This window comes from Saccharothrix carnea, assembly GCF_003014735.1.
In the GTDB taxonomy this organism is placed as follows: domain Bacteria; phylum Actinomycetota; class Actinomycetes; order Mycobacteriales; family Pseudonocardiaceae; genus Actinosynnema; species Actinosynnema carneum.
The window spans coordinates 57,672-115,018 of the sequence record NZ_PYAX01000020.1; the positions used below are offsets into that span (position 1 = coordinate 57,672).

At 67.0% G+C, this 57,347-nt stretch carries 49 protein-coding genes, 4 tRNA genes and 5 pseudogenes (1 of these 58 only partly in view); 29 read left to right on the forward strand and 29 right to left on the reverse strand.

Annotated elements, in window-relative coordinates; genetic code table 11:
* The 6 genes and pseudogenes from B0I31_RS42290 to B0I31_RS35805 form a co-directional block, all read left to right on the forward strand.
* Positions 1-629 (forward strand): annotated as a pseudogene (locus B0I31_RS42290) (IS256 family transposase) (its annotated part extends 528 nt beyond the left edge of the window); the annotation flags it as partial.
* 121 nt (positions 630-750) lie between these two features.
* Positions 751-1,883 (forward strand): annotated as a pseudogene (locus B0I31_RS35775) (IS30 family transposase).
* Between the two features lie 940 nt (positions 1,884-2,823).
* Positions 2,824-5,547, forward strand: coding sequence for an NACHT domain-containing protein (locus B0I31_RS35785; RefSeq protein ID WP_146174082.1), 2,724 nt, complete (start codon positions 2,824-2,826; stop codon positions 5,545-5,547).
* Positions 5,548-5,845: 298 nt separating this feature from the next.
* Positions 5,846-6,379, forward strand: coding sequence for a helix-turn-helix domain-containing protein (locus B0I31_RS42295; RefSeq protein WP_245950677.1), 534 nt, complete (start codon positions 5,846-5,848; stop codon positions 6,377-6,379).
* A gap of 214 nt (positions 6,380-6,593) precedes the next feature.
* A complete protein-coding gene (locus B0I31_RS40195; protein ID WP_146174083.1) occupies positions 6,594-8,369 on the forward strand; it encodes a hypothetical protein in 1,776 nt (591 codons plus the stop codon).
* 1,000 nt (positions 8,370-9,369) lie between these two features.
* A complete protein-coding gene (locus tag B0I31_RS35805; protein ID WP_181320713.1) occupies positions 9,370-10,533 on the forward strand; it encodes a PIN domain-containing protein in 1,164 nt (387 codons plus the stop codon).
* Positions 10,534-10,694: 161 nt separating this feature from the next.
* On the opposite strand, the gene B0I31_RS35810 is transcribed toward B0I31_RS35805, so the two are convergent.
* From B0I31_RS35810 to B0I31_RS35820, 3 genes and pseudogenes are all read right to left on the reverse strand, one after another.
* A complete protein-coding gene (locus B0I31_RS35810) occupies positions 10,695-11,201 on the reverse strand; it encodes an integrase core domain-containing protein (protein WP_245950678.1) in 507 nt (168 codons plus the stop codon).
* Between the two features lie 407 nt (positions 11,202-11,608).
* A pseudogene (locus B0I31_RS35815) lies at positions 11,609-11,848 on the reverse strand (IS110 family transposase); the annotation flags it as partial.
* Positions 11,827-12,096, reverse strand: a pseudogene (locus B0I31_RS35820) (helix-turn-helix domain-containing protein); the annotation flags it as partial. The pseudogenes B0I31_RS35815 and B0I31_RS35820, both read right to left, overlap by 22 nt.
* A gap of 255 nt (positions 12,097-12,351) precedes the next feature.
* Between B0I31_RS35820 and B0I31_RS42300 the strand changes: the two are divergent.
* Positions 12,352-13,386, forward strand: coding sequence for an integrase core domain-containing protein (locus B0I31_RS42300; protein ID WP_245950679.1), 1,035 nt, complete (start codon positions 12,352-12,354; stop codon positions 13,384-13,386).
* Between the two features lie 250 nt (positions 13,387-13,636).
* Here the strand turns inward: B0I31_RS42300 and B0I31_RS35830 are convergent.
* From B0I31_RS35830 to B0I31_RS35845, 4 genes are all read right to left on the reverse strand, one after another.
* A tRNA-Val gene (locus tag B0I31_RS35830) sits at positions 13,637-13,711 on the reverse strand.
* Position 13,712: 1 nt separating this feature from the next.
* A tRNA-Cys gene (locus B0I31_RS35835) sits at positions 13,713-13,784 on the reverse strand.
* 58 nt (positions 13,785-13,842) lie between these two features.
* A tRNA-Gly gene (locus B0I31_RS35840) sits at positions 13,843-13,915 on the reverse strand.
* Positions 13,916-14,059: 144 nt separating this feature from the next.
* Positions 14,060-14,485 carry an SsgA family sporulation/cell division regulator gene (locus tag B0I31_RS35845; protein WP_073893954.1) on the reverse strand — a complete coding sequence of 142 codons (426 nt, stop codon included), beginning with the start codon at positions 14,483-14,485 and terminating at the stop codon, positions 14,060-14,062.
* Positions 14,486-14,778: 293 nt separating this feature from the next.
* On the opposite strand from B0I31_RS35845, the gene B0I31_RS42305 reads away from it, so the two are divergent.
* From B0I31_RS42305 to B0I31_RS35865, 5 genes are all read left to right on the forward strand, one after another.
* On the forward strand, positions 14,779-15,063 hold the full coding sequence (locus B0I31_RS42305) for an RNA polymerase sigma factor (RefSeq protein ID WP_245950680.1): 285 nt from the start codon (positions 14,779-14,781) through the stop codon (positions 15,061-15,063).
* Between the two features lie 65 nt (positions 15,064-15,128).
* Entirely contained in the window at positions 15,129-15,263 is a 135-nt protein-coding gene (locus B0I31_RS42310; RefSeq protein ID WP_245950681.1) for a sigma factor-like helix-turn-helix DNA-binding protein, read from the forward strand.
* A gap of 106 nt (positions 15,264-15,369) precedes the next feature.
* Entirely contained in the window at positions 15,370-16,152 is a 783-nt protein-coding gene (locus tag B0I31_RS35855; protein WP_106619846.1) for an anti-sigma factor, read from the forward strand.
* 25 nt (positions 16,153-16,177) lie between these two features.
* Positions 16,178-16,606: a TIGR02611 family protein gene (locus B0I31_RS35860; RefSeq protein ID WP_245950682.1), complete on the forward strand. Its 429-nt coding sequence runs from the start codon at positions 16,178-16,180 to the stop codon at positions 16,604-16,606.
* Positions 16,607-16,655: 49 nt separating this feature from the next.
* Positions 16,656-16,727 (forward strand) — tRNA-Val (locus B0I31_RS35865).
* Positions 16,728-16,844: 117 nt separating this feature from the next.
* Here B0I31_RS35865 and B0I31_RS35870 read toward each other — a convergent pair.
* The 4 genes from B0I31_RS35870 to B0I31_RS35885 all read right to left on the reverse strand — a co-directional run bounded on the left by B0I31_RS35870 (position 16,845) and on the right by B0I31_RS35885 (position 19,960).
* Positions 16,845-17,960 carry a tyrosine-type recombinase/integrase gene (locus B0I31_RS35870; protein WP_106619848.1) on the reverse strand — a complete coding sequence of 372 codons (1,116 nt, stop codon included), beginning with the start codon at positions 17,958-17,960 and terminating at the stop codon, positions 16,845-16,847.
* Positions 17,961-18,058: 98 nt separating this feature from the next.
* A complete protein-coding gene (locus B0I31_RS42315) occupies positions 18,059-18,418 on the reverse strand; it encodes a helix-turn-helix domain-containing protein (RefSeq protein WP_245950683.1) in 360 nt (119 codons plus the stop codon).
* 266 nt (positions 18,419-18,684) lie between these two features.
* Positions 18,685-19,767 carry an integrase core domain-containing protein gene (locus tag B0I31_RS35880; protein ID WP_106619849.1) on the reverse strand — a complete coding sequence of 361 codons (1,083 nt, stop codon included), beginning with the start codon at positions 19,765-19,767 and terminating at the stop codon, positions 18,685-18,687.
* Positions 19,768-19,801: 34 nt separating this feature from the next.
* Positions 19,802-19,960 (reverse strand): hypothetical protein, encoded by a 159-nt coding sequence (locus B0I31_RS35885; RefSeq protein WP_219910975.1) that lies wholly within the window; start codon positions 19,958-19,960, stop codon positions 19,802-19,804.
* A 486-nt stretch (positions 19,961-20,446) separates the two neighbouring features.
* On the opposite strand from B0I31_RS35885, the gene B0I31_RS41000 reads away from it, so the two are divergent.
* Complete coding sequence (locus tag B0I31_RS41000; RefSeq protein WP_181320714.1) at positions 20,447-23,722, forward strand: hypothetical protein; 3,276 nt, start codon at positions 20,447-20,449, stop codon at positions 23,720-23,722.
* Between the two features lie 2 nt (positions 23,723-23,724).
* Complete coding sequence (locus B0I31_RS35890; protein WP_181320715.1) at positions 23,725-25,365, forward strand: phosphoribosyltransferase-like protein; 1,641 nt, start codon at positions 23,725-23,727, stop codon at positions 25,363-25,365.
* A gap of 51 nt (positions 25,366-25,416) precedes the next feature.
* Here B0I31_RS35890 and B0I31_RS35895 read toward each other — a convergent pair whose 3' ends face one another.
* Positions 25,417-25,701, reverse strand: a complete 285-nt coding sequence (locus B0I31_RS35895) for an integrase core domain-containing protein (protein ID WP_219910966.1) — start codon at positions 25,699-25,701, stop codon at positions 25,417-25,419.
* Positions 25,702-26,621: 920 nt separating this feature from the next.
* Here B0I31_RS35895 and B0I31_RS42320 point away from each other — a divergent pair.
* A pseudogene (locus B0I31_RS42320) lies at positions 26,622-27,390 on the forward strand (hypothetical protein); the annotation flags it as partial.
* A gap of 83 nt (positions 27,391-27,473) precedes the next feature.
* Here B0I31_RS42320 and B0I31_RS35910 read toward each other — a convergent pair.
* The 4 genes from B0I31_RS35910 to B0I31_RS43195 form a co-directional block, all read right to left on the reverse strand.
* Positions 27,474-29,414, reverse strand: a complete 1,941-nt coding sequence (locus B0I31_RS35910; RefSeq protein ID WP_106619852.1) for an AAA family ATPase — start codon at positions 29,412-29,414, stop codon at positions 27,474-27,476.
* Positions 29,411-29,980: a hypothetical protein gene (locus B0I31_RS35915; protein WP_219910967.1), complete on the reverse strand. Its 570-nt coding sequence runs from the start codon at positions 29,978-29,980 to the stop codon at positions 29,411-29,413. The genes B0I31_RS35910 and B0I31_RS35915 overlap by 4 nt, the downstream gene beginning before the upstream one ends.
* Positions 29,977-31,365: a hypothetical protein gene (locus tag B0I31_RS35920; RefSeq protein ID WP_146174084.1), complete on the reverse strand. Its 1,389-nt coding sequence runs from the start codon at positions 31,363-31,365 to the stop codon at positions 29,977-29,979. Before B0I31_RS35920 ends, B0I31_RS35915 begins: the two co-directional genes overlap by 4 nt.
* A 374-nt stretch (positions 31,366-31,739) precedes the next feature.
* Positions 31,740-32,162, reverse strand: coding sequence for an ATP-binding protein (locus B0I31_RS43195; RefSeq protein WP_106619854.1), 423 nt, complete (start codon positions 32,160-32,162; stop codon positions 31,740-31,742).
* A 368-nt stretch (positions 32,163-32,530) separates the two neighbouring features.
* On the opposite strand from B0I31_RS43195, the gene B0I31_RS43200 reads away from it, so the two are divergent.
* A complete protein-coding gene (locus tag B0I31_RS43200; protein WP_425444468.1) occupies positions 32,531-33,061 on the forward strand; it encodes a sigma factor in 531 nt (176 codons plus the stop codon).
* On the forward strand, positions 32,988-33,176 hold the full coding sequence (locus B0I31_RS43205) for a sigma factor-like helix-turn-helix DNA-binding protein (protein ID WP_425444465.1): 189 nt from the start codon (positions 32,988-32,990) through the stop codon (positions 33,174-33,176). Before B0I31_RS43200 ends, B0I31_RS43205 begins: the two co-directional genes overlap by 74 nt.
* 263 nt (positions 33,177-33,439) lie before the next feature.
* Here the strand turns inward: B0I31_RS43205 and B0I31_RS35940 are convergent, their stop codons facing one another.
* Positions 33,440-34,147, reverse strand: a complete 708-nt coding sequence (locus tag B0I31_RS35940; RefSeq protein ID WP_106619857.1) for a DUF998 domain-containing protein — start codon at positions 34,145-34,147, stop codon at positions 33,440-33,442.
* A gap of 559 nt (positions 34,148-34,706) precedes the next feature.
* Between B0I31_RS35940 and B0I31_RS35945 the strand changes: the two genes are divergently transcribed.
* The 3 genes from B0I31_RS35945 (at position 34,707) to B0I31_RS40200 (ending at position 36,429) form a co-directional block, all read left to right on the forward strand.
* Positions 34,707-35,060, forward strand: coding sequence for a hypothetical protein (locus tag B0I31_RS35945; protein WP_146174085.1), 354 nt, complete (start codon positions 34,707-34,709; stop codon positions 35,058-35,060).
* A gap of 61 nt (positions 35,061-35,121) precedes the next feature.
* Positions 35,122-35,865: a hypothetical protein gene (locus B0I31_RS35950; RefSeq protein WP_106619859.1), complete on the forward strand. Its 744-nt coding sequence runs from the start codon at positions 35,122-35,124 to the stop codon at positions 35,863-35,865.
* Positions 35,866-35,883: 18 nt separating this feature from the next.
* Positions 35,884-36,429: a hypothetical protein gene (locus tag B0I31_RS40200; protein WP_146174086.1), complete on the forward strand. Its 546-nt coding sequence runs from the start codon at positions 35,884-35,886 to the stop codon at positions 36,427-36,429.
* A gap of 4 nt (positions 36,430-36,433) precedes the next feature.
* On the opposite strand, the gene B0I31_RS41005 is transcribed toward B0I31_RS40200, so the two are convergent.
* Genes B0I31_RS41005 through B0I31_RS35970 form a run of 3 tightly spaced genes read right to left on the reverse strand, consistent with a single transcriptional unit; the run spans position 36,434 to position 38,609 of the window.
* Positions 36,434-37,681, reverse strand: a complete 1,248-nt coding sequence (locus B0I31_RS41005) for a hypothetical protein (RefSeq protein WP_181320717.1) — start codon at positions 37,679-37,681, stop codon at positions 36,434-36,436.
* Positions 37,682-37,716: 35 nt separating this feature from the next.
* Complete coding sequence (locus B0I31_RS35965; RefSeq protein ID WP_106619861.1) at positions 37,717-38,118, reverse strand: cupredoxin domain-containing protein; 402 nt, start codon at positions 38,116-38,118, stop codon at positions 37,717-37,719.
* 26 nt (positions 38,119-38,144) lie between these two features.
* Positions 38,145-38,609 carry a hypothetical protein gene (locus tag B0I31_RS35970; protein ID WP_219910968.1) on the reverse strand — a complete coding sequence of 155 codons (465 nt, stop codon included), beginning with the start codon at positions 38,607-38,609 and terminating at the stop codon, positions 38,145-38,147.
* Positions 38,610-39,406: 797 nt separating this feature from the next.
* On the opposite strand from B0I31_RS35970, the gene B0I31_RS35975 reads away from it, so the two are divergent.
* The 6 genes from B0I31_RS35975 to B0I31_RS36000 all read left to right on the forward strand — a co-directional run bounded on the left by B0I31_RS35975 (position 39,407) and on the right by B0I31_RS36000 (position 45,433).
* Positions 39,407-40,960, forward strand: a complete 1,554-nt coding sequence (locus tag B0I31_RS35975; protein ID WP_245950684.1) for a DUF4331 domain-containing protein — start codon at positions 39,407-39,409, stop codon at positions 40,958-40,960.
* Positions 40,961-41,027: 67 nt separating this feature from the next.
* Positions 41,028-42,326: a tetratricopeptide repeat protein gene (locus B0I31_RS35980; RefSeq protein ID WP_106619863.1), complete on the forward strand. Its 1,299-nt coding sequence runs from the start codon at positions 41,028-41,030 to the stop codon at positions 42,324-42,326.
* Positions 42,323-43,675 carry a nickel/cobalt transporter gene (locus B0I31_RS35985; RefSeq protein WP_181320722.1) on the forward strand — a complete coding sequence of 451 codons (1,353 nt, stop codon included), beginning with the start codon at positions 42,323-42,325 and terminating at the stop codon, positions 43,673-43,675. The genes B0I31_RS35980 and B0I31_RS35985 overlap by 4 nt, the downstream gene beginning before the upstream one ends.
* 11 nt (positions 43,676-43,686) lie before the next feature.
* A complete protein-coding gene (locus B0I31_RS35990; RefSeq protein WP_106619886.1) occupies positions 43,687-44,004 on the forward strand; it encodes a hypothetical protein in 318 nt (105 codons plus the stop codon).
* A gap of 38 nt (positions 44,005-44,042) precedes the next feature.
* Positions 44,043-44,591 (forward strand): sigma-70 family RNA polymerase sigma factor, encoded by a 549-nt coding sequence (locus tag B0I31_RS35995; RefSeq protein WP_181320718.1) that lies wholly within the window; start codon positions 44,043-44,045, stop codon positions 44,589-44,591.
* A 521-nt stretch (positions 44,592-45,112) separates the two neighbouring features.
* On the forward strand, positions 45,113-45,433 hold the full coding sequence (locus tag B0I31_RS36000; protein ID WP_106619865.1) for an ATP-binding protein: 321 nt from the start codon (positions 45,113-45,115) through the stop codon (positions 45,431-45,433).
* Between the two features lie 248 nt (positions 45,434-45,681).
* Here B0I31_RS36000 and B0I31_RS42995 read toward each other — a convergent pair whose 3' ends face one another.
* Positions 45,682-46,461 carry an ATP-binding protein gene (locus B0I31_RS42995; protein WP_425444466.1) on the reverse strand — a complete coding sequence of 260 codons (780 nt, stop codon included), beginning with the start codon at positions 46,459-46,461 and terminating at the stop codon, positions 45,682-45,684.
* Positions 46,462-46,660: 199 nt separating this feature from the next.
* On the opposite strand from B0I31_RS42995, the gene B0I31_RS36015 reads away from it, so the two are divergent.
* Entirely contained in the window at positions 46,661-47,095 is a 435-nt protein-coding gene (locus tag B0I31_RS36015; protein WP_181320719.1) for an ATP-binding protein, read from the forward strand.
* Positions 47,096-47,102: 7 nt separating this feature from the next.
* Here the strand turns inward: B0I31_RS36015 and B0I31_RS36020 are convergent, their stop codons facing one another.
* Positions 47,103-47,465 carry an STAS domain-containing protein gene (locus B0I31_RS36020; protein ID WP_181320720.1) on the reverse strand — a complete coding sequence of 121 codons (363 nt, stop codon included), beginning with the start codon at positions 47,463-47,465 and terminating at the stop codon, positions 47,103-47,105.
* Between the two features lie 1,161 nt (positions 47,466-48,626).
* On the opposite strand from B0I31_RS36020, the gene B0I31_RS36025 reads away from it, so the two are divergent.
* Positions 48,627-49,262: a carbonic anhydrase gene (locus B0I31_RS36025; protein ID WP_106619869.1), complete on the forward strand. Its 636-nt coding sequence runs from the start codon at positions 48,627-48,629 to the stop codon at positions 49,260-49,262.
* Between the two features lie 109 nt (positions 49,263-49,371).
* Here the strand turns inward: B0I31_RS36025 and B0I31_RS36030 are convergent, their stop codons facing one another.
* Positions 49,372-50,349, reverse strand: coding sequence for an L-threonylcarbamoyladenylate synthase (locus B0I31_RS36030; RefSeq protein WP_106619887.1), 978 nt, complete (start codon positions 50,347-50,349; stop codon positions 49,372-49,374).
* Positions 50,350-50,775: 426 nt separating this feature from the next.
* A complete protein-coding gene (locus tag B0I31_RS36035; protein WP_245950686.1) occupies positions 50,776-51,825 on the reverse strand; it encodes a magnesium and cobalt transport protein CorA in 1,050 nt (349 codons plus the stop codon).
* A 522-nt stretch (positions 51,826-52,347) separates the two neighbouring features.
* Between B0I31_RS36035 and B0I31_RS36040 the strand changes: the two genes are divergently transcribed.
* Complete coding sequence (locus B0I31_RS36040) at positions 52,348-52,977, forward strand: superoxide dismutase (RefSeq protein ID WP_106619870.1); 630 nt, start codon at positions 52,348-52,350, stop codon at positions 52,975-52,977.
* Positions 52,978-53,152: 175 nt separating this feature from the next.
* Here B0I31_RS36040 and B0I31_RS36045 read toward each other — a convergent pair whose 3' ends face one another.
* From B0I31_RS36045 to B0I31_RS36065, 5 genes are all read right to left on the reverse strand, one after another.
* A complete protein-coding gene (locus tag B0I31_RS36045) occupies positions 53,153-54,382 on the reverse strand; it encodes a serine hydrolase domain-containing protein (RefSeq protein WP_106619871.1) in 1,230 nt (409 codons plus the stop codon).
* Between the two features lie 82 nt (positions 54,383-54,464).
* Entirely contained in the window at positions 54,465-55,226 is a 762-nt protein-coding gene (locus tag B0I31_RS36050; RefSeq protein ID WP_106619872.1) for an ABC transporter permease, read from the reverse strand.
* Between the two features lie 9 nt (positions 55,227-55,235).
* The gene (locus B0I31_RS36055; RefSeq protein WP_106619873.1) at positions 55,236-56,006 is read right to left on the reverse strand and encodes an ABC transporter ATP-binding protein; all 771 of its coding nucleotides are present in this window, start codon (positions 56,004-56,006) and stop codon (positions 55,236-55,238) included.
* Positions 56,003-56,371, reverse strand: a complete 369-nt coding sequence (locus B0I31_RS36060) for a DUF1048 domain-containing protein (protein WP_106619874.1) — start codon at positions 56,369-56,371, stop codon at positions 56,003-56,005. The genes B0I31_RS36055 and B0I31_RS36060 overlap by 4 nt, the downstream gene beginning before the upstream one ends.
* A complete protein-coding gene (locus tag B0I31_RS36065; RefSeq protein ID WP_106619875.1) occupies positions 56,368-56,703 on the reverse strand; it encodes a PadR family transcriptional regulator in 336 nt (111 codons plus the stop codon). The genes B0I31_RS36060 and B0I31_RS36065 overlap by 4 nt, the downstream gene beginning before the upstream one ends.
* Between the last annotated feature and the right edge of the window lie 644 nt (positions 56,704-57,347).

Below are 57,347 nucleotides of genomic sequence, written 5' to 3' on the forward strand. Positions count from 1 at the left end.
AACCGGCGCCTCGACCCCGTCTATCCGGTGATCTTCATCGACGCCGTCCACGTCAAGATCCGCGACGGCCAGGTCGCCAACTAGCCGATCTACATGGCCCTGGCCGTGACCGCCGAGGGCCATCGCGACATCCTCGGGCCCTGGGCCGGCGACGGCGGCGAGGGCGCCAAGTACTGGCTGCACGCGTTGACCGAGCTGCGCAATCGCGGCGTGGCGGACGTGCTCATGGTCGTCTGTCTGCGACGGGCTGACCGGCCTGCCCGACGCCATCGGGCACCGTCTGGCCCCGCGCAGTGACCCAGACCTGCATCGTGCACCTGCTGCGCAACAGCTTCCGCTACGCCGCCCGCCAGGACTGGGACGCCGTGGCCAAGGCCCTCAAACCCGTCTACACCGCCCCGACCGAGGCCGCCGCCAAGGAACGGTTCACCGAGTTCGCCGAGGTCTGGGGCGCCCGCTATCCGGCCATCGTCCGGCTCTGGGACAACGCCTGGGCCGAGTTCGTGCCCTTCCCGGCCTTCGATACCGAGATCCGGCGGGTGATCTGCTCGACCAACGCCATCGAGAGCGTCAACGCCCGCATCCGACGGGCCGTGAAGGCCCGAGGCCACTTCCCCAATGACCAGGCCGGGTGGATTCAACCGGTCAACGCAACACTGCTGATCAGCGAGGTGTTGCGTGGGTGTTGGAGGTCGACCGGCGATTCCGGTCGCGGTTCGGCGGGAGTTCTGGGCCGCGGTCCGGTCGGGGATGGTTGTGGCGGAGGCGGCGGCATCGGTCGGCGTGTCGATCACTGTGGCGTGGGAGTGGTTCCGGCACGTTGGCCGCGTGATGCCCGAGCCTTTCCCCGTATGCCTGCCTTTGTCCGGTGCGCGTCGTCTGTCGTTCCGGGAGCGGGAGGAGATCAGCTGCCGCCGGGCCGCGGGCGAGGGAGTGCGGGCGATCGCACGGGTACTGGGGCGCTCGCCGTCCACGGTGAGCCGGGAGTTGGCGCGCGGGACCGTCCGTCGGAAGTCCGGGTACCGGGCGTCGGTGGCCCAGGCGGTGGCCGATCAGCGTGCCCGGCGGCCGAAGGCGAGGCTGTTGGCGGTGGACGACCGGCTGCGTGAGCACGTGCAGAATCGGTTGCGAGCCAAGGACAGCCCCGAGCAGATCAGTCGGCGCCTACCGCTGCTGTTCCCGACGATCCGGGCATGCGTGTGAGTCACGAGACCGTGTATCGCAGTCTTTACGTGCAGGGTCGCGGTGGTCTGCACCGGGAGCTGGTGAAGACGTTGCGCACCGGGCGGGCGCTGCGCCGGACGCGACGCACCACCGAGCGGCGTGGGCGTCTGGCGGGCATGGTCAACATCGCGCTGCGGCCGTCGGAGGTGCTGGACCGTGTGGTCGCGGGGCATTGGGAGGGGGATTTGATCACGGGCAAGGAGAACAAGTCGGCGATCGGCACGCTCGTGAAACGCTCCACCGGCTTCGTGGTGCTGTTGCACTTGCCGGACAGCCACGGTGCCCTTCCGGTCGGGGAAGCGACGATCGAGGCGATGAACCGGCTGCCGCCGTTCCTGCGCCGCACTCTGACCTGGGACCAAGGGCAGGAGATGGCCAACCACGCGGTCATCGCCGAGGCCACCCGGCTCGACATCTACTTCTGTGATCCCCGCTCGCCCTGGCAGCGGGCGACCAACGAGAACACGAACGGGTTGCTACGGCAGTACTTTCCCAAGAGCACGGACCTGGCCGGCTACCACCGTGACTACCTCGAGTTCGTCGCAGCGCAACTCAACGCCAGGCCGCGCAAACGGCTTGGTTGGCGAACTCCGGCCGAGGCCTTCGACAGGCTACTCTCAGCACGGCACGACCGACCTGGTGTTGCGTTGACCGGTTGAATCCACCCGATCGATGAGTCCGGATACACCGTCGGCGTGCCGGAAGTTGGCGATCGAGCGTTCAGCAGAAGGTGACCACACTTGGCCTTACAGGCTCCGTATGTGGTCACTCGTGAATGAGGTTTGTGGCAAGTGCGGTTGGGTGCTGTTACCTGCGGTTTCGTGCCGTTGAGCGCAGCTGGAGGCGTCTCCGAGGACTCCTACTGTGTCAACGTACATCGCCATCTGCTCTGACCTGCGGAAATAGGCCTTCAGCAGGCTGTGTGGGTGCGGTTGACCGTGGTTGGGAGTCGTTGGCTGCGGTTGGACGCAGCCAACGGCTCCCAATCTGCTCCCACAGCGCTGCTCCCAGGCATTCGTCGTACGTGGTGAGTCGACGGCCGCTCATGCCGAGGGTCGCGCGTTTGGAACGTCCGCTTCTGTCGATCTCCGGGCGTTTGAACCGTTGCCAGCCATGGCCGTACTGGTCTCGCCAAGGAAACCTTCACATCGATTGTGCGTGGTTGGGGTTTGACGGATTGTGCCGGTGATCGGACCGAGGATGCGTTCGCTGTGGGCGAGGCGGTCTCGTACAGCGGGATCGCTCGCTCCAGGCTACCCGCCGCCCGGTAGGCGCCAGCGAGGTTGTTGCGGGAGGTCAGCGTGGTCGGGGCCGTGGAGGCGTTCGTGGTGCCTTGTGCGGCGCGGGTGTGCAGGGTGATGGCGTGGTGGGATCGCCTTGATTTTCGAGGTAGCACGACAACCGCAGGCGACGAGCGAAACCTGTCACCCCAGTGAGCGGGCGTCACGAGCACTCGACGGGCTATCCGAGCCCTCTGGCCATGCTCACGCTTTAGCCACCGAACTCGCCAAGATCGGCGGGTCGCCCGACGTGGTCGATACCGTCCTGGAAGCCCTCGACATCGCCGTCCCTTCTCGAACTTGACGCTCCGCCACCAGGTTGGCTCCACCCCCACTCGCCCCGGGCCGCTACTCTGCGAGTTTGATGAAGGGATCCGGGTTATCTCTGGTCGTCGCGGCCGTCTGGCTGACGCTGGTCGGCGCGGTCGTCACGAACTACGTCACGGACGACAATCCTCCCTGGTGGCTGTGGCTCGTCTGGGTCGCGATCGGCGTCGCCCTGACCGCCGTCGAGGTTCTCCGCAACCGCGGTGGGCTGCCGCCGCTGCTGGGCGGTCCCGGCGAACCCTCCCCGCGGGACCGCATCCGTGTCCTGGACCAGTCGCACGCGGCCGTCCGAACCGCGCTCGATGAGGCGTTCACCGGCATCACCCGGCTGGATCTGGCCATCCGGGTGGACGACAAACTGGTCCACGAGCTGCTCCCAGCGTTCGAACGCGACGAGTCCTTGCTGGTGTTGGGCGCGGCAGGATCCGGCAAGAGCACCGAGCTGGCCCGCCTCGCCGAAGCCCTCGCGGACAAGGCGTCGAAGAACGACCATGAGCCCATACCGATCATCCTGAACCTGGCGGGGTGGGGTCGACGCCGCTCACGGCTCGCTGACATGCTCCGACGCGCCAAGACCGACGACGAGCCGGAAGCTCTCCTCGACTGGCTGCTGGCCCAAGCCCACGCCCGCTACAAGCTCGTCCCGGACGTCGCCCGCGCGTGGCTGCGCCGCCGGCAACTGGTGCTCCTGCTCGACGGCCTCGATGAGGTCCCCGCGCCGTTGCGGGTCCGCTGCGCCAATCAGATCGCCGCCCTCGCCACGGACGACGCCGCCCCGCCTCTGGTCGTCACCTGTCGCACCGTCGACCACGAAGACCTCACCACCCGCCTGCGCCGCACCGCCACCATCGAACCCCTGACACCCGACCAGGTCGCCCAACACGTCCGAGACCTCCCCGAGGGTTTGCGCGAGATCGTCGACGCCCCACTGTGGCTGCGTGTGCTCCTCACTGTTCACGACCGCGTCGACCTGACCGACGGCGACCTCCGCCGCCGCCTGCTGGACGCGTACCTGGCCGAACTCCTCGACCGACGGCGGATCGACCGCGTTACCACCCTGCGACGGCTGAGCACCCTCGTCCGCATCGCCCGTACCCGTAACGACCCCGACGTCGCCACACCACATCTACCTCGGTGGAGCGACGTCGCCTTCGCCGGACACCTGCCACCGGAGGCGGTGAGCCTGGCGCGGCGGCTCATCGTGCCTCCCGCCCTCGCCACGGCGGTGACGTCGACCCTGGTCGCCCCGGTGGCGCTGCGCTTCGGCGTCGTTCCGGCGGCGTGGTCGCTGTTGGCGGGCGTGGCGCTGGTGGCCATCCCGGCGGGGATGCTGAACGACTTGACGGGCCGGTACGTGCTCGACCCGCTGTCGAGGCGACCGCTGCGACGGCTGGCGGGCGTGCTGGTGGGTGTCATGCTCGGGAGTGCGCTCGGTGGAGTGTGCTTCACCGCCGTCTACGGACTTTCAGTCGCGCCGGTGCCGGTGCGCACGTGGACGCTCGCATTGTCGGCGGTAGCGATGGTCTACATGCTCACCAACGAGATGACGAAGGGCAAGTCGTTCCTGCGAATCCTGGCAGTGGTCGGTGTATACACCGCTTGGCGGCGGTTCGAACTCCACGACCCGTCCCTGGCGCTCGGATTCGCCGGCGGCACGCTCGGCGTCGCGGCCTGCACGGCCATGGGGATGCTCGGGTTTTTCTCGTCCCAGGGCCAGGCGGACTCCATGCGGACAATCGGAACGCGGGCCGCCTTCTGGCGTCCGGTAGTGGTGACGGCGGTCGTCGGCGGTCTGATGGCGGGAGCGGGCGCCTTCACCGAGCCCGTTGACCAAGGATCACGGCTGTACGCGGGACTCGCGGTCGGTGTCGTGCTGGGCGGAGTCCCGGCGGCTTACATCGGGCTTGCGTTGGGGTTCGTGATCGAGCGCTTTGGCTACCGGCCGATGCTGGCATGGACAGGTCTCGTGCCGTGGCGCGTCCGCAGATTCCTGCGCACCGCGGCGGCGGCAGAGCTGGTCCGCTCGTCCGGCGAGGAATTCCACTTCCCGCACCTCGTGCTGCGCAACCACCTCGGCGCGATCGACCCCTTCGACGGCCGACCGCCCACGACGGAGTCCACCGCCGCGCAACGGCAGGCCGTCCTGACGAAGGTGCGGATGCAGGTATCTGCCAAGCTCCTCCCGGAACCGCCGCCACGCCACCTCTACGGACCTACGGGGCGAGGCTTGGAGTTACCCGGCGGCGGTCGCGTAGTGAAGAAGTGGACCGCCACCACCTTGGGCGACGCCTTCTATCAGACCGATCGGGCGATGCTGCTGGTCGGAGCTGCGGAGAGCGATCTGCCGGAGTTGTTGGCGGAACTGACACAGAGTCTGCTCGACTCGACCGACCTGATCCCGATGACCGTAAACCTGGCGACCTACCCGAACGGCCCTCGCGCAACGAACGTGGTGCGACCGTTCACGGGCTGGCTGCTCGACCAGCTTGAAGCCCAGTACGGCGTCGAACCGGAACTGGGACTTCGGTGGCTCACCGAACACCGACTCGCATTGCTCATCCACGGTTACGGGCGTCGCCGGGGACCTGCCGCCGCGGACGAAGCGGCCGTGATCGAGGAATTCCTCGCGGCGTACGGAATCCCGCCCGTAGTGCTGGCTGGGCGAGACACCGGTGTGCCACCGCCAGCAGGGCTGCACCGCGCCGAGTTGCGGTAGCGCCTACTGGGCGCGCGGTCGAGTAGGCGGTGCGATGGCTGAGGCGGGCCAGTTCGCCTTGTATCCGGCGGTGGCCAGCGGGGGTTCTCGGCGAGGCGCAACACGAGCGACTTGGTGGCGGCTCGTGTCGGCGGGCGTCCGGTGTGTCGACGCGCGGGGGCCATTAGCCGTGGACGGTGTACCTGCCGACAACTCCATCCATGCAGGTCGAAGCTGTGCGTAGCGTGAGGGATCGAGGGGCCCCGGGTAAGGCCGCAGGTCCGCACCGCCCTCGGCTGACGCGGCCTGCTGACCGGCCATGTTGCTCCGACTGGCCTACCTGGGCATGACCAACGCCTTCGCGCTGCTACGCCTGTTACCTATAAGCGACCGGGACAAGGACGTGGAGATCCTGGCGCTGCGACACCACATCACCGTCCTGGAACGGCAACTCGGTGACACCCGTCCGCGGTTCTCCCCCTGCGACCGGGCATTCCTCGCGACCCTGCTGCACCGACTCCCTGTCGCCACGCTTCGTCGACTCCGACTGCTGGTGCGCCCGGAGACGATCCTGCGGTGGCACCGGGACCTCATCGCCCGACGCCACGCGGCCAGATCCCGTCCCGAGAGTCCCGGCCGACCACGGACCATCCGCTCAATACGCCTGCTGGTGCTGCGCCTGGCGCGCGAGGATCCGACCTGGGGCTACCGCCGCGTCCACGGCGAACTGCTCGTACTCGGCATCAAGGTCGCAGCATCCACCGTCTGGCAAATCCTCCAGGACGCCGGGATCGGTCCCGCTCCTGAGCGCACCACGAGGCACAACGCCGCCGACCAGTCCTCGGCGGCCTGATCAACGAGTACGAACCCGCAGTCGCCTAACCGCAGTTCAGGCTACGCGGCTGACTTTTGGAACCCCGCAGGCACGGTCACCCTATCGGAGCGGCGCACAAATACGTTACCGAAGGCAAGGGCGATTCACTCCTTCGAGTGCAAGAGAAACGATAACCTTGCCATAGGGCGATATACCCGTTAGCCACATTGCTACGCATGACAGGCGCTCGACTATGGCAACACAAGCACTAAGCAATCTCGAAAAAAGATTGATTGAGAAGACCATGCAAGGCGTGGAACTCAACTGTCCAGAAATTGAGATAGGCGCACTGAGTGCCACCGGACATCCTGATCATGTCATCCGCGCAGAGGCGATTCACGACCTGCTCACCGGCAAATATGGTGCGCACCCGCACGGTATCCGAGTAAGGTACGCGCGCATAATTGGTTCGACTCCAAAAGGAGCGCCGGACCCCTCGTTCGAATTTAATGGACTTAAAACTCCTGTTGGTCTAAAACTCGAACGTTGCGTTCTCAATCACCCGATCTTGGCCCATGACGCGCACTTTCCTTGGCTACATCTTGACAGTTGCAGGATCCCTTACTTTCAAGCCGATCGGATAAGAGTGGACGGGTCCGTCTATATGCGAGGCCTCACCACGACACGAAGCAATGAGCAAGGTGCCGTGCGGCTGCTGGGGGCCTACATCGGACGGAATCTAGAACTAGACCGTGCGAACATTCGTAATACCTTTGGCCCTGCGTTTCATGCCGAGGGAATCCAGGTCGATCGCTCGCTACGATTTCGCGCAGCGAGAATTTATTCCGATCACAATACTGGAGCTATCCAACTCGTCAACGCGCATGTCCATGGAGATCTCTGGCTCGACGGGACCAGCGTCCGCAATGACCTAGGCCCCGCGTTGAACGCGGAAGGGATTCGGGTAGAGGGATCCCTGCTGTTGTGTGCAGGGTTCGTTGCAACAGCATGTTCCGAGGAACTCGCTACGGTGCACCTCATGTCCGCGCAAATCGGCTCACGTCTCGACTTTGGCACAGGAAGAGAGATAACGGGCGATCTATGGGATGCAAGCCGAGGTCAAGAAAGACGCCTATTTCCTCGACGAACCGCAGCGATTTCGAACAAACTCGTGAACGAGAGCGGAAGCCGTCTCACGATCGACCTCAGCTGCGCATCGATGAATGAGCTGCGACTTCCGACGCAAACGGTATGCGAGCCAGAGAAAAGGTACCTTCGTGCGAATAAGTGTTCGAGCAAAAGCAAAATCATCGTCACTGGGCTGGCTTATTCCATGCTTTCGCAAGAATCGGTCCATCCCTACTGGCCACATTGGTTGCGTCGCCATATGAACCACTTCGACGGTGAACCGTACCGACATCTTGCAACAATCTTTCAGAACAGTGGTCGCACCGTCGAAGCGCGACGTCTTCTAATTCGACTGGAGAACGATCGACGCAAGGCAAACAAAGCGCAGAATCTCTGGTCGTGGCTAGCGCGGTGGCCCTGGCATATCGTCAAGCGCTCCCTTATCGGACATGGCTACCGACCCGGACGTGCCTTGCTCGGTATTCTCGGAATATTTATGTTCGCCACCTTCATGCTGCTCAAAACATCGGCTGGCGACACGATCCACAAGCCCGCCATGCGAATTGAAGGCACCATCGTCCCCGCAACGTCTTCCCTCTCGTCTGCACCAAAAACACCCGCTTCATTCATCACGCCGAGTACCTCGCCTTCGCCCAGTGCAAATGTTGTAACTTTCACAAATCCTGCATCCCGTTCGGACGGGTGTAGCAAGGGAGAAGCGATCAGGCTGGCCGCAGACATTTCAGTGCCGTTGATCAACACCAATGCGCGACTGCGTTGCGATTTCCGGCCCGGCAGTCCAACGGGATTCGCCATCGTAGCACTGCTTCTCCATGTACTTGGATGGCTTTTTGCTACGTTGTTCGTCGTAGGCGTGACCGGCATAGCCCGCAAAGATTGACGTGCTTCGGTTGTCGTCGCGCAGGACTCCGACAACTGGCAAACGGACGGTGTTTGAAACGTACACAACGCTCATAAGCGCCGAGGGCAGTGATCACCTATTGAAGTTGCCGACTGACACAGAAGATCCTTGAGGAATGCTCGGTCGCCGGGAGCGAACCGTGGACGAGGGTGGTGCAGCGCCACCCGCAGAGGTCGTCCCCCTTCAACGTCGGTCGACCGATACGTAACCCAAGGTGGTCGATGAGTTCGCGTCGGAGGGTGCCGGTGACCCGTTCGCAGTGGGCGTTCATCCGGGGAGCCTGTGGCGCGGTCGTGATGACGCGTAGATCATCGGACTGGAAGACGGCGTCGAACGCCTGGCCGTACTTGCCGTCGCGGCCGCGTAGCAGGAATCGGAGCGACTCCGTCCGGTGTCCGGAGTCGGCGGCGAGGTTCCTGACCTGCTGCGTGATCCATGCCTGGTCACGTGGGCCGTGACGCCGGTGATGTGCAGGCGACGGGTGCCGTGTTCGAGGAACGCGAGTACATACAGATGTGTGTCGAGCACGGTGTCGAGGTGGAGGAGGAGGTCCGCCGCGATGATGCCCTGGGCCTGTGCGGTGAGGAACTCCCGCCAGGCCGAGCCTGTGCGGCGTGGTGTCGGGTCGGTGCCCGCCGTGCAGGATCCGCCAAGGCCGTCGAGACTTCGAAACCTGGTCGAAGGCGCCGTTGTTCGTCTCTGCGTGCGTAGCGGCGACGCCGAGTGCAACTATGCAGTCATCGATCCTGTGCTCACCTTTGCTGAAGCTTACGTAAGCTGAATTTCCTTGCAGATTCCAACAAAAATTGGACCTGTCGGACGGAGGCCAAGATGGGTGTGAGCCTAGCGCTTGTCGGTCGGTCCAGCCTTACGCGAACCGGCCCGCCGCCGCGCTCTCGGGGCGCAAAGGTCCTGCTCAGCCCGCAGCGGTGCGGATAACGGCTACCTGCCGATGCTGACTCGACCTATGCTGGTCAGCATGCTCCAGCGCAAGCGCGTGGCTGTGGTGATCGATTCGAACGCCGTCTGGGACGACTGGCTGCTCGAGCGTGATGTCTGGACTCGGCTGGCGATCCTCTCAGGGCACGGCCTGATCGAGGTGTGTCTGCCCGAGGTCGTCGTCCAGGAACTGGCGCGAGGCTACAAGCGAGCCCTTAACAATCTGGTGGCGGGCCTGGAGAAGCTCAAGCTGACCAAGCTCGCGTCCCTACTGGAGTTGAACGTGCCGCCGAATATCGCGGACCTCAACGACAGCACCACCGAGAAGATCGCCACTTACGTGCCCAGGCTGCGTGCCCGCCTCGCCGAGCTGGGAGTCACCACCCTGCCAGTGCCAGCGGTCGACCAACAGACGATGCTCACCAGGGCACTAGAAGCCCGCAAGCCGTTCGACGCGGAGGGAAAGAACGGTTACCGGGACTCCTTGATTTGGTACACTGTCCTCAGCATGTGCAAGGACCGTGGTCCAAGCACAAAGATTATGTTTGTCACCGACAACACCAAAGACTTCTGCGACACGAAAGGTGAACTTCACGAATCCCTGTTGGAGGAGGTTGTCGCGACCGGTTCATCGCCGATCGTGACAGCGCGAAACCTCAGGCTGGCCGTGCAGTACCTCAAGGATGTCGAACACCTCGATACCGAGCTTGAGCTCGACGAGTTCCCGGTGGTGACGCCATCTCGCGAGCAGATCGAAGCCATCATAACAGCAGCTTGTGAGCAGATCGCCGGTCAGAGAGTCACGACAGCCGAGCAAGTTGAGTATAGCGACGCAAGTGACTTCAGTGGATTCCACACCATCATCGAGGACGAGGCAGATTTGCAAGATATCCAGCCTGACCTGGACACGATCGAGTGGGAACTTGCTGGTCGCGACCTTGACGGGCGTCCGATGCTCGAAGTGTCACTGGATGCCGGTGTCACCCTCGACGGTATGGCTTTCAAAGCCGACTACTACGGTGCCGACGTTGACTCCGTGTCCGTCTTGGACGGCGACTGGAACGACCACTACATGTGGGTAGCGACTTATCACAGAGGTCGGTTGTCACTCCTAGTCTACCTCACTGTGGACGGCATGCACTTCGACGCCGTCGAGTTGGTGAACGCCGAGGATATCGTTCGCGAAGCGATCTCTGAAGATTAGGAAGTGCCTCCTACGGAAGCTTTGCCGCAGGGTCGTCGCACCTTGTTCTGATCTTGTTTGTCTTTGGGCGGTGCTCGGACTTGCGGAGCTTCAGGAGTTCGGGGACTCGATCGGCTGATGTTTGCGAACCTTGCAGTTGCCGGAAATGTCGCCCGTGCAGGTCAGACGGCGTGGTGGTACTCGTTGAGGATGCCGCCGAGTCGTTGCCGTCTGCGGATGTCGAGTCGGGTGATCGCTGCTTGATCGGTGGTCGGTTGTGGCAGCGGTTGTAGCGGTCGGGCGTTGGCGATGCCTTGGTGGGGTCGGTGGGTGTTGTAGGACTGCTCATACTGGCGTAGCGCGTGGAGCAGGTGCTGCTGGTTCCAGATGAGGGTGCGGTCGAGGAGTTCGCGGCGGCAGCTGCAGATCCAGCGTTCCATGATGACATTCATGCGCGGGATACGGATTCCGCTGAGGACGACCCGGACGCCCGCGTCGGCGAGGACGGAGTCGAACAGGGCGGGGAACTTGCCGTCGTGGTCGCGGATCAGGAACCGCGCGTGTCGGCCTTCGTCTTCGAGGTCCATCACGAGGTTTCTGGCGACCTGGGCGACCCAGGAGGCGGTGGGGTGCGCGGTGGCGCCCAGGACGCGAATCCGGTGGTTGGCGTGCTCGATGACCGCGAGCACGTACAGGCAGGCTCCGCTCAGCGTGCGGGTGTCGAAGAAGTCGCAGGCCAGGAGCGCTTCGGCCTGCGAACGGAGGAAGGCCGACCAGGTCGTCGTGGTGCGCGCGGGCGCCGGGCTGACCCCCGGCGTCCCGGAGGATCTGCCACACCGCGGAGGCCGCGACCTTGATGCCGAGGACGAGAAGTTCTCCGTGGATGCGGCGGTAGCCCCAGGTCGGATTCTCACGTGCCAGGCGCAGCACCAGGAGTCGGATGGAGCGGATGGTCCTTGGTCGGCCGGGCCGCCTGGGGCGGGATCTGGCTGCGTGGCGGTGGGCGAGGAGGTCTCGGTGCCACCGCAGAATCGTCTCCGGGCGTACCAGTAGTCGGAGTCGACGAAGCGCTTGCACCGGGAGTGGGTGCGGGTTGTCAAGCCGCAGTCGGGGCGGGAGTGGGTTCGGGGTGCCGGTAGTGGGTCTTGTTGCGGAGCATGGCGAACAGAACGTCGCAGCGCCGCCGCGCCAGGCAGATCAGCGCGGCGTTGTGTTTCTTCCCTTCGTCGCGTTTTCGCTGGTAATGGGCCCTGCTGGTGGGGTGGGACAGGGCGGCGAACGCGGCGAGGAAGAACGCGCGTTTGAGCTTGCGGTTGCGTCGGCCAGGTCCGGTGCCAGTGTGGCCAGGAGTTCGATCGCTTCGTGGATGTAGCGGCAGACGGTGGCCAGGCCGATGCCGAACCCGGCGGCGAGGCGGGTGTAGGTGTCGCCGCAGCGTAAGTGGGCCAGGACCAGCAGGGCTTGGCGTCCGGGGTCCAGGCGGCGCCACCTGCTGCCGATCCGGCGCGGATGCGCGGTCAGCTCCCGGGCGAGGAAGCGGAGGTGCGAACTGGACAGGTCGATCGCGGATGGGTAGACAAGCACTCGAAGCTCCTGGCGATGGCCTTGCTCTTGGTCAAGAAGCCATCTACCAGGAGCTTCGCCACGTCTCCAGCCCTGTGCCTGCCGATAACTCCGTCCATGCAGGTTGAAGCCGTGCGTAGCTTGAGGGGCCGAGGTGCTTGTGGGTGCGGCCGCAGGTCCACAGCGCTGGCCGCTGATACGGCATGACCGACTGTGCTGCTCCGACTGGCCTACCTGAGTGTGACTAACGCGTTCGCGCTGCTACGCCTGTTACCCATGAGCGATCGGGATAAGGACGTGGAAATCCTGGCGCTGCGGCACCAAATCACGATCCTGGAGCGCCAACTGGGTGAGGACCGTCCGCGGTTCTCACCCGGCGACCGGGCGTTCCTCGCGGCGCTGCTGCACCGACTTCCGGTCGATGCGCTTCGTCGGCTCCGACTACTGGTGCGCCCGGAGACGGTGCTGCGGTGGCACCGCGACCTCCTCGCGAGCCGCCACGCCGCCAGGTCCCGCCCCAAACGGCCCGGCCGACCACGAACCGTCCGCTCGATCCGGCTCCTGGTGCTGCGCCTGGCACGGGAGAATCCCATCTGGGGCTACCGCCGCATCCACGGCGAACTCCTCGTACTCGGCATCACAGTTGCCGCCTCCACCGTCTGGCAGATCCTCAAAGACGCCGGAATCGCCCCGGCACCCGAACGCGCCGCGACGACCTGGTCGGCCTTCCTCCGCTCGCAGGCCGACGCACTTCTGGCCTGCGACTTCTTCGAGACCACCACCCTGAACGGCGCCCGCCTGTACGTGCTCGCGGTCATCGAACACGCCAGTCGCAGGATCCGAGTCCTCGGCGCCACCGCGCACCCCACCGCATCCTGGGTCACCCAAGCCGCCAGGAACCTAGCCATGGACTTCGAAGACGCAAGCCGACACGCGCGCTTCCTGATCCGCGACCGGGACGGCAAGTTCCCCGCCTTGTTCGACGCCGTCCTCGCCGACGCGGGCATCCAGGTCGTTCACAGTGGAGTCCGGCTACCGCGCATGAACGCGATCATGGAACGCTGGATCCAGAGCTGCCGACGGGAACTGCTCGACCGAACGCTGATCTGGAACCAACAGCACCTGCTCCACGCCCTGCGCGAGTACGAGCACTTCTACAACACCCACCGGCCCCACCAAGGCATCGACAACACCCGACCACTACAACCACCGCCACAACCAGCCCCCGATCAGGCACCCCCCACCCACCTCGACATCCGCCGACGGCAACGACTGGGCGGCATCCTCAACGAGTACCACCACGCCGCCTGACCAGCACGGACGACATATTCGGCAAGCACAGCACCTACTCGCATGTGACGCAGGTCATGGTCGACGCGATGCTCGACGGACTGCAGCGTCGGTGGGAGCGTTCGCTGGTCGCTCCCACGGGTCCAAACGGGGTCACCACATACGGTGTCGACGATCACACCAAGATCGTTTGCTCCCAATTTGCTCCCACGACAGCAGAACAGCCCGCCGGTGGTGATCACCGACGGGCTGTCTGACCTGCGTTTATAGCTGGTGGACGATACTGGGATTGAACCAGTGACCCCTACCGTGTCAAGGTAGTGCTCTCCCGCTGAGCTAATCGTCCGAGGCGGAGACGGGAATCGAACCCGTGTACAGGGCTTTGCAGGCCCTTGCCTAAGCCACTCGGCCACTCCGCCATGATTCCTGAAGGCTAGCACCCAGGAGTCTGGCCTGAGCCCAAGGGGCCCTCTGCCGAGCGGATGACGAGACTCGAACTCGCGACCCTCACCTTGGCAAGGTGATGCGCTACCAACTGCGCTACATCCGCATGCTCCGTGGATTTCTGGGAACTTTTCCCTTTTGGGGCTGTGGTTCCGGTCTTCCCCGGTGCGAGAGGAACTTTATTACATGGACCGCAGCGGGATCAAATCGGGGGTCCCTCGATCCCCTCGCAGGCCCGCTACCTGCGCCTTTACGTCAGATCGTTGGAGATGAGGTGCGTCAGGGCCTCGTCCACGTCGACCCACAGGTGCTCGTTCCCGGGCACGACGACGTCGTAGGTCCGGTCGAGGAAGTCGGCGAGTTCCTGGGCCGAGGCCTCGAACATGGCGTGGCCGGACGGCGAGCTCAGTTCGATCACCACGACCTCGGGGTCGTCGGCGGCCGGGCGGATTCGGACGTCACCGTCACCCGCGTCGGCGATCAGGCCGTCGGCGAGCAGGTCGCGGGCGAACACCCACTCCACCCACCCGGCACGGCCGGTGCGGAACGCGGCGACTACCGCGTACGGGTCTTTCGTGTCATAGCGAAGCTCCACCTGCACCGGGACGGCCGGGGTCCTCGGCGCCAGCAGGTCGAAGACCGCTGTTGAGCGGAGTGTCACGTGGTCGTTGCGCATCGTCGTTACCCTCTTCTCCCTTCCCGGCCAATCGAACGACCGAGCTCTCCACTTGTGACGTATATGTGGCGAGGAACGCTCGACACGAGGTGTGTTATCACCCGATTGGGGTCATATAACTCCACTGGGCTACCACCTCGATGCGTTCCGTGTCCACTGGGCCAGGCTGCTCCCATCTTGCTGGGTTTAACCTGAACCCGGTACCGGCTGTTGCGCGAATGTTGGACGTGAGGACCTCTCTGGTGCCTGACTCACCCCCACCGCGACGCGACCCCGGCCAGCGTCCCACCGACGTGGAACTCGCCGCACGGGTGACGGTGGGTGACCGCACGGCCTTCGCTGCACTCTACGACCGGTACGCGAAACCGGCGTACTCGCTCGCCCGGCGGATCTGTGTCGATCCCGACCTGGCCGAGGACGTCGTCCAAGAGGCGTTCCTGGCCCTCTGGCGCAACCCCGCGGCCTACGACAGCTCCCGCGGCGGCTTCGGCACCTGGCTGATGAGACCGTGGTGCACCACCGCGCCGTCGACGCCGTCCGCCGCGAGAACGCCAAGAGTAGACGAAGTGTCCCCCTGACTGACGAGGTCTCCGAGCGCAACGTCACACCGGCGGAAGGCGCGGACCACGCCGCGTCGACCGGTGTGGTCGGTGCGGAGGTCCGGGCGGCGCTGCAAGGGCTGCCCACGGACGAGCGGCAGGTGCTCACGCTGGCCTACCTGGGCGGATACACCCAGGTCGAGGTCGCCGCGCTGACCGGCCTGCCCTGGGCGCCGTGAAATCGCGCACATTCGCCGCCATCCGCAGGCTTCGCACGGCGTTGCGCTCGGCTTGGGCGGGGGAGACCGGCGGCGACGCGCCGGACAGGATGACGGGAGCACAGCGGTGACCGGGGAGCGGAGGGACGACCGGTGCCCTCGGGAAGAGCTCGCGGTCGGGTACGCGATGCACGTGCTCGAACCGGACGAGGAAGGGCTGATGCGCGCCCACCTGCCGGGGTGCGCGCGGTGCCGGGAGACGGTCGACGCCACCGAGGGGGTGACGGCCGCGCTGGGCGGGGCGGTCCACCAGTACGACCCGCCGCCGCGGTTGCGGGCACGTCTGATGGACGCGATCGAGCACACACCGCAAGTGCGGGAGGAGCAGCACGTCGAGCTCCCGGAGTCACGTCGCCGGCCAGGCGGGTGGGGGCGCAAGCTGCTCCTGGCCGCCGCGGTACTCGTCTTGGTGGCAGGCGTCGGTGTCGCGGGCGTGCGGCTCGTCCAGTTAAACGATCGGGTCGCACAGCAGGACGTGCGCGCGGAACGGCTGGAGCGCGCGCTGCGGATCGCGTCCGACCCGGATACGAGCCGGGCTGTGCTGCGGAACACGTCGGGTGAGACGGTGGCCGTGCTGTTGTCGGGGGACGACGGCGCCGCGGTCATGCCGGTGGACCTGCCGGCCAACGACGTGACGCGGCAGACCTACGTGGTGTGGGGGACCGGCACGCCGGAGCCTGTGGCGTTGGCCACATTCGACGTCACGGCGGACGGTTCGGACGTGCCCGTGCTCGCCTGGTCGTCGGACGCGCGTCGGCACAACGGCTTCGGCCTCTCCCTCGAACAGGGGCGCACGGCACCCGCGCGGCCGTCTGCCGTGTTGGCATCCGGCCAGGTAGGCCCCGCGTGAGCGACGAATGAGCGATGATGTGGGCATGAGCACAGAGCAGCGCGAAGACACCGACAAGGGCGCGGAGCACCGCCACCGGTTCCGCCGCAATCCCGCGCTGAACCTGACCTACCGCATCGGTGTCGGCGTGGTCGGCGGCTTGGTGCTGGTCGCGGGTGTGCTGATGATCCCGTACCCCGGACCGGGCTGGCTGGTCGTCTTCGCCGGCCTGGCGATCCTGGCCACCGAGTTCGAGTGGGCGGGCCGGGTGCTGAGGTTCGCCAAGCGCTACTACGACGCGTGGGTGGCGTGGTTGAGGCGGCAGAACCTCTTGGTCAAGGGGCTCGTGCTGGCGGGGACCGGCCTCGTGGTGATCGTGACGTGCTGGCTGCTCGGCGTGTTCGCGCTGGTAGGTGGCTGGGTCGGGCTCGAGTGGAGCTGGTTGCAGAGCCCGATTTTTGGTTCGCGGGGATGATGTTGTAAGCTATGACCACACCGCGAGAGCGGGAGTGAGAACCGAATATGGGCGTTTAGCTCAGCGGGAGAGCGCTTCGTTCACACCGAAGAGGTCACTGGTTCGATCCCAGTATCGCCCACAGTATGTTTTTGCAGGTCAACGGCTCGTAGGCGATCTTCGTCTGCGGGCCGTTGATCGTTGCGGGGAGCAATTTGGGAGCGGATGATCTTGACCACCTCCGTATTTGCGAAGGTGGTCATGGGTTCGTGCTCCCCGTTCGCTCCCGGGTTTGCTCCCAGCGGTGTTGGAGTGCGGCGAGCATGGTGTCGATCATGGGTTGGGTGACGTGGGAGTAGACGCCCATGACGCCGTGGAACTTGTGGCCGATCCTTTTGTGCTGCAGGACTTCGGGGACGCCGTGTTCGATGAGCCAGGTCTTGTGGGTGTGGCGTAGGTCGTGGAAGTGCATGTCGGGGTTGATCCGCGGTCGTCCGGTGGCCGTGTCGCCGCGGAGCGCCGGTAGCCAGACGCGGCGGCGGAAGTTGGAGCGTCGGTGGAAGCCGCCGTCGCTTCCGGTGAACACGAAGCGGGCGTGGGGGTGGCGGTCGTGGTGCTCGTCGAGCAGGTCGACCAGGAACTCGGGTAGGTGCACGGTGCGGACACTGGCCGGAGTCTTGGGCGGGCCGAGGGTGAGTTTGCCGCCGACCTCGTGCAGGGCGCCGTCCTTGCCGTCGATGCGGATCTCTGCGTTGGCCGTGTCGACCCGTGTCCATTGCAGTCCGGTCAGTTCACCCCAGCGCAGCCCGGTGTAGGCGGCGGTGACGATCAGGGCGGCGTTGTCGGGGGACACGCGGGCGGCCAGGTCGGCGACCTGGGCGGCGGTGGCGTGGGGTCGTTCGGGTTGGTCGCCGGTGGCCAGGCGCAGTTTGCGGCAGGGATTGGCGCCGATCAGTTCCTCGTCGACAGCCTCGCCCATGATCCGTGACAGCAGGTTGACCACGTCGCCGACGCTGCGTTCGCCGAGCTTGCGGCGCAGCTGCTTGGCCCAGACCTTGACCGTCATCCGGGTCATGTCGCCCAGCTCGGTGTCGGCGAAGCGGGGCAGGATGTGGTTGCGCAGGTGCGAGTCGTAGGTGGCCCAGGTGACCGCGCTGACGTCGTGGGCCTGGACCCACTCGCGCACCCAGTCGCCGAACCGGGTCTGCGCCAGCCGCGGGTCGACGAACTTCCCGCGTCGCTGGTCGGATTCGACGTCCCGGATCCGGTTTTCCGCTTCTTCGCGTGTGTCGAAGCCGTTCTCGGTGAACAGGGATCCGTCCGGTAGCCGGTAGCGCACCCGGAACCCGTCACCGCGTTTCTCCACCCAGCCCATCACGTACTCCTCGTCCTCGGTGTGTCCGTTTCGCCGTCGTGGACGACGACGGACGGACAGTGACGCTCCATATCCCTTGGAGAGCAACCGAAATGTGTTCAGGCCGCCCTGCGCCGGAGGTGTGGGCCGTGGTTCTCGTGTCCGGTCGCGCGGTCTCCGCGGGCGGGCCGGGATCCCCGTTGGACGATGGAGCGCAGGTCCTCGTCGGAGAACCGCAGGTGCTTGCCCACGAAGGTGCACGCGATCTCGCGTCGTCCCGCCATCCGACGCAGCCACGACTCGCGCACCGCCAACAGCCGCGCGGCCTGGGCGGGGGTGTGCAACAGCCTGGCCGGCATCGCGACGACCTCGGCCTCGGACTGGGTCTCCGGCTGCGGTGCCACCGGCTCGGGTACGTCACCGGACACCGAAGGGGAAGAGGTGGTGGCGAATAGGCGATCACCGTAGGGGTAGTCCACGCGGACCTCCGGGAGTGCAACGGGCGCGGACTCCGACGTCGCACCCTGTACACCCCTGAACTCCGCAAAAACGGGCCCGAAGGGACATGCGCAGGACAACTTCTGCTCTTGACCGATACCGACCGCGACCGCACTACTGGGGGTCAAGGGGTCGCAGGTTCAAATCCTGTCGTCCCGACGGTCCGAAGAAGCCCGCTGGTTTGGGAAGTTTGCCCAGGTCGGCGGGCTTTTTCATGTTGTGCCGCTCGAAAAGTGATCGCTGCTGGTCAGGCAGCTTGTCTGTACTCGTTGATGAGTCCGCCGAGGATGCGGGTGCGGCGCAGTCTGTGGGTGTCGAGGTCGTGCCCGGCGGTGGGGCGCTGGTAGATGTTGGGTGGTAGTTGGTCGCGTGCCTGGTGAGGCCGGTGTCGGTTGTAGTGGTCTTCGTAGGTCGCGAGGACCTGGCGTGCATGGCTTTCGCTGGTGATCAGGATGTGGTCGAGAAGTTCGCGTCGGATGGTGCCGATGACCCGTTCGCAGTGGGCGTTCATCCGCGGTGCCTGTGGTGCGCTTTTGATGATGCGGAGGTCGTCGGCCTGGAAGACGGTGTCGAACGCCTGGCTGTACTTGCCGTCGCGGTCGCGGAGCAGGAAGCGCAAGGACTCCGTCCGGTGTCCGAGGTCGGCGGTGAGGTTTCTGGCCTGCTGCGTCGTCCACTCCCGGGTCGGGTGGGCGGTGACGCCGGTGATGTGCAGGCGTCGAGTGTCGTGTTCGAGGAACGCCAGGGCGTAGAGGCGTGTGCCGAGCACTGTGTCGAGGTGGAGGAAGTCCACCGCGATGATGCCCTGGGCCTGGGCGGTGAGGAACTGCCGCCAGGTCGGGCCGGTGCGGCGGGGTGCCGGGTCGATGCCGGCGTCGTGCAGGATCCGCCAGACCGTCGAGTGGGCGATGCGGTGGCCGAGTCGGGCCAACTCGCCATGGATCCGCCGATGACCCCACCGCGGGTTCTCCCGGGCGAGCCGCAGTACGAGCGTCTTGATCGCCGTCCGGGTCGGTGGGCGCCCAATGCGTCGCCGCGCGCCGTAATCCCACTTGCGGGCCACGAGTCTGCGGTGCCAGGCGAGCAGGGTGCCCGGCGTGACCGGGAAGACTTCCCGCCATCGGCGACGATCGAGCAGCCCGGCCAGGGCTGCGAACCATAACCGGTCCGAGGGCTCGTAGCGGACCGGACCCGTCAGTTGGCGGCGAAGGACCGCGTTCTCGTGCCGCAGCACGAGCAGTTCGGCGTCCTTGGCCGCCTCGCTGCGGAGAAGCACCGCCGGGACGGACAACAGCTTCCGGGTCACCTTGTACAGCAGGGACACGATCACCCGGACATGGTCCCAACACCGTGGCAGCCTTGCTTTACCAGCGACGATGACTTTTCGAGCGGCACAGGCGCAGCACGGCGACTTCGTGCCGCAGTACCAGCAACTCGACGTCCTTGGCAGCGGAGGACCGGCCGAGCAGGACCAGCCAGTCACTGAGTCGGACGAAGATCAGGTAAAGCAGTCGTGGCGCCATGCCTCACGATCATGCTCCTGCAGCACATGGTGCGCGATCGCCGCAGCTCAGCGCCCCAGTGCAGAGTTCTGGCACCCCACAGGCAGCAAGGGTTAGGGGCCGCACTCGGACGGCTCCCACGGAGCGCGTGGGCGGCTCTGAGGACCGCCCCCGACGACGCTGGCAGGGACCGCTTGATGAGACGCCGCAGTGACCTGGGGTCGACGGTACGTCCCCACAGCATCGAGGGGTGGCCATGCCGGTACCGGCATGGCCACCCCGTCGACAGTGAGGCCCGGATCTTGCGTGGGCTGTTTCCACGATGCACGGTGGCGCGCGTGGCCACCGCCTGTGCAGTCGGGCCTACGCGAACCGGATTCCTGGCGCTTCCGGTGGGCGTCCATTGAGCCGGATTTCGGGTGCTGTCAATGCCGGAGTATTCGGGCGAGTGGTGTTAAGCTGTCGGGATTCGCCCCGTCTGACTCACGAAAGCGTGTGACGAGCAGAGTGCCTGAATCCCTGCCCCCGTCTGTGGTGATGCGCCTTCGCGACCGGCGTGCGCTTCTGTGGACGTGCCAGGTTCGCGATCTCCGCCCCGGCGAGGACCCGCACGACTACTCCGTTGCGGAAGCTGCGGCGGCCGTGCGGTATCGCCTGCAGCCGGATCCGCGCGACCTGCTCGTCGCGTCCAGCTACTGGGAGGCGGTGTGGCTGGAGGGCGCGGCGAGCCCTCTGTTGCCGGCGCTCAAGGACGCGGCACAGGCCGTCGAGCCCGAGGTCCGGCAGATCGTGGTGCTCGCGGCCGACGATGACGCCTCGGCGGACTTGTCCTCACGCGAGTTCCTGCCTGTGTGTGTCCTGCCCGGCGTGCTCGATCCGGAAGCGCCTGCCGCCGTCCGTTACGGTGCGGTTCGCGGGCGGGTCCGGGAGCGGACGGCGTGGAGGCTGGCCGAGAGACTGTCCCGGTATCGGGAACGGGTGTTGATCGTGCTCGGTGCCCGGACGAATGACGATCTGAGTGTGCTATCCGAGGTTCTCGAGGACTGTCCGATCGTCGACCTGGAAGTTCTTCTCGTCTGGCCACCGAATGCGCCGGAGCCCGGCCTGCACTCGAGCCCGTCGACCGTTGTTCGCGTCTGGCGCGGCACCGAGGAAGATCTCTTCACGGTCATGGCCGAGGCCGGTGCCCCGCACGCTACCGACGTTTCTCGGTACACCGTGCGCATCGGCAGCCGCGAGTTGGCGTTGGGTGCTCGCGACGTCGATCGGATCCTCACCCGGTTCTCGCTCCTCACCGAGGAGCAGATCGCTCCGCCGACCACGTTCACCATGCAGAACCTGCTCGCCTTTCTGGACGGCAGTCTGCAGGACTGGTCGGCGTACGGCATCGGCCTGCCGGTTGAGCGCGACTACCGGACGCAGGACAAGCCTCTGCACGAGGACGTGATCACGACGCTCCGGCAACTGCAGGAAGGCTCGGAAACCGCAACGACCTTCATCATGCGGCTTCCCGCCGAGCCTGGTGCGGGAGCGACCACACTGCTGCGGGCAGCGGCGTACGAGGCCGCCAAGAATGGGTTTCCCGCTCTAGTCCTGCGTCCCGAACAGATCACCGTCGATCAGGATGAACTGCTGGCCTTCGCCACCACACTCTCGGAAGGAGCGCTCGCCCTCGGTCTCGAACAGGCCCCACCGCTGCTTATCGTCATCGACGTCGACCACACCCAGCGTGGCATCACGGCCCGCGGTATCGCGAGCGTGCTCGCCCGGCACGGGCGGTCGGCTGTCGTACTCGCCGCGCAGGAACCGGATGGCGACGTCGAGCGCCGGACGCGACGAAACGCGGTGCTCCCGGTCCTGCGGACGAACCTGGGGGAGCAGGAAGTCGAGCGGTGCCAGCGCTCCTTGTCCGGGATCGTGGAGCGGTGGGATCTTCCGGTGGTCGCCCAATCCTTGCACCAATGGCAGCGGTACGACCACGCGACCCGGTGGCCATCGGGCGGCGACGGCCCTGCGACGTCGCTGTTCTGGGTCGCGCTGCGGTTCTTCTTCACCGAGGGCATGGCGGAGTCCGATGCCGAGCAGGCGCAGAGCTTCCTGGCCCGATGGATCACGCAACGCAGCGAGGGGATCGACGACCCTGCGGTGCGCGACATCTTGATGTTTGTGGCCGTGCTGTCCTCGTTTCGACTTCCGAGTCCACTGTGGACGGTGATCCGTCCCGCGCTGGGCGGCACCTACCCCTCCGAGCTCTCTGCGGCCATCCGGCAGCTCGACGGCATCGTGATCTGGAGTGGGTCGGCCAAGGGGCTCGACGAGGAAGTCGTCCGGTTCCTCCACCCGGCGCTCGCCTCGGCCTACCTGGAGCACTATGCGGGCGCTCGCTCGGCCGAGGCGCGGATCCACCGGCTCGAGCCTGTTCTCGGAGCGCTGTCGCCGGGGAGCGTCGCGGACATCTGGATGGCCGAATCGCTGGCGAAGGACGTCCTGGCGCCGAGATTCGAGGATCGCGTTCAGGACTGGGAGTGGCGGCTGCGGACCTTTGAGCTCATCCCGCCCGTGATCCGAGACCAGAGCAAGACCATCCTGCACCACTGGGCGCGGTCGCTGTACAAGTCGGCTGACCACAGCACACCGCGCCTCGCCATCGACGAGCGCCTCGTGCGCTACGCCAGTGCCGTGGAGAAGCTGGAAAGGGCCACCGGCCTGCCTCGCCGCTCCGGGCGCAACGAGCTTCCCAGCCACCTCTACAACACGCTCGGCACGGCGTACTGGCGGCTCTCGCTCGCTTTGCAGGAGGCCGACCGCGCGGCTGAAGGCGCAACGGCATGGGAAGGTGCCTGCACCGCGTTCGAGAAGGCGATCGAGTTCTCCGGGGGCACGAACATGGACGCCCTCTTCGCCTTCAGTCTCCGGCTGCTCGACCACGCGAAGACGGCCAGCGCTGACGAGCAGATGGTCAAGGCCTCCGACATCACGCAGGCACTGGAGTTGCTCGACGAGGCCGACGACGTCGCAGCGAACCACCTGATGCCCGACCCGGTCTGGACCGAGCATATCGCGACGTATCGCGCCGAGGCGTTCTCGCTGCTCGACAGGGAGCTCGGCGATGCCTACCTGAACGAGTTGATCAACTCGGCTGAGGCCGAACTCGGGTATTACTGCAAGGCCCGGCTCTGCTGGCTGCGCAACAAGAACATGAACGGCGTTGCCGACGCGCTCGCGATCCTCGACGAGGCGGAGAGCGCCGGGGTGCAACCGCAGACCCGCTCGGTGCGGCTGCGTATCTCCCTGCTCGAACGCCAGCCCGTCCAGCACCACGACTTCGACGAACTCAAGGAGCTGTATCGGCGGTTGAACGCGGAGAGCTCCGAGACACCCCGCCCACTCGACCTCTTCCGCTACGCCGTGCTTTGCTACCAGACCGGAGACTACCGCGAAGGGGCCGAGCGCTTCCGGCAACTGCGCACGCAGGTCCGCGATGATGACCTCCCCGCCGTCCGCATGAACGACTTCTGGCGGAAGCCAGCCAACCCGGAACAGGCCCAGCTCACCCAGATCCGGGTGGACCGCTGGATCACCGAGTGGCGTGCACAGGGCTACCTGACCGACCTGCACCAGACCGTGCCGCTCCGACCGCGCCACTTCTCACCGCCACCAGAACGCGGTCAGATTGTTGCCTGCGCGATCCGGTTCGAGTTGAACGGCCCTTTGGCCGTACCTCCCCGTTTCATCACGTCCCATACAGGCGATCGGCGGCAGGCACCGCCGACGGCCAAGTAGCGGTGGAACCGAAGGTGTTGAGCGGCTCGCAGCGCGACCTGCTGGAACTGCTTCACAACGCCGCTGTCGGCGCGAACAGGTACCAGACCGTGCTGCTCACCGGTCCGGCTGGAGCAGGTAAGCGGACGCTGGCCCACAGCCTGGCATGCAACCTGGGTCTGGACTTCACGCCAATCATGGCTGGCGACTCTGTCGAGTCCTTGTCCGAGATGCTCTTCGGCACAGTGGCCGACGCGGAGCGGGCAAGCGGCGGCGGAGTCGCGCCCGGGCTGCTCGGGCAGGAGAGCGCGACCGTGCTCTTCCTGTCAGGCCTACAGGATCTTCCGCGCGACTTCGCGCAGAAGATGCGAACGGTTGTCTCGGAACGGCGCTACACCGACGCGCTCGGAGCGAGACAACACGTCGCAGAGGACATCATGATCATCGGTTCCCGGCGCATCGTCGCCAGTTCCGAGATTCCGCTGGACCACTGGCTGTGGACGGCCTTCGCACGACGCATCGACGTCCCGGTCCCGTCCGCGCCATCCTGCCTCATGACCATCGCCGGCAGCATGCTGACGTCGTTGGTCGGGCGATCCACCCTCTCCGACGATGGCGACCTGCCAGAGGTGTTGAGCTCGGTGGCCGGCGCAGGCGACCACCTGCACCTGCTGCGCCGGCTGCTCGGGGTCGCCTGCAGCTACGACCCGAACCGGCCGGTCGGGCCAGCGTCCATTCTCGCAGCGGTCCCCGGGGACACACGATGGCTGCTGAACCAGGTGCACTTTCGCGGGCAGGAACTCTCCGAGGAGCGGCTGAAGTCCTGGCTGGACCAGTTCCCGAGTGCTCTCCAACCTCTCGCGTCGCAGCTCTTCCGGTCGGTTGCGGAGCGGTACTTTATCGGATTGCAGGAGTACCACCGAGCGCTCGCCACGCTCATCGACACATCCGGGATCCCTGAGTTCGGCCGAGTGTCGTTCTGCGAGTGGCAGGGGCAAGGCAAAAGTGGCCCTAGAGTTGCGCACGACCTCAAAAACCAGGGAAACTGGCTCTGTCCCGAAGACCTGGACCTGCGGGCTACGGACGAGGTGTGGCCGACCTTCAACGGCAAACCTCCGGAGTGGTTCGTCATCACCGACGACATCGTCGGATCAGGCGGGTCGTTGCGCGCTTGCACCAAGGAAGAAGACGCGCCCGTGAAGCGGCTGCTCCGGCGGTTTCCGGACGCGAAGCTAAGAATTCTGGTCGTCGTCGGCTTCGACGCCGCACTGCAGGACGTCCTCACCGATCTTTCAGCTTTCCGAGATCGAGTTGACATCGCTGCGTACCGTCGACTCGGCGACCGCGACCGCTGCTTCACCGAAACCAGTGAGATCATTACCGACCCGCGGCTGCGGGATGAGCTTCAAGCCTTCTGCCTGCATGGCGGCCGGCTGAATATCAACAAGAAAATCCGCCTGGGCTACCAGGAGTTGGCGGCCTTAGTCGTATTCCACAACACCGTGCCCAACATCAGCCTGCCGCTGCTCTGGTACGACAGCAACTCCTGGCAGTCCCTCTTCCCAGCATCCGGTTTGCGAACGGATCCGCCACACGTCTCCGCTCCAGCAGCGAAAACTGGAGGAGTGAAGCGCTCCGGCATTGATGGAGACTCGATTAGCTGATCGCTCCAGCCTGTCGGGTGCCAAAAGTCGGCCACGTGGTCTGACCTGCGATTAAGCGGCTGTAGGTTCGGACTCGTTGATCAGGCCGCCGAGAACCGGCTGGCGGCGTATCGAGGTACAGCCCGGCTGTGCGATCGGTCGGTCTGGTCGAGGTGGCGCGAGTTGCAGTGCTCTGTGGGGTCGTCGGTCGTTGTAGTGGGCCGCGTAACGGTCCAGCACGGTCCGGAGGTGGTGTTCGTTGATGATGAGCAGTCGGTCGATGACTTCGCGTCTGACGGTGGCGACGAACCGTTCGGCGTAGCAGTTGGCTCGTGGACACCGTGGTGGGATCTTCACGACCTGGATGCCGGCGTCGAAGAGGACGGCGTCGAATGAGGTGGTGAACTTGTGGGGTGCCAGAAGTCGGCCACATTGTCTGACCTGCGGTTAGGCTGCTCTGGGTTCGTACTCGTTGATCAGGCCGCCGAGGACTGGTCGGCGGCGTATCGAGGTGCGGCCCAGCTCTGTGCTCGGCCGGTCCGATCGTGGTGGTGTGAGTTGCAGTGCCCGGTGGGGTCGGCGGTGGTTGTAGTGGGCCGCGTAGCGGCCCAGCACGACCCTGTGCCGCTCGAGAAGTCATCGCCGCTGGTCAGGCGGCATGTCCGTACTCGCCGTGGTGGCGACGGCATGGCGCTGCGGCGGCGCACTACGGCACACCGGTACGTGCGGCTGCGACGTCGAGCAACCCTGGTGACGCCCCGTGGACGACGTCCGCGCCACGGCCGGGCGCAAGGGGTACGGCATGTCGAGTGGCTGCGCAGGTTCGAATGCCCGGCAGGGCACACAGCAGATGGGAACAGCTCCGACCAACGGTTCTTTGCGGGGACGTCTGGTCGTTGAGCATCGGTTGTCGCTCGATCGGAGCAGCCGCCCCGTCTCGGCTCAGTTTGTTGTTGACGACGAGTCGCCAGGTGGTCGCACGTGATCAGGCGATTACCTTCACCTCGAGTCGTGCGCGGACGGCGCACGCCATGCAGCACGTTCCCCGCTAGTAGTTTAGTAGTTCAACTCGAACTTGTCGTGGTGCACGGCGTGCCCGGCCGGACCTGCCGCTGTGCAGGCGGCCCGCCGGATGCGTCACCACCGCGGCGGGGCCTTGACCCCCACCCTGTAAGGAGGGCGAAGACCCGATTAACGACGCTACAGATAATACACCTTCAGCCGCATTTGGCTGCTCCGCCGAGCACCAGGCGCCGCAAGTCGCGGCCGAGACCGCGATGGTCGTTCGGGCCGTGACTCCAATCATGGGGATCGTCGTCGGGCTGACATTACTCTTCCGCTTCGGCAACGTCCTCAATCCCGTTCTTCGGCTTGGTGTACCCCTGGGTTGCACCACTTGTTGCGCCCGCAGTCGATCTTTCAATCCTCGGACTACTGATCGGCACACGGCACTTGGCGCTCGCCGGCGTGTCATCGGAGCTGTTAAGGCCGGCACGGCGGCTGCTGGTCTTCGCGAGCCTGGTCACCCTTGCGCTGAATGTGGCAGATCCCCTCGTCGCGGGCGAATACGGTAAGGCGGGGTTCGACGCGGTCGGGCGGCTGTTGTTGATCGGCTGGTCGGAAGGCGCCGGTCTGCTGCAAGCAATCAGCATGACTACGAGTTCGTCGAGTGTCGTCGGTCATGGTGATCGGTTGGGCGAACCGGTTATTCGGCCGGCGATGACGGGAGAGGAGTGGCGGGTCTTCGGTACATAGAGGAGGGCGACACGCAGGCGGCAGGCCCACGGGCCGATGGTAGGCGCTCCTTGGAGATGCTCTTGGCGCAGGCACGTCGGGAGGATCTGGCTCATCGTGCAGCTCATCAGAAACCGATTTCGGCAGACACGCTGCGTGTCCGACTCGGGATCGGTGCTACTCGGGCACGGCGCCTTGTGAAGATCATCCGATTGGAGTTGCAGCCGGGAGTGCTCAACCTCCGGGCGGCAACACTCGGCACGCAGCACCGGCAAGACTCCCGTGACGGCTTCACGAAACTCCATGACCTGGTGAGCAGTTCTCGCTGGCGACATAGTTTTGGTCATGCTCGTGCAATGGAGCCGTCCTAGGTGGAGGCTTCGGTCAGTCGTGGGTTAATCGGTTGTCTCGTTGCTCGTGGTCTCGTGGATGGGAGTGACGTTGGCTGGCCCTGGGTGGTCGACGGTGGAGACGGTTGGGTGTCGGTAGTCGAAGTCGACCTGGGCGTAGTGGCCGCGATAGGTGTCTGGCAGTTCGTTGTCGGCGATGATGATCTGCAGGCGGCCAGCCAGTACGCCGACCTGGGTGGTGAGCCTTCGGTACATCGCTGCGGTGAGGTTGGTGGCCGTGTTCAGCGCGAGTCGGGGGCTGTCGATCAGCAGGAACGCGGGGTAGGTCGTCTCGGGATGGCGCATGGCGACCGCTAGCAGAGAACACCAGTAGGCGACCTGCGTCGCGGTGGTGACTCCGCCGGAGAGTTGGTTGTCCTTGGAGAAGATTTTCCCGTTAAGGACAGGGAGGTACTTCTCGCTGTCCACGGACGCTGTGGTGATGCTCGGGATGCCGATCGCACGGACCGTCGCGTCGAACTCTTCGCTGATCTCTTCGATGATCTCAGCGTGGCGTAGTTCCAGTGCGCGTCGGGCATGGTCGATCCGGCTACGGACGTTCTCGCGGTCGGTGCGCAGCTGATCCGTGGCGGCTTGTAGATCGGCGACTGCGTCCCACTGACGCAGGATCGCCTCCCAATGTTGCTGCTCGGCCTTGGCCTTGGCGACCTGTTGGGAGGCATCGCTGAAGGCTTGCAGGCGGGGGGTGACTCGTTGCTCGGTGCGGCTGTCCAGCATCGTGGTGAGGTGGGCGATGAGCTGCTGCCGATCGGCGACTGCCCGGCTGACGGCTTCCCGCTGGTTCACCAGGGCGTCGAGTTGCCTGTCCATCTCGAGGAGTTGCTCGGTGAGCTGGCGGACCTCGTATTGGTCGTGCCCTTGGTCCGGAACTGCCGAATCGTCCTGGAGGCACAGCCGGCAGGCGTTCGCGGGCACGGACCTGGTTCGGAGCGACTGCATGCAGCGAGGGCAGACGGTGAACTCGATGTCGGCGAGACGTTGACCCGCTTCGCGCATGCGGTCAAGTCGATCGAGGTCGGCCTGTACGCGGCGACGTTCAGCGGTGTACTGGGCATGACCGCGGGTCAGGTCGGTCTCGGCGGCACGTGTGTCGGCGAGACCACGTTCGGCCTCGGTGAGCAGGTCCCGCAGCGTCTGGGTCTCCCTGTCGGTGACCGGGTCGATGGACTCCCGTAGCCGGACGAGGCTGCTCTCGGCCTCCTGCTGCGCCGTCTGAGCGCGTTCGAATGCCAGTTCTGCTTCTTCACGGCCGCTGGTGCCGCTGTCGCGCAGGAACTGCACGACGGTGTCGTGTTGGGTCTCTGCAATGTCGATCTCGCCCTTGAGCCTGCTGAACGCCGAGCGCAGCGCGAGGATTTCGCGGTCGGTCAGGCCGAACAACAACTCGAAGACCGCTTTGCGTTTGGGCTCCCGGTAGCTCTCCTGGCTATGGGCGATGTCGCGGTTGATCTCGCCTTGCGGGATGTACAGGTAGGTCAGGATGTCCGCGAAGGTGATGCGGGCGCCTTCGCGTGTGCTGTTACCGCCCGCGGCAGCACGCATGTCGTCCGGCAGGCCCAGACACCGCATCAGCAGCGTGTTCAAGGCGGGTTGCCGCTTGTCGCCGATGTGATGGTCCTGCAGCCGTTCCCTGGTGATCAGGTCCGTGACCCGGACTATGGCGCGCTTGGCCTTGTCCAGGCTGCGGGTCAAGCGAAGGCGCTCATCGCCGATCCGTACCTCCAGGGTCACGGACTCGACGTGTTCCACGGCCACGGGTGCCAGGATCGCGTTGGCGCCGAACCCGAACTTGATCAGCTCGAGCAGCGTGGTCTTGCCGACGCCGGTCGGTCCCGCCAGTACCGTGAGGTCCGAGGTGAACCTGTACTCGACAGACCCTTCGGTGGTGTCCAGGCCGAGGGCGTCGATGCGGAAGCGGACGGTCACCGGATCACCTGCCGGTGGGGGCGGTCCATCAGGTCGGCCAATCGTCGGTAGATGAGGTCCTTCAACGCGTTGCCTGTCATGTTTGCCGAGGCTTCGGCGATGGCCTGGCTGCGGTCGGCGACTTCTGCCCACTGGTCGCCGGCAGCCAGTTGAGAGGCCAAGCGCCGCCCGGCGGCGGTCGGAGCGACGGCGACGCTACCTTTGCGGGCGGCCGTGTAGCGCAGTAGTCCGCGGCCGATCAGTGCGCCGAGAACGGCGTAGTACCGGTCGTCCCAGGGCCCGTACTTGTAACGGGTCATGGGTGCCTCGACGTTGGTGGGTCGGGTGAGGTCTTCGATGTCCAGGTGCAGTCGTGGATCAAGGGCGTCGAGGCGGTCGAGCACGTCGGGCGCTAGTGCGGGATATCGGAGTAGGAAGTCGAGCTTGGCCAACTTGGTCAGGCCGTCGAGTTTCGCGGCATGCCCCTTGCTTGCGGATACCGCGGTGACCAGCAGCAGCACGCGCGCTTGGTGGTAGGCGAGGTCTTCGCGCAACAGCGCTCGCTCGGCTGCGTCGAGGTCGATCACGACCCAGCCTCCTGTGCCATTCGGATGTCCTCGATAACGGCATCGACGTCGAACCGCGGTCCGAACCACACCTTGCACTGGCCTGCCAGGTCGCAGACGCCACCCAAGGCCACGTCGGCTTCCATCCCGGCCGGCATCGAATCCTGTTCGACCGCGTCGACCTCGGTCTGCAGTCGCCGCCATAGCAGGGCGCCATCAGGTTGGACTGACTCGGTGGCGTGATCACTGATGCGTTGCAGGAGGCGTTCGAACCGCTTGCGCTCCACCCTGGCGGTGGCTTCACCGCTCTCGCGTTCGCTCCAGTAGTCCTGGTAGTCGAGCCGCAGGCTGAGCGCTCGCTCCACGGCGTTGTCCGAGCAGCCGCCGACGTTCATCTTGACTGCGAGTCGCGATGTCAGTGGCATCCGGGGTACAGGCTTGAACCCGCCGGGAACGGCCAGTGCGGTGGCGATCGCGGTGCCGATGTCGCCCATCGTGACCGTGCGTGCCGCCAACGTCCGCCGTGTCTCGGGTGGGATCGCGGACGTGTCCGATCCGCGCCGCAGCACCAGCGGAAGGCCGCCGTAGGGCAGGCGACCGCGAGCCTTCATCCTGACGCGGAAGACGGTCAACACCGCCTCCCATACGGCTGCCGCCGGACCGTTCGCCACACCCATGCGTTCCAGTACCGGATCGATGTACATGGAGGGGGCGGCGAAGCCGACGTGATCCCGCTGAACCTGTTTGTCCGTGATGGTCAACGCCGCCAGGAACCGTGCCACCTCGGCGTCGCGGTCCCGCTCCGCAAGAGCAGGTACCGAGTCGGTTCCCTCCCAGCGCGTTCTGGTGTCGTCGGAGTAGCCGGCGATGGCGTTGCGCAGATCGGTGACGATGTCCGCGTGCTCGGAGTTCACGGTCACCGTGCCGGTTGCCGATCGCATCGATCGGAAGTGTTCCGCTGCGGCGAGCACATGCTGCGGAGGGCCGTTGCCCACACCGCCGGAGGTCACCAATCGGCACAACGGTGTTTCGTTCATCGCGGCCCAGCGGTTGAACAGGTGCGCCAAGCCGCCGTCGCCGGCGAGCTTGTTGACCGTGGTGTAGGCGCCCGCGGACGGATCACGGTGCTTGCCGGACACCAGCTCGACATCCTCACCTGAGTAGAGAACCCAATCTTCCTGCCATTCGCACACAATCTTGTCCTGGCACTCCGGGCGGAGACGACCGTCGTCGCCCAAAGCGTCGTAGAACATCGCCAGACCGTCCGCGGTCGCCATCGCCGCCTGCCAGTCGTAACGGTCCGCGGTGTTGGCACCCGAGTCGTCCAACTGCGGGACCGACTCCACCAGCTCGGCGGCGGTTGTTCCCGCCGCGGTCGGCTGGACGACAGAGGGTTCCGGTGACACCCGGCGACTATATGGGCCGATCGCCACCCGCAGGACCGACGTAGTCGACCGTCACCCGAATGTCGGACTAGCACTCTGGCTATAGCCGAGCTGGCCTCAACAACCGCTGACCGCGCTAGGTCGTCACAGTGTTGCTGGTGCGCGAGGGTGAGGCAGAACGCAGCAGCTGACCCGGAGCAATGTGACGTTCGAGTTCGCCGGCAGTGCGGCGCGGGCCAGATAGCTTTTCAGGGCTCCAGCGACGTCACTATCTTCGCCGTTCGCACATGGAGACACCCCTAGTTCAGCCGAGCAAGGTGCTTGATCGAGTCTGACGTGAGCTCTGCGTAGGTCAGCACCCGATCACCGGTGCACGGCGGCGGGAGCGTCGCGCGTCACCTCGCCCACCGCACGAACAACTTCTGAAGACAGACGTCCCGTGAACAGCCATTTGTCGAGCACTTGTGCCGGGTCGTCGACGGGTGTCCGTCAACTTGGACCCAGGCATGTGCGCCGAGTCGCGTGACCATGACGGACCGACGACGTGGCCAGCCGATGTGGTGGATCTCGCCGATGGTCAGGCACACGGTGAAGCCGTGGTTGTCGCGGTGGTAGGCGACGTGGTGGCACAGCTGGTGCGCGAGCCACAGTGCGAATCCTCCGGTGGACCGGTTGGGCGCGGGTAGGAGTCCGGCGAAGGGGCCTTCGGGTCCGGTGCCGGTGTCGTGGACTGTGACGACGAGGCGTGTGGTGTCCGACCAGATCCGGACGCGGACCGATTGACGTCCGATACGGCTCGGCGCACGGCTGATGGGGATGGATCGGTGAGGTCGGCCATGGGTGCGGTGCGCTGGATGGGGTCAGGTGTCGGCCGTCGGCAGGTCGCACCACTGAGTCACCGGTCCGCGGACATAATCGTCGCGAACACCGCCCGGTCGTCCACCGTTGCCGTACCGCCGGCTTGTGGACGTGGAGCGAACTTTCGGGGTCGACGGCTGCTCCGGTTGCGGTGAGCGGAGGCCGGTGCGACCGTGGGAGTGTTCGCGATGGCGCTCCGTGAGGTGGCGTCCCTTGCGGCGGTTGTGCCGCCCCTGCCCCCGGTGGCCTGTGTGCGCCAGGTCTATCGGGGAGTATTGCGATGAACGCCGTGACAGTCTGGTTATCGACGATGTCCCGACGGCTGCTCATGAGCGACGGGGTAGCCGGTTCGGAAGTGCGGGTGCCGTCTGCGCGGGATGCCGCTCGGCGGGACGACGCTGCCTGCCGCTCGCCCGACGGCCACCTCGCCGCCGCCGGAAGAGGTGACGTAGGCGCTTTCGGGCTGTTCTACGACCACGTGGGCGGGCTGGTATTCGGCCTGGTCCGTGCGGTCGTGCGTGACCCCGCCACGGCCGAGGTTCTCGTGCACGACATCTTCCTGGAGTCGTGGCGTACCGCTGGACGCTTCTCTCCGGCTCACGACGACGCTGTCCGCTGGGTGACGACCCTCGCGCACCGACGTGCGGTCGGGTTCGTTCGCTCGACCCGCTCCGATACCGGTCATGGTGCTCCCGATGCGGACATCTGCCTACTGCCCTCTCCAGTCGGACTGGCCGACACACCGTCGATGAGTGAGGAGCGTTCCTCGTCGCCGAGGTCTGGCAGTGTTGACAGAGTCGCAGCGCGAGGCGGTGCTGCTGGTCTATTTCGGGGGAAGGACGTACCGCGAGGTCGGTGAAGCGCTCAACAGCACTGCGGCTGCGGTCAGCGCTGACATCCGCGATGGCATGACCCAGCTGCGGAGCACCGGTGGTGTCACGGGCGCCAGGTCCTGCCTACCGCCCGCGCGCTGATCGGACGATCGGTAGAACAAAGGTTCGTCGGAAATGCGGCCACCGGGCCGGAGGTCTTTCCGGGTTCAATGCTTCGGCCTGCACGATCCGCACAGCTCGCCGGGCGTCGACTTGTCGTAGTTTGACGATGCCGGGAGTCCGATGCGCTTGGAAGGTTCTGCCGACTCCCGCTCGTGCTCCTCGTCGTGTTGTGCCTCGCCGCTCGTCATCGTCACCGTTTCCCGGTGTGCCGCATTCGCCGACGGCGTCGGCGACCTGACCGCCTAACGCACCGGAGCAGGCGCCGCGCCAGGCCGGGAGCACTTGGTGGTGAAGACGGCCGTCGCGGCGACGAGCTGCCAGGCCGTGATCGCGTAGACGGAGCCGCGTTCCCACGTGCCGTCCTCGAACAGCAGGGACGTCCCGAGGGCGGTGTTGAGGCCGAGGGCCAGCAGCGAGGCGGTGCCGATGCCTCCCAACGTGAAACCGGCGATCCGCGCGAAGCGGGCTGCGGCGTGGTGGCGGAGCAGGAGAGCCGCGGCGACGGTGGCGAAGTTGCCGCCGAGTATCGCCATCACCGCACCGATGGGATGGAGGGAGTCAGTACCGCCATCTACCGCTTGCCGGCCGCTGTGGAAGGTGGCGACCAGAACGTTGCCGGCCGCGTGCACGACCGCCAGCGTCAGGAAAGCCGACCGTCCTCGACCGGCGGGCAGAGCCCGGACCACGAACACCGCGCCCAGCAGGTAGAACAGCCCTTGGTGCAGGAAACCGAGGTTCATGACCTCCGCCAACGGCGAGTCGACCGATCGCCCGTCCAGGGGGTTTTCCCGCACGGCGCCGAGATCGCTGATGTAGTCGCGCGCGTAGCTGTAGTTCGGGAAAGCGGACGCCGCCACGGCCTCCGAGAGCAGGTACCAGGTACTTCCCAACGCCCACAGCACCGCTGCGGTGATCAACGGTTCCCGTCCGAGCCCGCCCGGTCGCGTCATCCTCGCTCCTCAACCGCACCGGTCACCCGGTCGGTGTCCTTGAGGAGAGTGTGCCCGGTCCGTGGCCGTGAGGCCCGGCGGTGAAGCCGGTGGCCGTTGCCACCTGTTCGAGGCAGTGGTCTTGGCGCTTCGTCACAGTGAGTGCGCAGCGATCATCGCAATCCTCGGTTTACGGTAAACCGGAAGTTCATGTTTATTCGCCGCACTATCTGAGCTGTGGAAACAAAAACTTCCACTTTCGAGTGAGTCAACACGATCGGGGCTCCGAATAACTGGCAGAGGGGAAGTTATTGCATGCAAACAGTTTGTCCAAGCGTTCCCGGCGCGCTGTCCGTCGTCCTGCGTCGTTCGCTGCTGCGGGTGGGCTTCCTGCTCGGCTGCGGAGTAGTGGCGTTGGTATCGGCGGATTCGGCGCACGCCGCCGAGCAACACTCTCCTTCACGGTCGTCGGAAGCCCGAAGCGCGTCGGATCCGGGCGGCGGATTGCTCGGTGGGCTCCTGAAGCCGGTGCGATGGATCCGACGTCTGCACGACCGTCCCGGCGGAAACGTGGCCGACGATGGCACCGTTGACGGCGGGTGCTCCCGCTGCGGTGGACGTCATCGGTCCACTGTGGACGACGGTGGGTTCGTCGACGCCCGAGATCAGGACGTCCGGCGCCGCGGCGGAATCGCGGTCGTACGGGCGTCCTGGTCACGATCCGGTGCCGCTGGGTCCGGGCCTGGCGGTTCTGGCCGGCGCGACCGGTACGGCGTCCTCCGGCGGCAACGCCGGTGGTTCACCCGGTCAGGCGGATCTGCCAGGGTACCAGGGTCAGGGTGTCGGCCACCGTGACGGTGTCGACGTGGTGCCGGTGGAGCGGTGGCTGGTGCGGCCGTGGTGCTACGTGTTCGGACGACATCACCCGAGCTGAGTTCTTCCCTTCGTGAGCTGGCCACTGCACGAACCAAGGCTTCGAGGGAAGAAGGAACTCGATGCACAAGTACGTTCAACGCGGTCTGCTGGCCGCGGTGATCTCCGGCGGGTTCGTCCTGCTGGGGCAGTCGGTCGCGAGCGCCGACACGGTCGACCGGGGTCCGCTGGGCCTGGGTGGGCTCGTCGGGTCGGTCACCAACACCGTCACCTCCACGGTGGGCGGCGGCGAATCCGGTGACGGCGGCAACGCCACTAGCCACAACAGCGCGCGCTCGGGCAACTCCGGGAACTCGGGCGACTCCGGGTCCACAGGCGGGAACTCCGCCTACGGGCTGTGCGTGCTGGCCGAGTGCACCACGCACGTCGGCTCGAGTGACTCCGACAACACCGGGTCGACCGGCAGCACGGGCGACGCCTCCAACACCAGCCACACCACCGGGGGCGACTCCGGTGCGGCCGGGGACGGCGGCGACGCCACGGCGTCGGCGGGCAACACCGGGGGCCACCACGGCTCCGGTGACGCCTCCTCGGCTGCGAAGGCCGGTTCCGGCGGAACCTCGGGCGTCGGTGGCGACGCCGGCAGCTCGAACATCGCAGTGAGCGGCAACTCGGGCAACTCCGGCTCGACGGGCGGCAACTCTGCCTACGGCGTCTGCCTGCTGGCCGAGTGCACCACGCACGTCAGCTCGGGCGACTCGGGGAACACCGGGTCGACCGGCGACACGGGCGATGCTTCCAACACCAGCCACACTTCCGGGGGCGACTCCGGTGCGGCCGGTGACGGCGGTGACGCGACGGCGTAGACCGAGGGCTCACGGAGCTTGTGGCACCACCGGAATGACTCCGGTGACAGCGGCGCCAAGGCGACCGGCGGCAACGACGGCGACTCGGGCGTCGGTGGCAAGGCCACCAGCTCGAACAAGGCCTTGACCGGCGACTCGGGGAACTCGGGCGACAGCGGCTCGACCGGCGGCAACACCGCCGTGACCTACATCGATGGTGGCAAGGACCATTGGAACCACTGGAACCAGCGCAACCGGGGTTGGGGCCACGGCAAGGACTGCGGCTGGAACCACCACTGGGGCCACCACGGCTGGGCTCGGCACGGCGAGTCGACGACCATCGTCGGCTCGGGCGACTCCGGTGACACCGGCATGAGTGGCATCACCAGCGACGCCTCCAACACCAGTTCTATGTCGAGGCAAAACGCGGTGAAGGTGAACACCGCAGTCCACACCGGACAACGTCGTCGTGCGGCAGGTCGGTCGCCTACGGCGTGGCGATGCGATCTCTTGTTGTGTTCCGACGTGTCCGGTGGCCGGGAATGGGGCGTTCCCGGCCACCGGATCAGCGGAGATGCCGCTTGAGCACTCAGCTGAGCTTCTTGTTCTCCGCGATGCCGCCGGCCAGGGTGGCCGCGGTCATCGGCATGTGGTGGGACGCCTCGGCGAGCTTCGTGAAGACCTGTCCGTCGCCTGCGACGAGTGAGTCGATGGTGGCGAAGACGGAGTCCAGGTGGGGTGTGAGTTCGTCGGCGACGGCGTTGGCGGGGAGTTCGGGCACCACAGAGTTGATCAGCTGCCCGAAGGAGGTGCGGTAACCGTCGAGGTCGGTCTTGGCCTTGTCGACCTTGGCTTGGTCGTTGGTGGCCTTGCCGAGGGTGTAGTCGACGAAGAAGCCGATGTGCTGGCGCCACGACTCCAGGAACGGTGTCTCCGCGTCGGGATAGGCGGACCCGATCGCCTTCGACAACGCCACCGAGTTGGTGTCCGCTGCCTCGACGGCCGCCTTGACGCTGGGCTCGGTCAGGTCGCCGCCCTTGGCGACGGCTTGCGCGAGCGCGATGCCCGCGAGGTCGACGTGCGAGACCAGCAGGTAGGTCAGCCCGGACCGCAGTTCGGCTGCCGGGGCGTCCACAGCGCCTTCCAGGCCCTTGTTCTTGGCGATGCCGCCGGCGAGTGTCTTGGCCGTCGTCGGCATGTGGTCGGCGGCGGCGACGAGTTTCGTGAAGACCTGTCCGTCGCCTGCGACGAGTGAGTCGATGGTGGCGAATACGGAGTCGACGTGGGGTGTGAGTTCGTCGGCGACGGCGTTGGCGGGGAGTTCGGGTACGACGGAGTTGATGAGTTGTCCGAAGGAGGTGCGGTAGCCGTCGAGGTCGGTCTTGGCCTTGTCGACCTTGGCTTGGTCGTTGGTGGCCTTGCCGAGGGTGTAGTCGACGAAGAAGCCGATGTGCTGGCGCCAGGACTCCAGGAAGGGCGCTTCCGCATCCGGGTAGGCCGACCCGATCGCCTTCGACAACGCCACCGAGTTCGCGTCGAGGCTGGTCACCGCGGCTTTCACGGTGGGGTCCTCCAGGTTGCCGCCCTTGTCGACCGCGGTCTTCAAAGCGATGCCGGCGGTGTAGACGTGCTCGGTGAGCAGGTGCGTCAGGTCGGCGCGCAGTTGCGCGGCCGGTGTGGTGACCGCGGCTTGGCCCGTGGCGCCCGCGGGCGCCGAGGAGGTCGGCGGCGCGGGTGCGGACGGCGGTTGGGCCGCCCGCTCGCCGCTGGAGCACGCGGTCGCGGTCAGCAGCGCTGCCGCCGACAGGCTGAGCACCGCGGAGATGCGGAGGTTCATGGCATACCTTCCCGAGGGGGAGAGCGGGGCGCGCCTCAAGGCGTCACTTCGACCTCGCCGTTCATTCCTTTGTGGATGGAGCAGTAGTAGGTGTAGGTGCCTGGCTGGTCGAAGGTGAACGAGACGTCCTCGCCCTTGGCCAACTTCATGTCGAGCTCGCCGTCGGGCTGTTCGCCGCTGCGCAGCCCGTCACCGCCGACGGTGAACGTCCCGGTCGTCACGGTGTGCCCGATCGAGTCGCTCACCCTCCAGATGACCGTCGTCCCCGCCTTCACCGTGATCTTCTCCGGCTCGAACGAGAGCAGCTTGGTCACCACCTCGGCGGACGCCCCGCCCGGTGGAGGTGTCGCGGCCGGTGGCGCAGGCTCGCCGGACGATCCACAGGCGACCGCGACGAACGCCACTGCCGCCGACAGGACGATGCTGACTGGACGCATTGCCGTTCCTTTCGGTCGGAGCGGGTTCACCGCGGTGGCCGGGATCGGTGGCCGCCGCGGTGGAGCGGCTCGCGGGCGTGCGAGGCACGAACGGCCCCGGCAGCCAGCACAGCCGCGGCCAGCGCCGCGACCGCCTGCGCGACGGCGCTGAAGGCCTTCTCCGAGTACCAAACCGGTTCGTACATGTTCGGCAGCGGACCCAACGGGCCCACGTCCACCCACCGGTACAGCAGCACCGCCGCCAGTCCACCGGCAGCGACTGCGAACGCGGCGAGGTACACCGGCAGCCGTCCCACGACGAGGACCAGCAACGCCACCACAGCGGCGGCCACCGCCTCGATCCGGAACAACATGCCCTGCGTGATCGAGCCGCCGATCGCGTCGTACGCGGAAGCCAGGTCGAAGTGCACGTAGGCGTCGACGGCGAGGCCCGCTGCGACCAGAAGGCGAAGCCCCGCGTTGATCGGGCCGCCGGAATGCGAACGTCCCACCGTTCTCACCTCTCACGTGTAGAACGAGGCTTCGGGTGAAGCCGTGAGGTGGTCTCACAGGACATTCGTCGGCATGGCCCACGCGGCTTGGGACCGTGATGATGCTGCAACAGGATCAACCGGCTGAAGCCCTGTGTTCACCGGGCCGATGGGAGCCCGGTCAACGCGTTGTCGGGGCGGCGGGGGCCAGGCCGTCTCCGAGCGCACCGGAGGGGTTGCCGCCGATCGGCCGTCGTGACGACCGAGGGGAGCGCCGCGCCACTTGCTGTGGTGTCCATCCTGGCGTCCCCGTGGTGGACCGCGCCGCGCCCGAGGGGTTGTGACCACCCCGCACGGCTGCTGCTCCGGTGTGGTGGACGGGTCGCGAAGGTTCCCGTCCTTCTTCCACGTGGGCCAATTGTATGCCGCCATACGGTCGATCGCCGGCAGGGTAGGCGGTTCTGGTGATCAACCCGCCGCCGCGGGCCACGCCACCGAAGCGCTCGGCCTCAGGTGTGACCGTTCGACGATTCAGGGTCACGATCGGGTGAACCGGACGCGAATAGGCATCGCGTTCGGGACTCGCCGAACAATTGCGACTCGCCGAGCGGCTGTACGACCGAGACCAGCAGGTCGACCGGCCTGCGGTCTTGTCGCCAATGGCAGGCAATTGCATGAACGGGTGAATTGGTGAACTCCTGCGGCCTCCGCTCCGAATCACCTTTGCCGGCACTTTCTTGGCAGGACCTGCGGCGTGCAGGCGTCGTTTTGAAGGGATGGACATGTCAGCACCCCCACTCACACGTCGTAGGCGACGCGTGGCGGTATCCCTCATCGCGGTCGGGAGCACGCTGCTCGCGGCGGGTCTGCTCGGCGGGTCCGGATCGGCCGGCGCGTCCAGCCACCGGGAGGCACCGTTGATCGCCGACGACCCGGCCGTGGACAACACCGACCTCTACGCGTTCGTCAGCCCCGACCGGTCCGACACGGTCACGCTGGTCGCGAACTGGTCGCCGTTCCAGGAACCGCACGGCGGGCCGAACTTCTACCCGTGGGCCACCGACGCCCGCTATGACATCAACATCGACAACGACGGCGACGGGTGCGCCGACCTGACCTACCGGTGGACGTTCCGCACCGAGGACCGCAGGGGGAACTCGACGTTCCTGTACAACAACGGCCAGGTCACGTCGTTGGACGACGAGAACCTGCTGTTCCGGCAGACCTACACGCTGGAAGTGATCGACAAGTACGGGAAGGGCAAGAAGCTCATCCAGTCGGGCCCGGTCGCTCCCTCCAACGTGGGACCGGCCTCGATGCCCGACTACGGTGCGCTGCGGTCGCAGGCGACCGTCGACGTGCCGGGCGGTGGCAAGAGCTACGTCGGCCAGGCCGACGACCCGTTCTTCCTGGACCTGCGGGTGTTCGACCTGCTCTACGGCGGTGACCTGTCGGAGGTCGGGCAGGACACGCTGGCCGGCTACAACGTCAACACGATCGCCCTGCAGGTGCCCAAGTCGCAGTTGGCGCTCAAGGGCGACACCGACCGCAACCCGGTGATCGGCGTGTGGAGCGACACCGAACGGCGGACCCTGCAGCTCATGCCCGGCCAGGAACGGCCGGTGGGCCCGTACGTCCAGGTGTCCCGGCTGGGCAACCCGCTGGTGAACGAGGTCGTGGTGCCGGCCGGGCTGAAGGACCGGTTCAACGCCATCACCCCCGACCAGGACGCGAACATCCCCGAACTGGTGCAGCGGGTCACCGACCCCGAGGTGCCGAAGCTCGTCGAGGCGATCTACGGCATCCCCGCGCCGGCGACACCACGCAACGACCTGGTGGAGATCTTCCTGACCGGGATCACCACCAAGGCGGGCGGACCGATCCAGGCCGACCTCAACTCGCAGCTGAACAACGCGGACGTGAACCCCGACCGGTTCCGGCCCTCCGAGCAACTGCGGCTCAACATGTCGGTGCCCGTCGCCGCGCAGGCCAACCGGCTCGGTGTGCTGGGCGGTGACCTCCAGGGCTTCCCCAACGGCCGCCGGCTCACCGACGACGTGCTCGACATCGGAGTGCAGGCGTTGGAAGGCGCCGCGGTCAGCGGCATCGTGCCCGCGCTCGCGGCGGGTGACAAGGCGGACGCCAACGACCGCGCGTTCGACGCCACGTTCCCCTACCTGGCTTTGCCGCACAACACCGCGGTGAACACCTCGTCCGGTGCGGCCGTGCCGCCCGCCGGTGGTGGTGGCGGTGGTGGCGGCCTGCCGCCCGGTCTGCTGCTCAACTCGCTCCTGGCTGCGCTGTTGATCGGCTCGGGCGCCTGGCTGCTGCGCGGCCGTTCCCAGTTGATCCCGGCCCGCGCGGTCGCTTAGCACGGTCGCCGTGGGGCGGGCCCGACGCCGGGCCCGCCCCACGGCCGCCGCGGAGGTCCCCACCAGCATGACTCGTCGCCGCATCGTCGCAGTCCTGGCCATCGTGGCCGGTGCCGCGCTGCTCGTGTCGACCGCTTCGGCGTTGACCCGTCGAGGCGGTGAGCACGGGACGCCGGGGCCCGGCGCCGCGCTCGCGCACAGCGGTGTGCAGCGCACCATCGCCGCCGCCCAGGAGAAGCTCCGCCGATCACCGCGGGACGCGGCCACCTGGGCGTTGCTCGGCAGCAGCTACGTGGAACAGGCCCGCGTCACCGGTGATCCCTCGTACTACGCCAAGGCGCAGGGCGCGCTGACCACATCGCTGGAGCACCAACCGGTCGACAACGGGCCGGCGTTGCTGGGTCTGGGCGCGTTGGCCAACGCCCGGCACGACTTCAGCGCCGCCCGCGACTTCGCCGAACGCGCGCGTTCCGTGCTGCCGGACACCGCGGAGGTCTACGGAGTCCTGGCGGACGCCCTGACCCAACTGGGTGCCGCGGCCGAGGCGACGGCGGCCGTGCAGCGGATGCTGGACCTCGAACCGGGCGTGGCGTCGTTCACCAGGGCGGCCTACGACCTGGAGCAGCGGGGTGACGTCGACGCCGCCACGCACGCCCTCGAACGCGCGCTGGAGTCGGCGTCCACCCCGGCGGACACGGTCTTCTGCCGCTACCACCTCGGTGAACTCGCCTGGGACAACGGCGATCCGGACCTCGCCGCCGAACACTACGAACGAGGGCTGTCGATCGACCCGCAGGACGTGACCCTCCTGCGAGGCAAGGCCAAGGTGGCCGCCGCCCGGGGCCGCGTGGACGAGGCGCTGGCCGAGTACGCCGACATCGTGCGGCGCGTGCCGGCACCGCACCACCTGCACGAGTACGCGACCTTGCTGCGAGCGCACGGCCGGCACGAGGAAGCCGCGGCCCAGACCACGATCTTGAGCGGGCAGTTCGAGCTGCTGCGCGCGGCCGGCGGGGCCGACGACCTCGCGGAATCGGTCGTCGCGGCCGACCAGGGCCGCGCGGCCCAGGCACTGCGCCTGGCCGAGGCCGAGTGGGGCCGCAGGCAGCACGCGCTCGTGGCCGACGCGCTGGCCTGGGCGCTGCACCTCAACGGACGGCACGCCGAAGCGCTCGCCCTCGCCGAGCGGGCGACCGCGTCGGGATGGCGGCACGCCGGGTTCGCCTTCCACCGCGGGATGATCCTCGCCTCGCTCGGCCGCACCGCCGAAGCCGCCGCGGCGTTGGACGAGGCACTGCGGATCAACCCGCACTTCTCCTTCACCGACGCGGCGAAGGCGCGGGACGCCCTGGCAGGTCTGCGGTGAAAGCACTCGCGGTGCTGGTGTTCGGGTTCGCGTTCCTGGGCCTGCCGGTGCAAGCGGTGGCGCACCCGCTGGGCAACTTCACGGTGAACCACTACCACGGCATCACCGTGCGCCCGGACCGCGTCGAGGTGCGCGCCGTGGTGGACATCGCGGAGATCCCGACGCTGCAGGAACGTCCAACCGAACAGGCCGGGTACGCGGAGCGCAAGTGCGCCGAGCGGAGCCGTGCGACCGCGGTCGAGGTCGACGGGCACGCGCTGGCGGTGCGACTGACCTCCAGCGCGGTCGAGTTCCCTCCCGGCGAGGCGGGTCTGCCCACCACCCGGTTGACCTGCATGCTCAGCGCCGCGGCAGCGCTGGACCGACCGGCGACGGTCACCGTTCGCGACTCGCTCGACGAAGGACGCCTCGGATGGCGGGAGATGACCGCCGCCGGCGACGGCGTCGCGCTGCTCGACCCGCCCGTGTCCGGCAAGAGCACGACCGACGAGCTGAGGGCCTACCCGGAGGACCTGCTCGCCGACCCGCTGGACGTCCGTTCGGTGACGCTGCGGGTCGAACCCGGCACGTTCACCGGATCCGATCCGGTCACCCTCCCAGGCGGGTCCTCCCTGCTGGCCGCGGCCACGGAGGAGTTCACCGGCTTCGCGGGCAGCCGCGACCTGACTCCGCTGGTCGGCGCGCTGGCGGTGCTCCTGGCACTCGTGCTCGGGGCTTCCCACGCGGCGCTGCCCGGCCACGGCAAGACGATCATCGCCGCGTACCTGGCCGGACGCGACGGAACCACGCGCGACGCGATCGTCGTGGGGGCGACCGTCACGCTCACGCACACCGCGGGCGTGCTCGTGCTGGGGCTGGTGATCAGCGCGTCCAGCGCCTTGGCGGGGGAGTCCTTGCTGCGCTGGCTGGGCGTCACCAGCGGGCTGCTCGTCGCCGCGATCGGGGCGTGGCTGCTGCGTTCGGCCGTGCGGCAGAGGGAACCGGTCTTGGTTGGTCACGGTCACGGCCACGGCCACGGCCATGGGCATGGGCACAGGCACCACGCTGGACGCGCCGGGCTGGTCGGCATGGGCGTGGCCGGCGGTCTGGTGCCGAGTCCGTCGGCGCTCGTGGTGCTGCTGGGCGCCGTAGCGCTGGGGCGGACCTGGTTCGGGGTGCTGCTGGTGCTGGGGTACGGCCTCGGGATGGCGGCCACGCTCACCGCCGTCGGCCTGCTCATGGTGCGGCTGCGGGACCGCCTCGCCGCAGTGGAGCGCTTCCGCGACCGGTTCACCGCGCTGCCCGCCATCACGGCCTCACTGGTACTCGTCGTCGGCCTGGGTCTCGCCGTCCGGGCCGCTCTCGGATAGGGGTGCACCGGATGCGTCGACTCGCCGTGCTCTTGGCCGCGGTCCTGATCGGGTGTTCCAGCGAGCGGGAGCCCGGCCCCGTGTTCGACAATGAGGGCGCGGTTGACCTGACGTGCCTCGCGCACCAGGCGGACACGCCAGGCGCCCGCTACACCGACGAGGACCTCCGACGCACCGACGAGGTGATGCCGCTCCTTCGCTACTACACGGCGAACGGCCGCAAACCGTTCTGCGACGGCAAATCACCGACCGAGAGCGACCGGGCATGGGCGGAGTTGTACGTCCGACTTGGAGCCGATCGACAGAACGTGGCGAACATCCTGGGTTGACACCGAGCCGGACCGAAGTGGCTCTCGAAGACCCTTGTGTGGACCACGGTTCTGCGGAGGATCTGCTCACCCGCGCCATCGCCGGAGATCACGACGCCTTCACCCTGTTGTACCGGCAGTACGCCACGTCGGTGCGGGGCATGGCGTTCACCGTGGTCGGCGATCGCGCCCAAGCCGAAGAGGTTGCCCAGGACGTGTTCCTGGAACTGCTGTGCGCCCCGTCGAAGTACGACGCCGCGCGAGGCAGCGCTCGGAGCTGGCTGATGATGCTGGCCCGCCGTCGTGCGATTGATCGCGCCCGCGCGACGTGGTCGGTCAGGGCGCGCGACACGATCACCGCCGCCAGGGAAAGCGCGTTGACCGCGCCCGACCCGTCCGAAGAGGTCGAGCTGATCATGACCGTCACGCGTGTGCTCGACGCGATGCGGCGACTTCGGCCCGAGCACAGCGAAGTACTCCTGCTGACCTACCTCGGCGACATGTCACAGCGGGACGTGGCCGCACACCTGCGTGTGCCGCTGGGAACGGTGAAGTCCCGCCTGTACCTGGCACTCGCCGCGCTGCGCCGCCTGCTAGCCGACGGGTGAGGATCGCGTGATTCGGGTCAGTGTGGGACGTGGGACGCACCGCAGTGCGATTCGGCTCTGACCGTCTTGCCTGGGCGCAGGGTCATGCCCGGTTGCGGCCGGTTCGTCGGTGATGGCCAGACCTCGGCCACGGTTGCGCCAAGGTCCGGAGCGGCGGACCGCCCGGTCGTCCGGTGAGCCGTCGTCCACCTCGATGCGGACGACGCGCCGTTGCGCCGAGCGCCGGAGCCGCACGATACGAAGGCCGTCTCCGTGGTCGTAGGCGCTGCTGACCGGTTCGTTGGCCACAGGCACGCAGTCGTCGATCTCGTCCTCGGACAGATCGGCCGGTGCCCTGGCCGCCCGACGTCGAACGGTCACCGACGGCGCGATGTTCTCAGTTCGTCACAGTGGGTATAAGATGCTGTATCTGTGCCTTGTGAGGCCACAGGCATTGAGGGCGTGCAGTGAATACTGTCGATCTTCCGCGAACGAGCACCGATCTTGATCTTCCCGTCAGCCGCCCACCCACCGCGGCCCTGATGGGACTGGTCGCCGGCATGGTGGCCGGGATCGACGACGATCGGCTCGTGGACGTTCAGGTCGTCGCCGCGCAGTTGGTCGGCAATGCCTACCGGCATGCCGGAGCACCGCGGCGGTTGCGGGTGTACCGGTTGCCCGACGGTGATCTGGTGCGGATCGAGGTGGGCGACGGCAGCCCGAGCCTGCTGCCGATCCTGGGCAGGTTGGCCACACCCGAACGCGGTCGCGGTCTGCTCATGGTCAACCGGCTGTCGGTCAACTGGGGACATCGGCGTGACGCCGACCGGAAAGCCGTCTGGGCCGAGGTCCGACTGACCTGAATCCTTCACCTGAACACTGCGGCCGGAGACGACCGGTAGACGTGATCAGCGGTGGCGGCATGGGGGCTTCCTGCAGGACCCCTCGGGTTCCGGCTGCTTCTTGGTCGGTGCTTCGTGCCAAGGGCCCGGACCGCTTGAAGCGCCCCTACCGCCATGCGATCGCTCGTCGCGGCACTACGCCAGTTACCCCGGTTGTGCGGACGTATACCGCAGTGGTGGGGCTTTGTGCGGTGGCCGTTCCCTGTCGGTTATCGGTCTGCGCGCAGGAACGCGGTCACGGTGGTGCCGCGGGTGGTGGTGTTGATGCGCACGAGGTCGGCGAGTTGGTTGACCAGCAGGAGGCCGCGGCCGCCGCGCTGTCCCGGTTCGGGTGGGCGGCGGCCGGCCAGTGGGTCGGTCAGGCGTCCGTCGTCCTCGACCGAGCAGATCAGGTGTTCCCCGTCGCGCCAGATCCGCAGTCGACATCCGGCGCCGGTGTGCCGGAGGCTGTTGGTCACCAGCTCGGTGGCGATGAGTTCGAGGTCGGCTGTCCGCTCGGCGTTCAGCAGCGATCGGCGTGCTCGTTCGGTGACGAGCCGACGGACGTCGCGGATGTCCGCGGTGGTCCCGATGACGAGGTCGGCGGCGTCCGGGGCGGTCCGCAGTGGTCGGTTGTAGCGATCGACCACCGCGTGGGGGTCGTAGTGGTCGCTGTCGCGATGTCCGGCCGCCTCCCACACCGTCGGGTGTGTCGCCAGGGCGTCGGTCAGTGCGCGGTCGTCTAGGGCGCGGGTGTCGTAGGGACAGACGATGGTGACGAGCTGATCGCCACCGAACTGGTCACCAACGGCCTCCGGCACACCGATGCCGGTTGCCTGTTGCGGATCTGGCGCGACAACGACCACGTGATCTGCGCGGTGGAGGACAGCGGACACCTGGCAGACCCCCTCGCCGGGCGCCGCCCGCCCGCGCCGGGGCAAGAGGGCGGTCGTGGGCTGCTCCTGGTCAATTAGCTCGCCGATCTGGTCCGCACGCACACCAGCGCTCACGGCACCACCGTGTACGCCTTCCTGAACCTGATCGCCGCAGGTCACGATACCGATGACGGCTCAGGGCGGGCTTGAGACGCGGGCCGGTGGAGAACACCCGACACCGCGTGCAGCTGTGATGACCGCGCGTCGCGGCATGGTTGACGAACAGTACGGGTGGGTATCCTCGTGCCGCTCGGCGTCGTTGGCGGAGAGGCGTGTGAGGGCTGTGACGCTGCTCAGGGAAGACGCGAGCGGTCCCAGCGCGCTGACCATGGACTTGGCCGACGAGGTGCCACCGCTGACGCGGGTGCGTGGTTGGGCGCGGAGGGTGTTGTCCGACCTGACCGACGACGAGGTGGACGATTGCCTGCTGGTGGTCACCGAGTTGGTGGCCAACGCCTACGACCACGGCGAGGCGCCGCGTCGGGTGCGGCTGGACCTGTCGTCGCGACCGTGCTCGGTGCGGGTCGAGGTCGACGACGCGACCCACGGCGAGGTGGTGGTGGGGACGTCGCGGTTGGGTGAGCACCGTGGCCGGGGGATGGTGCTGGTGGCGTACTTGAGCGCGGCTTGGAGCGTCGAGTTCCACGAACGGGGCAAGACGGTGTGGGCGGAGGTGTCCTGCTCCGCACCGCCGTCCGCCGGCGGTTGACCGGTGGTCAGCGCGACAGCACCGCGGCGACCGCCTGGTCGACCGTGGCGTGCACGGCCACCACCCGGTCCAGTTCGGTGATCCGCATCGGCATCAGCACCGCGCGGTGCTGCGCCACGACGGCGAGGGACGTGCCCGCGTGCTCGGCGCGTCCGGCGGACTCGACCAGCAGTTGCAGGGCCGTGGAGCCCATGAAGACCACGCCGGACAGGTCCAGCACCACACCCTGCGGGCAGCGGTCGAGCTGGTCGAACAGGTGGACCCGCACGGGGTCGACAGTGGTCGAGTCGACCTCGCCGGTCACGACCACGACGGGAACGTCACGGTGCCGGATGGTGTCGACCGTCGCGATCCCGATGGTGTCGAGCATGGGTGCCTCTCGTCGAAACGTACGAGAACCGGCAACCGAGCTGCTGCTCAACCCGTATCGGCGCTCCGCGGCGGATCGGTGAGGACGCGCCGATACCGACAGTACGTGCCTACTGTTGCCGGCACAATCGACCGTCCGCCACTCCATCGATCCGATCACATCGGGACTCCGTCGGGTCCGGGGATGCGGTGCCGGGCCAGTACGTCCTCGAATTCGCCGCGCTCGTGGGCGGCCAAGAGGTCGCGGGCGGTGTCGCGCAGTTTGAGGTTGGTGTGCCGGGAAGCCTCACCTGAATCGCGTGTTCGTAGCCGGCATCTGTCGCCCGCCACTCACGTGTCCGGAATCACTCGGACGTGGAGGCCAGTGCTCCGCCGAGGGAATCGGCTCGCATCTAGACCGTGTTCGAAAGACCGGGAGTTCACCGTTCCCCGTATTTCGACCAGTCGATCTCCGATCACACCCTGGTAGGCGAACGCGCCCCGCGTGCCCAGGTCGGATTCCACGAGGGAGAGGTCGAGGACGGCGGCCCAGTTGACCAGGCGTTCCAGCATCTCTGTCGCTGGGCATGGTTCGGGCACCACGCCGCGCAGGCCGCCGTGTGAGTCGATCTCCCAGTGCAGCCCTCGGCTTTCCAATACCGGCGCGACACCGGTCCCGTACTGGTTTAGAGCGTCGGTCAATGCTGTGTTCACGATTCGTGTCAGCGGTGTCAAGGGAGGGCACCAACTCTCCGGACGCGGGTCGTTGCTGCCTTCATCATCTCCACACGCACTGCGACACGATCGGGTGATCCGGTCTCCTCGTGCACAGGGTCGTCCCGACTCCGTGTCGGAGCGCCCTCGATTGGTGGTCGGCGTCCCGAGGCCGTCGGTGTTACGCAGGAACAGGTCGTCGGCGAGTTGTGTCGAACGAGGAGGGCGGTAGCGATGGCGTCGGGCTGATCAGTGCCGTACGTGGGACCGAGCTACCCTCGAGGACTCCGTTGCGGCACGATCGCGTCCCAAGGGACAAGGCGAAGACGGCGCGCAACGTCGCGGTAAGCAGGGCCAACCTGGTTGAACCTCTGACGATAGCCCGGCGAATCGGCGACGGTGCCGAGAAGCTCCGGCATCAAATGATCATGTGGTGCGGTGGTGTGAAGGCTTGACCTAGAATCCGGACATGCCCGAGATCCACTCCACGGCCCCCCGGGATGCTTTCGAGTTGCTGCTGGCCGGCAACCGGCGTTTCGTGTCCGGCGCGCCGGAGCACCCGAACCAGGACGCGGCGCGGCGCGCCGAGATCGCCCCGGCGCAACGCCCCTTCGCCGTGCTGTTCGGCTGTTCCGATTCCAGGCTGGCCGCCGAGATCATCTTTGATCGCGGCTTGGGTGACCTGTTCGTGGTGCGCACCGCGGGCCACGTGATGGACGCGCAGGTGCTGGGCAGCATCGAGTACGGGGCGGAGGTCCTGGACTGCCCGTTGGTGGTGGTCCTCGGCCACGACGCCTGCGGCGCGGTCAATGCCGCGTGCGCCGCGGTGGACGAAGGCGCGGTGCCCGCCGGCTACATCCGGGACGTCGTCGAGCGCGTCACGCCCAGCGTGTTGGCGGCACGGGCCGCGGGCCGCGTGGAGCCCCGGGAGATCGTGGCCGAGCACGTCAGCCGCACCGTCGACCTGCTGCTGGAGCGGTCGCGGTTGCTGGCTGACCGGGTGGCCGCCGGCCGGACCGCCGTGGTCGGCCTGTGCTACCGGCTGGCTGACGGCAGCGCGCACGTCGTCGCGGCCCGTGGCTTGGAGCACGTACCCGCGACCTGATGCGGCCGACGGTCGACGCCGCCACCGCCGCCGGACCGCCAATCGTCGACCAGTGGCCGGTCTGCACGATCCGGTGGCACAGCGGGCAGTCGAGAGGTCCGGTGCCCGGTCATCGGGAGGGGCGGGGTCCTGCGGCTCGGCGGAGGCGGTTGGCGATCGCCAGTCCCAGCCCGTCCTCGGCCGGCAGGCAGGCGATGATGAGGTCGCACCCTTGCTGGTCGAGTTCGCGCAGGTAGCCGTACAGCCCGCGCGCGTAGGCGGGCATCGAAGCGGGGACGGCGATCACGGCGTGCGTTGTCACCGGTGCGTCCGCGGCGGAGGGCGGGAGCAGGATGCCGACCCGGTGACCCCGCGCCCTGGCGCGTTCGCCCTCGGCGTGGACGTGCTCGGGTTCGACCAGGACGACTCGCGCCTGTGGCGCGTAGTGGGACGGGTGTTGGCCCGGCACCCGGACCTGGCTGGCCGAGTGGACCGGGAGCGGATGTCCCAGCACGGTCTCGAGGTCCTCGCGCGTCACGCCGCCCGGCCGGAGGATGGCGGGGACGTCGCCGGTGGCGTCGACGATGGTCGACTCCAGGCCGACCTGGCAGGGACCGCCGTCGAGGACGAAGTCGACCGCGTCACCGAGCTCCGCCCGGACGTGGTCGGCGGTGGTGGGGCTGACCGAGCCGAAGCGGTTGGCGGACGGAGCCGCCACCGCGCCGCCGAAGATCGTCAGCAACGCGAGTGCGACGGGATGGTCGGGCACGCGCACGGCCACCGTGTCCAGGCCACCGGTCGCTTCGAGCGGCACCCGGCGACCGCGCCGCAGGACCAGGGTCAGCGGCCCCGGCCAGAACCGTTCGGCGATCAGGCGCGCGGCGGGGGGAACGTCCTGGACCCAGTCGTCGAGGTGCTCCGCACCGCCGATGTGGACGATCAGCGGATGGGATGGCGGGCGTCCCTTGACCTGGAAGACGCGCTTGACGGCAGTGGGGTCCTCGGCGTTCGCGCCGAGACCGTAGACGGTCTCGGTCGGCACGGCCACCAGGCCGCCGTCACGCAGGACACCAGCCGCTTTCTCGATGTCAGTGGTTGGAGCGGACACCACGCGATTCTTCCACCGCGACACGAGCGATGGTCCTGGGGTCCACCGGCGGACACGGGGCGACGGTGAGGGCTCTGACGATCGTCGCGTCCTTCGCGCCTGGGGTCCGGTGTGCCGGCCTGGAACTGCGGACGGAGTTCGCGAATGTCGTGGGCGTGTTGGTCGACCACGACATGTGGGCAAGGTCGTGTTGCACCTGCCGTCCAACGCGCTCAAGTCCACCCTCTGCGGTCGGATCGACCTCGTGCCGCGGGCCAGGGGTGGCGGAAGGTGCTGGTTGATGAGTGGGTTTGACGCCTTCATCTTCCGTCGGGAGCCGCACCCATGCCGAGGGAGATCTGCACGATGATCAGTGTGATCCAGGCGAGCAGGAACAGCACCACCCAGAACGTGGGTCTGGTCAGCATGGCAAGCCTCCTGCGCCGGTCACAGCCATCGGTTGCGCTTGAACAGCCGGTACAGCACCAGGCATGCGGCCAGGGTGATGGACAGGATCAGCGGATAGCCGTACTTCCAGCGTAGTTCGGGCATCTGGTCGAAGTTCATGCCGTAGGTGCCGAAGACCATGGTGGGCACGGCGATGATCGCGACCCAGGCGGAGATCCTGCGCATGTCGTTGTTCTGCTGCAGCGACACCTTTGCCAGCGTGGCGTCGATGAGGGTGGTGAGCAGCTCGTCGAATCCGGTGACGCGCTCGGTCACGGTGGTGAGGTGGTCGTCGACGTCGCGGAAGTAGGAGCGCACCGTCTCGGGGATCAGCGGCCCGCAGTGGCCCTCGCTGAGCTTGCGCAGTGGCCCGGCCAGGGGCATCACCGCTCGTCGCAGCTCCATCAGCTCCCGCTTGACCAGGTACATCTGTTCGATGCCGATTTCGCTGCGCGGGGCGAAGACCGCGGCCTCGACCAGGTCGATGTCGCCCTGGAATGCTTCGACCACGTCGAGGTAGCCGTCCACGACGCGGTCGGCGATGGCGTGCAGTACCACCGCAGGTCCTGTGGCCAGCCGCTCAGGTTGGGCTTCCAGTTCGGTGCGCAGATTGCCCAGCGCGGAGTGATTGCCGTGGCGGACCGTCACGACGTAGTCACGCCCGAGGAAGACCTCCAGCTCGCCGGACTCGACGATCTCGTTGGCGGTCGTGGGCGACTCGTGCTCGACATAACGCAGCGTCTTGAACACCATGAACAGGTTGTCCTCGTAACGCTCCAGCTTGGGCCGCTGGTGGGCGTGTACCGCGTCCTCCACGGCCAGTTCGTGCAGCCCGAACGCCTCGGCCACGTCGCGGATACGGTCCTCGTCGGGCGCGTAGAGGCCGACCCAGACGAACCCCACACCGCGGGTGCGGACCTCAGCGACCGCGTCCCCCGGTGTCCAGTCACCGGGCAGCCGGACACCGTCGACGTAGACGCCGCAGGCCACCACCGCGTCGGGCGTGGTCGCCGCCGCCATGTCGGAGCCACCGCCTGCGGGGATCGCCATAACGCCGATCATGCCGCACGCGCACGCGCGCACCACTCGACCGGGTGACGCCTTAATGCGCTCCTGATGCCGACCGGATGTCCACGTCACCAAGAAGTACGACGGGCGAGGTGCCTTGAACTGCGGAAACGGTTCGACCCGTTCCCAGGGTCGGTACATCAGGTTGCTGGTGGTGCGCAGGTGTGGAGTCGGACGTCGAGGAACTGTCGACGTGTGGAACTCCGAAAGGGCTGAGGTGTGCGGGTGATGAAGGAAGCGTGTCGTCAACCTCGACGACGTGGGCACACGATGGTGGTGGTGCGGCGGTGACGATCATGATCGGCTGTGGCCGGATCGGCGAGTTCACAAGGGCGGCCAACGTCCGACGACGCGGCGTTGGCCATCGGTGAGGGCGGCCCGCTGGTGGCGACGCGATGCGAGCGAGAGCCCCCGTCCACCGACTTCGACGCGTGACGCAGTTGCCAGAGAGTTGTTCTTGCTACAGAGTGGCAATAAGTTTTCGCGAAGTTCCAGGAGCGTCTCATGAGCCAGTACGTGCTGCCGGACCTGCCCTACGACTACGCGGCGCTCGAACCCGCGATCACCGGGGAGATCCTGGAGCTGCACCACAGCAAGCACCACGCCGCTTACGTCAAGGGCGCGAACGACACTCTGGAGCGGTTGGCCGAGATCCGCGAGAAGGACGACTTCTCCGGCATCGTCGGCCTGGAGAAGACCTTCGCGTTCAACCTGTCGGGGCACGTGCTGCACACGATGTTCTGGGACAACCTGAGCCCGGACGGCGGCGACCGGCCCGACGGCGAGCTGGCCGCGGCCATCGACGAGCACTTCGGCTCGTTCGACGCCTTCGCCAAGCAGCTCTCGGCCGCGACCACCCTGGTGCAGGGCTCGGGCTGGGGCGTGCTCGCCTGGGAGCCGCTGTCCCGGCGCCTGGTCGTCGAGCAGGTGTACGACCACCACGGCAACGTCGGCATGAACACGACCCCGGTTCTGGTGTTCGACGCGTGGGAGCACGCCTACTACCTGCAGTACCGCAACGTGCGACCGGACTACGTGCAGAAGCTGTGGTCGCTGGTGAACTGGGCCGACGTGACCCGCCGCTTCGACGCCGCGCGGGCGGGCGGCTCCGGGCTGATCGCACCGTCGAAGTAACCCTCTCGGACCGGCAGTGGGTGCTCCGACAGATCACGCACTGCCACCGCCGTGTCCCCGCCTTCACCAGGAGGCGGGGACACGGTTTGACGAACAGCGACCACTCCGGCGCCGGGACGGCAGGTCGATCGTCAGGTCACGCACCGCCCGCAGTCGTGTGATGCGGGGTCCTTCGTCACCGGAGGCAGGATCGAACTGCTTCGGCCAGGTTCGCCGCGCGTGGGTCGTCGGGGCGGTAGTTCCAGAGGTTGGTGACGTAGCCGAAACCGACCCGGGCGTCGGGGTCGCCGAAGGCCGTCGACCCGCCGGAGCCCGGGTGGCCGAATGAGCCCGGCCCGACCATCGGCATCGGTGGGCAGGCTCGCCAGAAGCCGAGCGACATGTTGAAGGAGCGTTCGGCGGGGATCTCCAGGCCCGGCGGCAGCCCGTACATCCGGGTCTTGTCGGTCTGGACGGCCGTCATCGCCTCCACCGTCGCCGGGTCGAGCAGTCGCACGCCGTCGACCTCGCTGACCGTGGCGGCGTACATCCGCGCCAGCGATCGCGCGTCGGAGACCATGTTCGCGGCCGGGAACTCCGCCGCGCGCCACTCACGGGTCCGGAAGTACCCGGTCGCGGGGTCCATGGCGCCGCCGAGCACACCGGCACGCATCTGGACGGCGTCCGGGCTCCACATCGACTGGACCCACGCGGTGACGGTGTCCGCGTCGAGGCCGGTCGTCGCGATCATCCCGGCGAGCAGTTCCTCCAGGGTGAACGGCGCGGCGTCCTCGAAGTGGGCCACCCGCGGCTCGTGTTCCTCGGGCAGCCCGATCCAGGCGCTCAGCCCGAGCGGGGCGGCCACCTCCTCGGCGAAGAAGGTGCCCAGTGACTTGCCGGTGATCCGGCGCACGACCTCGCCGACCAGGAATCCGTAGGTGACGGCGTGGTAGACGTGTTCGGTGCCCGGTTCCCACAGCGGCTTCTGCGCTTCGAGCGCGCGGATGACCGGGTCCCAGGAGCAGGCCTGCTCGAACGTCAGCGGGCCGTCGACGATCGGCAGACCGGCCTGGTGGGACAGCAGCCAGCGCACGGGGATGCGGTCCTTGCCCGCGGCGCCGAACTCCGGCCAGTACCGGGTGACCGGGGCGTCGAGGTCGAGCTGACCGCGCTGGACCAGCAGGTGGGCGCAGATCGCGGTGGCGCCCTTTGTCGTGGACGCGACCTGGGCGATGGTGTCCCCGGTCCAGGGGCGGTTCGCCTCGCGGTCAGCGAGGCCGTCCCACAGGTCGACGACGGGACGGCCGTCGACGTACACGCAGCACGCCGCGCCGACCTCGCCGGGGTTGCCCTCGAAGTTCGCCCGGAAGACGTCGGCGACCTTGCCCCAGCCGTCCTCGACACCGGGGCTTGTCGTGCTTGCCATGTTGTGATCCTTTCCAGGGGTGCGCGTCCGCGGTGAACGGCGTCCGATGCGGATGTCGCCGATCCGCCGGAGGCGGGCGGAACTAGGAGATCCTGCGGCGGTAGGTGATCGTGGCCAAGACGTAGGCGACGATGAGGATGCCGACGCACCAGGCGAGGGCGATCCAGATGTCGGTGCCCACAGGCTGTTCGGTGAACAGGCCGCGGATGGTGTTGACGATGGAGGTCACCGGCTGGTTCTCGGCGAAGGCGCGCACCGGGCCGGGCATGGTGTCCGTCGGCACGAACGCGGAGCTGAGGAACGGCAGGAAGATGAGCGGGTAGGAGAACGCGCTCGCGCCGTCGACGGATTTCGCGGTGAGGCCGGGAATGACGGCCAGCCAGGTCAGTGCGAGGGTGAACAGGAACAGGATGCCCGCGACCGCGAGCCACTGCGCCACTCCCGCGCTCGTGCGGAAGCCCATCAGCAGTGCGACGAGCAGGACGACCACGAGCGAGATCAGGTTGGCCACCAGCGACGTGACGACGTGCGCCCACAGCACTGAGGACCGGGCGATGGGCATGGACTGGAATCGTTCGAAGATGCCGCCCTTCATGTCCAGGAAGAGCCGGAACGCCGTGTAGGAGATGCCCGAGGCGACCGTGATGAGCAGGATGCCGGGCAGCATGTACTGCACGTACGAGTCCGAGCCGGTGTCGATCGCGCCGCCGAAGACGTAGACGAACATCAGCATCATGGCGATCGGCATGATCGCGGTGGTGATGATGGTGTCCGGGCTGCGGGTGATGTGGCGCAGTGATCGTCCCAACAGGACGCCGGTGTCGCCGAGGAAGTGCTTGGCCATCATGGCTCCTTACTTCTTGTCGCCGACGAGCGCGAGGAAGACGTCTTCCAGGGTCGGCTGCTTCTCGACGTACTCGACCTCGGCGGGCGGGAGCAGCTTCTTCAGTTCGGCGAGGGTGTCGTTCACGATGATCCGGCCCTCGTGCAGGATCGCGATCCGGTCTGCGAGCTGTTCGGCTTCGTCCAGGTACTGCGTGGTGAGCAGCACCGTCGTGCCCTGCGCGGCGAGTTCCTTGACCGCCTGCCACACCTCGATGCGCCCCTGCGGATCCAGCCCGGTGGTCGGCTCGTCGAGGAAGATCACCGGCGGGTTCCCGACGAGGCTCATCGCGATGTCGAGGCGGCGGCGCATGCCACCGGAATAGGTCGACACCTTCCGCGAGCCCGCGTCGGTCAGCGAGAAGCGGGCGAGCAGGTCGTCGGCGATCGTGCCGGGGTTCTTGAGGTGCCGGAGTCGGGCGACGAGCACGAGGTTTTCGCGCCCGCTGAGGATTTCGTCGACGGCGGCGAACTGGCCGGTGAGGCTGATGGACTCGCGTACGTCCGCGGCCTGCGTGGTGACGTCGAAGCCGTTGACGCTCACCGTGCCCGCGTCGGCTTTGAGCAGCGTGGAAAGGATCTTCACGGCCGTGGTCTTGCCGGCGCCGTTGGAGCCGAGCAGGGCGAAGATGCTGCCGCGCGCCACGTCGAAGTCCACGCCGCGCAGCACCTCCAGCGCTTTGTAGGACTTCCTGAGGCCCTGCACGCGGATCACAGGTCCGGTGGTCGGTAGGGTGGTCACGACGAGGTCTCCCCGGATGCGTCTTCGGCCTTCTTGATGGCGTTGGCCAGCCGTTCCCGCTCCCGGGTGATCCAGCTGCCCTTGGTGTAGTTCTGGAGGAACGCCTCGACGAACTCCACGGGGTCTTCCCCGACGATGGCGCGGATGGGCGTTCCGTCCGCCGCGGCGCGTTCGAACAGGTCGGCCAGGTCCTCGAACATCGAGGCAGCGCCGTCACCGTCCGCCGACCCGAAATACATCAGGTACCGTTCCAGCGCGTCGACCGCTGTGCGGTAGTTCTCGGGCAACTGTTTCGTGCGCGCCTTGTAGGCCCGCCAGCGGCGCTTGTCGCCGATGACCTTCGAGGCGAGTTCTGCGATGTTCATGGTCGGGCATCCCCTTCGCGGAGCTTGTCCAGTCGTTCCGCGAGGAAGCTCCAGGTCCTCCAGAACTCTTCGAGGTGTTGCCGTCCCTGGTCGTTGAGGGAGTAGACCTTGCGCGGCGGTCCCTTCTCGGACGGGACCTTCTCCACGTCGACCAGGCCGCGCTGCTCGATCCTGATGAGCAGGGCGTAGACGGTTCCTTCGGCGATGTCGGAGAAGCCCTGGTCGCGCAGCCACGCGGTGATCTCGTAGCCGTAGGCGGGCCGGCCGGCCAGGATCGCCAGGACGATGCCGTCCAGCACGCCCTTGAGCATCTCGGTCACCTGTTTGCCCATGGAACACCCCCTTCCGACTACTACTTAGTGATGATGACTACTGGTACCTAGTAAAGCTGACTAGCTCTGGTGGCGCAAGTCCCACGGGATGGCGAGAGGTGATCACGGTGTCGAGGGTCGGCTTCCGACCTGACACGGAACGGTCATCGTGCTGACACCGTCCTTGGCACGGTGTCAGCACGGCGGCGTGGTTCGACCGCGTACGACCGCGCGCATCGATCGGTGGTCTCGGTGGCCGTCCGGCGATCCCAGGGGCCTACCGCGCTGCCGTCCCGGAAGTGGCGTGGTTGCCGGCCGTGCGGCAGGGCGCGTCGTCACCTTGAGTCGATTCGGCGCCCACGCCGAGGCGGATCTGCGCGGTGACGGGGCAGGTCGGACAGGAGGGAAGGCGGCGACCCCGAGGGCGGCGTCGAGGTGGAGCTGTTCGACGTCGGTCGGGGGGCAACTCTTGCTTCACGGGTCAACCCGTCCTGGGCAATGGCAAACAGGTCGCCTCACGGCGTTCCGGCTGAGAACCCCGTGGGGTACATGTCGCGCTCTTCCGGTTCGCCAATCCGGGCAAACCGGAACCAACGCGCATCCCGGACACCGGATCGGTGGAAGTCGTTTTTGCGCGATCTTTACGCGGGACAACGCCCGTTTTC

What these genes read in the sequence shown, in the direction of transcription:
- B0I31_RS35940 (WP_106619857.1), bottom strand. Translation starts at nt 34,147, where the DNA reads ATGACGCGACCGGGCGGGCTCGGACGGGAACCGTTGATCACCGCAGCG.
- B0I31_RS36060 (WP_106619874.1), bottom strand. Translation starts at nt 56,371, where the DNA reads ATGAACATCGCAGAACTCGCCTCGAAGGTCATCGGCGACAAGCGCCGC.
- B0I31_RS35885 (WP_219910975.1), bottom strand. Translation starts at nt 19,960, where the DNA reads ATGGCGCCACGACTGCTTTACCTGATCTTCGTCCGACTCAGTGACTGG.
- B0I31_RS36045 (WP_106619871.1), bottom strand. Translation starts at nt 54,382, where the DNA reads ATGGCAAGCACGACAAGCCCCGGTGTCGAGGACGGCTGGGGCAAGGTC.
- B0I31_RS42300 (WP_245950679.1), top strand. Translation starts at nt 12,352, where the DNA reads ATGAGCGATCGGGATAAGGACGTGGAAATCCTGGCGCTGCGGCACCAA.
- B0I31_RS36040 (WP_106619870.1), top strand. Translation starts at nt 52,348, where the DNA reads ATGAGCCAGTACGTGCTGCCGGACCTGCCCTACGACTACGCGGCGCTC.
- B0I31_RS35870 (WP_106619848.1), bottom strand. Translation starts at nt 17,960, where the DNA reads ATGGGCTGGGTGGAGAAACGCGGTGACGGGTTCCGGGTGCGCTACCGG.
- B0I31_RS40195 (WP_146174083.1), top strand. Translation starts at nt 6,594, where the DNA reads ATGGCAACACAAGCACTAAGCAATCTCGAAAAAAGATTGATTGAGAAG.
- B0I31_RS35845 (WP_073893954.1), bottom strand. Translation starts at nt 14,485, where the DNA reads ATGCGCAACGACCACGTGACACTCCGCTCAACAGCGGTCTTCGACCTG.
- B0I31_RS35990 (WP_106619886.1), top strand. Translation starts at nt 43,687, where the DNA reads ATGCGTCGACTCGCCGTGCTCTTGGCCGCGGTCCTGATCGGGTGTTCC.
- B0I31_RS36025 (WP_106619869.1), top strand. Translation starts at nt 48,627, where the DNA reads ATGCCCGAGATCCACTCCACGGCCCCCCGGGATGCTTTCGAGTTGCTG.
- B0I31_RS35980 (WP_106619863.1), top strand. Translation starts at nt 41,028, where the DNA reads ATGACTCGTCGCCGCATCGTCGCAGTCCTGGCCATCGTGGCCGGTGCC.
- B0I31_RS36035 (WP_245950686.1), bottom strand. Translation starts at nt 51,825, where the DNA reads ATGGCGATCCCCGCAGGCGGTGGCTCCGACATGGCGGCGGCGACCACG.
- B0I31_RS35965 (WP_106619861.1), bottom strand. Translation starts at nt 38,118, where the DNA reads ATGCGTCCAGTCAGCATCGTCCTGTCGGCGGCAGTGGCGTTCGTCGCG.
- B0I31_RS36050 (WP_106619872.1), bottom strand. Translation starts at nt 55,226, where the DNA reads ATGGCCAAGCACTTCCTCGGCGACACCGGCGTCCTGTTGGGACGATCA.
- B0I31_RS36065 (WP_106619875.1), bottom strand. Translation starts at nt 56,703, where the DNA reads ATGGGCAAACAGGTGACCGAGATGCTCAAGGGCGTGCTGGACGGCATC.
- B0I31_RS36020 (WP_181320720.1), bottom strand. Translation starts at nt 47,465, where the DNA reads ATGCTCGACACCATCGGGATCGCGACGGTCGACACCATCCGGCACCGT.
- B0I31_RS42295 (WP_245950677.1), top strand. Translation starts at nt 5,846, where the DNA reads ATGTTGCTCCGACTGGCCTACCTGGGCATGACCAACGCCTTCGCGCTG.
- B0I31_RS35805 (WP_181320713.1), top strand. Translation starts at nt 9,370, where the DNA reads ATGCTCCAGCGCAAGCGCGTGGCTGTGGTGATCGATTCGAACGCCGTC.
- B0I31_RS35860 (WP_245950682.1), top strand. Translation starts at nt 16,178, where the DNA reads ATGAGCACAGAGCAGCGCGAAGACACCGACAAGGGCGCGGAGCACCGC.
- B0I31_RS41005 (WP_181320717.1), bottom strand. Translation starts at nt 37,681, where the DNA reads ATGAACCTCCGCATCTCCGCGGTGCTCAGCCTGTCGGCGGCAGCGCTG.
- B0I31_RS36000 (WP_106619865.1), top strand. Translation starts at nt 45,113, where the DNA reads ATGGGACTGGTCGCCGGCATGGTGGCCGGGATCGACGACGATCGGCTC.
- B0I31_RS35945 (WP_146174085.1), top strand. Translation starts at nt 34,707, where the DNA reads ATGGCACCGTTGACGGCGGGTGCTCCCGCTGCGGTGGACGTCATCGGT.
- B0I31_RS35950 (WP_106619859.1), top strand. Translation starts at nt 35,122, where the DNA reads ATGCACAAGTACGTTCAACGCGGTCTGCTGGCCGCGGTGATCTCCGGC.
- B0I31_RS43200 (WP_425444468.1), top strand. Translation starts at nt 32,531, where the DNA reads ATGAGCGACGGGGTAGCCGGTTCGGAAGTGCGGGTGCCGTCTGCGCGG.